Consider the following 57671-nt stretch of genomic DNA (forward strand, 5'->3'; position numbering starts at 1 on the left):
ATGGAGAATCAGTTGAAAATGATACTCGCCATCGTTAATAATAAAGGTGGTGTTGGCAAGACAACTACTGTGCAGAATTTAGCTGCTGGTATGCTTCGTAAAAATAAGAAATTAAGGATCCTTGAGATAGATTTAGACCCTCAATGTAATCTTACATTGCTGAATCATGCACCAGAAGGTTGCGCTACGATTTTTGAGTCTATGGTTGAATGCAAGGGCATGCCGATTTATAAATCAGATATAGGTATTTATTATGTACCTGGTGCTGCTAAGATGCAAGATATTGATCCATTCCTTCAGAATACTGGTGCTCCTAGACAGGTTCTGGGAGCATGTATTAATAGCGATTGCGTAGATATGACAGGTGAAGGTATTAAAAATCCAATCGATTTTTTTGATTATATATTTATTGATTGCCCTCCTGCCCTATCCCAATCAACCTACAATGCTATGGTAGTGGCTAGTCATTTATTGGTTCCTGTACAGATGGAAGGTCTTTCTGTTAATGGTTTAGCAGCAATATTGGATGCCATGGAGGAAGTCAAAAATGGGCGTTTTGCCTTGAATCACGACTTGGAACTGCTTGGCTTACTGCCTGTTATGGTAGATGAGCGTCCAAGAATTGTCCGTCAGGCGATACAATACCTTAAGGATACATATGGTAGAAAAGTTATTGAACATGGCATCCGTAGATGTATCAAAGTGAATGAAGCTCAAACCGAAATGACCGATCTCTTTCATTATGCACCATATTGTACTGCTGCAAATGATTATTCAGAAGTTATTAAGGAAATTTTTGGTATTTAATTTATTATAGTAGTTCATCCTTTAAATTTTTAAATTTTGAAATTATGGCAAAAGATTTTCGTGCAGCTTTCAGTAATATGAATCAAGCGGTTCGTCCAGGTGGTGCAGGTAACGTTCAGCCGGCAGCTTCTCAACCAGCTGCTCCTGTCGAGAAAAAGATGACCGCTATTGAAAGAAGATCCAAATTGCATGGTGTGCAAACTTATCTCACTGATGAGGAATACGAAATGCTGATGATTGCAAAGATTAGAACCAAAAAGAAATTTGAGGAAATCTTGCATGACAGTTTGATTGAATATATTAAGAATTATCAATAAATTTCTTACTTGCAAAACCGAGAAGCCTTTTTCTCGGTTTTTATTTTATCCTTTTATGTGCAAACATGCACATTTGTTATAAACTTTGAAAGCAAACAACATATGGGTTTATTCCTACGCTTTTTTACCTGTTGTTTCTTTTGTATTTGTGAATGTTTGGTTGATGTTATGCAAACATGTTAAAATGAAGGAATGATATATTGATTACATGCTGGTTTAAGTACTTAATATACAGATACTTATATATTTTTTGTTTTCTGTTATAATAATCGTAATGCAAACAAAATAACAAATCAACAATACGAAAAGATGATAAGAAATCAATAATGAATGTTTGGATAATAACTTAAAATATAGCCTACATGATTAGTTGTGTGCAAACTTTTATATTCTTTTTCATTCATGTATTCACTTGTTGTTAAATTTCTATTTCATAATTATGTCTAAATATTTTAGTTTCTAAATCTTGATAATTTGTTTGCTTTATAACATCCATACATGTTTTCCTGTAGGCATAATGGTAAAATTGCATTTTGATAATTGAATGTATGATTGCAAAATTGCATCTTTGCAAAATTACATGACGACTTTAAATTAAATAGTGATGTAATTATGTATGAATGCAAAAATGATTGCAAGATAATATGCTGTAATGATTGCATGATATTTTGATAGCATTTTATAGATTCAATTTTCTTCCTTTCATGCCACCATCCACGGTCACAAAGAGTTTTCTGCGGATTTGGCCTTGCGGCCATTGGCTAACACCGAGCGTTCCTGCTTCAGGTTCAGGGATGTTGCCACGACCGTCTGGTCGAGTTTCCGTTTAATCAGAAGCATCTGTTTTTGAAAGTTTTTCCCAAAAAGGTTTGTGGTTTCAGGAATAATGGCTAATTTTGCGAGCTGGAATGCGTCGCCCTCCATGGGCAATGCTATATATAATAAGGTATATATATAATAAGGTGAAAATGAATGGGAAAATTATTATAGCTTGCGACTCTTATAAGGGTTGCCTTACGAGCAGGGAGGTGAATGAGGCGATTGCTTCGGGAATAAAGGAATGGGATTCTGAAGAGACTGCTTCTGGAATAGAAAAGTTGGATTCGAATGAAGCTTCTCCCGAAATCATTTGTCTCGAAATGAGTGATGGGGGAGAGGGAATGCTCGATGCCTTTCTCACGGCGATGAAAGGAGAGCGAGTGAGAATTCATGCCCATGATGCCCTGATGAGATGGATTGAGGCAGAGTATGGTATCGTGAATGATACGGCGATAATTGAGATTGCACAGACTGCCGGACTGGCTTTGATAGAGCCTGAACAGCGCAATCCTCTGAAGGCTACTTCCTGGGGCGTGGGCGAGATGATGATGAATGCTTTTCGCCGGGGTGTGCGCCACTTTATCGTAGGATTGGGCGGAAGTGCTACATCCGATTGCGGTATCGGAATGCTCAAGGCAATGGGAGACGACTGGAAGAAAATCCGCAAGGAATGTACTTTTATGTTGGCTTCTGATGTTACCAATCCGCTTTGTGGTGAAAACGGGGCGGCTCATGTCTTTGCGCCTCAGAAGGGGGCTGATGCAGAGATGGTGGAAATGCTGGATGCTCGGGCAAGGAAGTTTGCTGAGGTGAGCGCCAAGCATTTCGGTTATGATAGGAGTGAGATGCCTGGTGCTGGGGCTGCCGGTGGTTTGGGCTATGCTTTCCTGCAATATTTTGGGGCAGAGATTTCTGCTGGAGCCGAACTTCTGTTGCGAGAAATCGGCTTTGATGAGATGATTCAGGATGCTGATCTCGTGATAACGGGTGAAGGTCATAGCGACAGACAGACCTTGATGGGAAAGTTGCCACAGCGGATTTTGGAACATGTCTTGAAAAATAAAGCCACGACAGACCAGCAAATCTGGTTGGTATCTGGAGGAGTCAGCGAAAAGCAGGCGCTTCTTGATGCAGGATTTGATCAGGTTCTTGCCGTATCTCCTCAGAATATGGATTTAGAGGAAGCGATGAATCCTGAAATTGCCAAAAGAAATATTGCGAACGCAATCAGAGGTTCCTTTGGAAATGCTTAGACCTCTTTTAAAGAATAATCCATGTTTTTGGGCCAATGATCAGGACTTTCTTTGCCATTCTTCGGTTTTTTCTTTTGAGGATCATAAATTTTTCTTTGGACATTTTCTCATTTTACAAATTCGTAAACGAGGATTTTCATATCAGAAGTATATGTAGCGTACTATTAAACAGTGAAATATATTAAAAATGTGTTATCTTGGCAGAAATTCTGCTGGGATAACACATTTTTTTGCTTAAATAATTTGGAGATAACTTATTTTTTTGTATTTTTGCAAACAGGGTAGTTGAAAAACTATGCCTATAAACATCATATAGGATCAACAAAAAGTGATAAAAACCTAATGACGATCTTCAATATACTTAAGATTTAAGGGCTTTTTAGTAGATTATGTACGTGTAATATATACTCTCTGTTTGTATGGCAATCAGATTGCGATGCGAATCCAAAAAATAGGTGATGAAAAATTATTGATTTAATGAAAGCTGTTCATTATGGAGTTACTGGAAAAATATTTCGCAGAACTGATTCAGTGTGTCGGCGCCAGTTATCTGGTGATAGGCATTATCCTGGTGTTCCTGAGTGTACCGGATACTGCAGACTATGCCCCTTATCGTAAGGCAAAATATTTCTTGGCATCAGCGTTTTTTGTTATGTTCATCAACCTGTTTCTCTGGTTGGAAATCTTTTCCTCGCAAGATTGGAAGGCGCTCAATTCCATCATTGCCTGTATGGACATCAGCCTGTTTTTCCTGACATGTATATGCTTTGCTTATTCGTTTGCCTCCCTGTTGGATTCACAATATATCAATAAAAAGAGGATGCTGAAGGATTTCGGGTATTGGATATTGACGGTTTCCTTTTCCTGGATTACCCTTTTGGAGCCTTTTGCACCTTATGCCTATTATCTGTATATCGTTTCCACCCTGATTTTCTGTAGCATCGTGGTAAGATACATGTTCCATTTTCAGTTTATCTATAGGAAGAAAAGGGAACAGTTGGATAATTACTTCTCCGATGATAATATGCAGCGCTTCATGTTCTGGACGAAGAAAAGCCTCTTCTTTCTGTGCCTCTTGGGTGTCTTTGCCTATCTCACTCTCTTCTTCGGAATCTATTTCAACTTTGCTTATCAGGCGTATATTGTCTGTGTCAATCTCTATATCGTCATCTCTTTCATCAATTACCGCCCGTATTATGGCACGCTCAATTTAGCTTCGACGGTGAATGAGGAGATAGAATACTATTCCAACCAGGAACCGGAAACGTCCAAGTTGGAGAATTATGAGAACCTCTTCGGAGCACGCTTGCAGCAATGGGTGGATGACAAGAAGTATCTTTCATCGCAGTTGACCATCGACAGTTTGGCTTCCGAAATGGGCACCAATAAGGTTTATCTTTCCCGTTATATCAACGGAAAACATGCCGTCAACTTCAGTACCTGGGTTACCACCTTGCGCATCAAGGAGGCACAGGTCTATATGTTGGCTCATCCCGGTGCCACATTGGAAGAAGTAGCTTATCATGTCGGATTCTCTTCTGCCTCCTATTTCTCCCGAGTCTTCTCCCGCATCGTCAAGACGAGTCCTACAATATGGCGAAGTAATATCTGAAAATTGATGGGAGGGTGTGTCATAAGCCTGTGACGCACCCTTTTTGTGTGTTTTTCTGTATATTTTAGTTGAATCGTAGTCTTTCTTTACAAGGGGAATCTTATTATATTGTATAGAAGCTTTACTTTTCTTGTTTTATCGATAACAAAACTGCGCAAAAGCTCACAAAAGGACATAATTGTCCCATGTGGTAAAACTGCCCAAATTGAGTTTTATCGTTTTATCCCTAAATGTTTCTTCAAATTGAATCCTATACCGAACAACCCTATGTCCATGTAAACCTTGTCCTTTCCGAAATGCCTGAATCGCTTGTAATGCATGTCTTCCTTCATCTGTCCAAACGCAGCTTCTGGCTCTATCGGTCTCTGACTCCTGTGCTTCATACCTTCCTCCTGGCGTCAACAGCAAAAATGCTTCCTTTTTATATGCATTCAACTTATGGTTTACATATATGGTTCTGTTACCCTTGGCTTTCTTGCAAAGACTCCCAAGTGGACAGCCTTCACATCGCTGCGCTCTATATAATGTAATGACAGACACATAGCCAGAGTCACTTTTCGTTTGCCGTTGTCCGCAAGGATTCATGTGTTGTCCCATGGGACAGACGTAATAGTCTTCGTCTTTATTATAGTAGAAATTTGCTTGGTTAAAGACATCTTCCTTGAAAGGTTTATGCTGTTCTTTGTGAAACCAGTTGTACTTTACATATCCCACCATCTCTTCCATCTCCATGTACTCATAGTTCTTCTCTGATCCGTATCCTGAGTCTGCGGTGACGCACTTGGATTGCTTTCCATGTCTTTTCCTGTACTTATCCAAGAAAGGCTTGAATGTCAGGCTGTCCGTTGGATTGTGATAAAGGGCGAAGTTCGTCCAGTATTGATTCTCCGTCGCAATTTGAAGGTTATAAGCAGGTTTGGTCTGCCCATTGTTCATGGCATCTTCCTTGAGTCGCATGAAGATACGCACTTTGCTGTCTTTTGGTACATAATCATCAAAAGAGTTAGGAAAAAAACTTAATTCGTGCCGAGTTTCAGATTTTATTTGTATCTTTGCCATACTTTAAGAAGTTTTCTGCAAAGATATACTTTTTTGCGGAAAAACAAAGCCCGAGCTTGTGAAAGTTTTGGCTTTGTTGTAAATAAAAATGTTTTTTAAAGATTTCGTATCTGTGAAAAGGAAAGAAATAAAAAAGGGTGCGTCACAGACTTATGACGTAAGCGGCTCCGCGTTTATACCTTGCATAATTGAAAAAAGCAGTAATAGCTGATTGAATAATGCTGTTACTGCTTTTTCCATCTGTCAGGAAGCAAGTCTCTGTATTTTTCCAATGGAGTATTTGGTTGCCATTCTACGGTCTTTTCTATGACGTCGCTAATGTATTCGAACAGATTAATGCCATTCATTTTGCATGAGATGGCGATAGAATATAGGATAGCTCCTCGTCTTGCCCCTTCGTGCGAACCAAAGAATAATGAGTTTCTTCTCGACAGCGATATGTACCTCTGGATTCTCTCAATATAATTGTTGTCGAGAGCAGTATCACCTCTTTTAAAAATGTCACAAATGGCATTATACTCGTTAAGGGCATAGCCGACGGCTTGCGCCAAGGGCGATTTGGGCAGCAAATCCTTCCTGGAAGATAATTCCTCCAGTTTCTCTAATAAATCCTGCAAAATGTCCGGTGCGTATGATTGCCGATAAGCCAGATGTTTCTCTATTGTCCATCCATTTACGCCAACCTTATGCTTTTTGTCTTCTTGATAAAATCTGTTGATGATGCCTGCTACTTCCTGTGCATCCTTGTCGTTCTTGCCACAGTCGATGAAGTTTCTCTTGACATGCTGCAGACAGGCAATTCTCATAATGTCCGGATAAGCATCCGACTCCAGCTTCCGGTAAGGAGCATATGCATCACTCTGTACTGTACCTTTATAATCCGAGAACACATCAAGTATGATCTGCTCAGAACGTGATCCAGCCTCATATACGAAGAACACAAGTCCCAGTTTAGGTGCGCTTACCGCCCACAGGTAACCTTTCTTCGAGCCATTGTCTGTAGGCTTTACCCTCGTCAGCAGTACTTTATGATAAGTTTCATCTGCCGTAACATAATCCTGCTGTAACACCTTTTGGCAGATGGCTCTATAGATATTTTCCAGTACGTCTGCGCTTCTGGCAATCAGCTTGTTTGCCGTGGCTTTCCTTAGTGTGAACCCACTGTCGGCAAAGTATTTGACGATTCGCTCCACCGGCATGGAATAGATATACCGCAACTGCAGTAGACCTGCTGCAAAAGAAGATGTATAGGATGAGTTTAGCAGCAATGCTGGTGGGGTCTTTCCTGGATACAGGACATTTCCATCCGTATAAGTGTTGATGTGATATACGGTCTTGATGAACTTGATGGGCTCCATGCTGTAACGCACACAGGTGCGGGTGCCATAGATGCGCAGCGTCTTCAAAAGTTCCGCATCCATGTCTGGATTAACCGTAACATGTTTCTCCTCCATCTCATAATGCATGTCACGCTTGGCCCCATTGTTTTTGCGCTCCTTTCTCTTTTCCGCCTGCTCTTTTTTCTTCCTGTCAAATTCTTCCTGAGTCATTGAGTCTTGCAGACACTTCTCCTGACGTTCGGACTTTTTGCCGGAAACGAGCTTGCCGAGCGCCCTGTTCTGACGATTCGCTTTGTCTATGGCGATTCCTTTCTGGACGAGTTGCTCTTCTAATGACTTTATACGTTCAATGAGTTCACCGACCTGTATGGTCAGCGAACTCACAGTATCGTTAGCAAGCTGAAGTTGCTCCTTCAAAAGTACTATGATTTCGTCCTTTGTCATAGTGCAAAGGTACGAAAAAATATTGAGACATGCAAGTATTATTGGATATTAATTTTATCTATTTTATTGATATACAGCACGTTATTGGCATTATAATACAGCTATAAGTTAAGCCTCTTTCTAAATCTCATACTTTTAAGGCAAATTCCGCTCATGATGGCAGACAGAGTCTTGTGCGGCATTTTGCATTGCTTGTTCTTAGGGTCAAAGAATGGCAATTCAAAGGTTCCTCGTTCCAGTCGCTTGTGATATAGCAAGAAACCATCGCCGTCCCATTTTAGCAGTTTAACCTGCTGGCGATTCTTGGAGAAGAAGATGAAGACAGCACCGCCAAGTGGTGGCAGCTCCATCTCCGTCCTTACTATCTGATACAAGCCATTAATACCCGTGTTCATTCGAACGTATCGCTGGCAGACATAGTATTGGGTGTTCTCATTTAATCCAAACATACCGCATCCTCCTTCTCATAAAGTTTCATTAACGCCATAACAGACTTGGCGCATCCTTTTTTGATCGACACAACGGTTCCATTGGGAAAGGTTATGTTTATGCCTTGAAGAAGATCCTCCATAGGAAGATCTATAGTTGGAGACTCCATAGGCACGAACATCACGCCGGTATTTGCAGTAGAGGCTTCTGCTCTTTCCTTACGGGCTGCCTCCTGAACTTCGCGGATTTCATGCTTGGCACGCAGGACAGAATATCCCTTCTCGGACATCCAATTTTGCATGGTACGGTGATTTACATGCCTTTCCTTCAAGAAAGGAGTCAGGTGAGCCTTTGGATTTCGATTCAAATAGATTAAGAAGGAATTCCAAGCCTTCTCAAAACGTTCGTTTGTTGTCATAATTCATGCAATTAAAAAATTATGGTGCAAAGGTACGAACAAACGAGAAAGCTACAATGGTATAAACGCGGAGCCGCTTACCTTATGACACACCCTCCTCGTTTTAATTATTTTCCCGATGCTTATGAAATATCATCCAGAAAACGGGTTAGCACGTTATGAGTGATTATTTCACCTCAATGTGCTTAACATCGTCTTTCTTTTCTTCCTTGGCTACCTTAGGTATCTCAATCTTTAAGACACCATCGCTGACCTCAGCAGAAATCTTCTCTTGATTGGCATCCTCTGGCAGAGCATAACTCTGAGAATAGTTGCTGTAAGAGAATTCACGACGCAAGTAATGCTCTTCCTTCTTTTCCTCCTTCTTCTCGTCCTTGTTCTCGATAGATACATTCAGATAACCATCCTTGTCAATGTTCATCTTGACCATATCTTTCTTCAAACCAGGAGCTGCAATCTCCATCGTATAAGCGTTTTCATCTTCCTTGACATTAACTGCAGGAGCGGTGGCGTTCATATGTGGCATCAAGCTTGTATCAAAGAAATTGTCATTAAACCAATTGTTCAACCAATTTGAAACACTGTTATTTCTACGAGCTAACAACATAATGAAAAACCTCCAAATTTTATTTTTCTCGTCCTCTCTTCGCCTCTCGGCTCTGTCGGGATTTCTAATTGTTTATTATATTTATCCTTTTAAAATAATGATTGCTTCGGCTTTCGAGGCTCAAGGATTTCAAGAAACCCTCAAATGTCATTGCTTAGGGTTCTTATCGTTCCCCTTGCCCTTTCGGCTTCCGCTTTCACTCTATATATGAGCAAGTTATGTGCCAATTCAATCTGTCTGTTTGGAGTGAACAGATATTGACAAAAATGGCAAATGACGCTGCAAAACTGACATCAAAATATAATTAATTTAAACTTAGCAGTCAGAAATGACATGAAAGTATAATTCATTTTCACGCTTCATACTTCAACGCTTCTTTTCTGCGTATTCGGCAAGAATCCGGCAATGATGCCGAGCAGTGGCAGGAAGGCACTCACCTGGAAGATGAACTCGATGCTCGTCTTGTCGGCTAACCAGCCGAAGAAAGCAGAGCCCAAACCTCCCAAGCCAAACATCAGTCCGAAGAAAATGCCTGCTATCAATCCTACTTTATCTGGCATCAGGTCGGTGGCATATACCACGATGGAAGAGAATGCCGAGGCGATGATCAAGCCAGAAAGGAAGGTACAGATGATAGTCCACGTGAAGTTGACGAAAGGCATGGCAATAGCAAAAGGTGCTGCTCCCAGAATAGAGAACCAGATGACATACTTTCTGCCAAACTTGTCACCCAGCATACCTCCAGCTACAGTACCTATGGCAAAGGCGGCAAGGAATACGAAGAGGCACAGTTGCGAGGTCTGTACCGACACGCCGAACTTATCCATCAGGAAGAAGGTGAAGTAACTCGTGATGCACGCCGTATAGAAATACTTGGAGAACACGAGCATAATGAGGATGAACAGTGCCCAATACTTCACCCTTTTAGATAAATGGGTGTTGAGAAGGGGTTGTTTCTGCGGATGGTTCACCACGTAAGCCAGTCGTGCCTTATACCAGACTCCCAATCTTACCATGATGATGGCGGCAAGCAGGGCTGCAAGGGCAAACCAGGAGATGGCATGCTGGCCAAAAGGCAAAATGATGATGGCGGCAAGCAGCGGTCCTATCGCCGATCCACCATTGCCGCCCACCTGAAAGATGGATTGTGCCAGACTCTTCTTGCCTCCCGATGCCATCTGTGCCACTCTCGAAGCAGTGGGATGAAACACGGAAGATCCCAGCCCTACGACGCTCACCGCCAGGAGAATCAGAAAATAATTTTCGGCGAAGGCCAGCAGGAGCAAACCCACCAATGTGAAGCACATGCCGATGGAAAGAGCATAGGGACGGGGATGCTTGTCGGCATAAAGCCCTGTGAATGGTTGCAGGATAGAAGACGTCATCTGGAAGACCAGCGTGATGATACCTATCTGTGCAAACGAGAAGTCGAACTTATCCTTCACAATCGGATAGATGGAAGGGATAATCGACTGAATCATATCGTTCAAGAAATGGGAAATGCTACAGATGATGAGCATGGAATACACCGTACCATCTACCATCGTAGGATTTCCCTTAATTTTACTGCCTATTGACTTGATGTTCATTTTTAGAGATATTATAATTTCATGGGATTTTATTGGCACCTATCAGCTATGAAGGTTTTCATAAATATTATCCCAATAAGGGTTATTACGATAAATTATCTTTACGCTTTTCTTGTTATATCTTACCAATCGTCCTAAAGCAACACTTCATCTTCTGCCTGCTTTGGCTCTATACACATTATATAATAGATAGGCAGATAAGTTATTCCATCCTTCACCTTCACCTGCTGAGTATTGGATAAAACGAAGGCTTGCTGGATGTTATATTCCTTGACTTGCAGGAACTTATCCAAGGCACTATGCACCTGATAATCCTTACCAGACTTGATTTCTAACGGAAGAACAGAAAGGTGCTCCATGTCATCTATCAGATAATCTACTTCCCCCGTCTTCTTGTTGTCGTAATAATAAAGATTGAAGCCATGCGCCTTCAACTCCTGTGCCACCACCGTCTCATAAACGGAACCGAGATTAATACTTGCCACATCATCCATCACCGCCTTGATGTTGGTGCCAAAGAAAATGCCGGTCAGAATACCCACATCGTTCATATAAAGCTTCAGCAGATTCTTACCACTATTCTCTATCAGAGGGAAACTTGGCTTACTGATGGCCTTCACTTCCAAGGTAATGCCAGAAGAAATCAGATAATCAAATTCCTCTACATAATCACTCATTCGCTTTCCCTTCTTGTCCTCAATGTCCTTCACCACCACACGTTTTTTCTTGTTTTCCAAATTAGAAGGAACCATACTGTAGATGCGCTGAATCTTCAAGCGATTGTGCATCTCCTCATAACGTGCCGCATCCACTCCATAGAGATGATGGATTTCATTCTGAATGGTACGAATGGTTGTGATATTCTTGGTTGCTAAGAATTCATTGACAGCATCAGGCAATCCACCTACCAGGAGATATTTCTTGAACAAATCTAGAAGTTTGTTATGGATAGCTTCCGGCATCGACTCCCTTGCAGCAAACTTCTTGCGAATCGCATCAAGCACCAGTTGTCCGATTCCATTGGCTATCAGGAACTCTTCAAAGTCTAACGGATACATGTGACGGATAATGATACTGCCTAAAGGAATAGATGATGTTGTCTTAAGCGTAACACCCAGCAACGAACCACTGGCGATATAAGTAAACTTATTATCTTCACGCAGGAACTTAAGCAAAGTAAGCAAATGATCATAGGCTTGAATCTCATCTATAAATACCAAAGTGTTATTCTTTTCCTTCATCCTATCACCTGCCACCGTACTCAAAGCCAAATAGAAATCATCCACCGTCTTAGCGTCAGCAAAAGTCCGGTCTCCAAGCTTATCTGTTTCCATATTCACCTCAATATAGTTGGGAAAAAGCTTCTTTCCGATTTCTCGGATAATGTACGACTTTCCGATTTGGCGTGCACCATCTACAATCAGAATCTTGTCAGACCCTGATTGTAAGTGACTTACGATATATTTTTCTATCTTTCTATACAGCATAATTACACTTTTCTTATGATTTTAACGGTGCAAATATACACTTTTCCTACGGAATAACCAAATAAAAAATACACTTTTCCTACGAATACGGGGGTCGAAAACCACACTTTTCTGAAAGAAACAGTTTTTTTTAAATAAAAATATGGATTTGTACACACACATCACCCCTTTTTTATTAAAGGAGATTTATGGCAAATTGATAAATATTCACAACATGCTCAATCCTTGTTTTTTTCAGGCTTGAGTATATTTTTTCTTATCTACGCAGAAAGACTGCATACCCATGTTGTAACTTTGCATTCAAAAACAAGAAATATGGATATTAGGAGGTCAAACGATGCTTACTTCATTAATGAATCGCTAGTACTGTTATAGTACTAGAGCTATGGGTACTCAGCATTGCAATTACCTCCATTTTTCATTACTTGAAGATAGTTTATGGCTGCGATAGATTTGAAGACAAAGGTATAACTTTTTATTTAGAAAATCACTTTTTCTCATTTATTTTTCATACTTTTGCAAAATAAATCGACAAACAACTTAACAATGAAGAATAAAGCATTTATCGGAGTCATTGCAGCCTCGCTCGTGCCGGGGCAGGCAGCAATGGCACAAAACAAGGCTGTAAAGGCTACGGCCGACAGACCCAATATCATTTTCATCCTTGCCGATGATCTGGGATATGGCGACCTCTCCTGCTACGGCAGCAAGACTATCAAGACTCCAAACATTGATAAACTGGCTGCTATGGGTACTCGATTCAACCAGAGCTATGCCGGGTCAGGAATCAGTTCACCATCACGTTGTGCACTGATGACGGGTAAGAATACCGGCAATAGCCGTATACGTGATAATATGTGCACAGCTGGAGGCATGACAGGTCTGAAAATAACCCCTGAAGGTGACACGACCATCGTTCGCAGAACAAGTCTGCAGCCGCAGGATACAACCATCGCTACGGTATTGCACGCTGCCGGCTACAAAACCTGTCTTGTCAACAAATGGCATCTGGATGGCTATGATCCAAAATCATCACCAATCTATCGTGGTTTTGACGAGTTCCACGGATGGCTGATCAGTACGGTAGAATCCAATTCACCTTACTATTATCCATACAACCGTTTCGACAACGACAAGCTCATCCACATCAAGGCAAATGAGCACGATAAGCACATCAAGCACAATACGGATATTTCGACCGATGATGCCATCAATTTCATCAAGCGAAACAAGAAGAATCCTTTCTTCCTCTATCTGGCTTTTGATGCGCCTCATGAACCCTACATCATCGACAACACCACATGGTATGATGATGAATCCTGGAGCATGAACGACAAGCGCTACGCTTCACTCGTAACCCACATGGATGCGGCAATAGGCAGACTGCTCACCTATCTGGAAAAGAACAACTTGCGCGAGAATACGCTCGTTATCTTTGCATCAGATAATGGTGCTGCCGTTCAGGCACCATTGAAACTGTTCAACTGCAACGCAGGATTCCGTGGCCGCAAGGCGCAGCTTTACGAAGGAGGTATCCGAGTACCATTCATCGTGAACCAGCCAGGAAAAGTACCGGTACAGTCGCTGAACAACATCATCTATTTCCCAGATGTAATGCCTACGCTGGCAGCTCTTACTGGAGGCACCCAATATCTGCCTCAGAACATCAACGGCATGAATATTCTGCCATTGTTCTATGGTAAGCAGATTGATACAGACGACCGAGTTCTTTATTGGGAATTCCCAGGTAAGCAGCGTGCTGCGCGCCACGGTGACTGGAAGGCTGTTACCATCAAGCCAAACAAGCCTCTGGAACTCTATAATCTGCGTGAAGACCCAGAAGAGAAGCATGATCTCGCCAAGAAGTATCCGGAAATGGTTATCGGCTTTGACAAGGTGATGAAGGAAATGCGAACTCCATCAGAAAACTGGCCAATACCTGAAGATGCAGAAAGCGGGAAAAAGTAATTGGCTTTGTAAGACTGAGGGTGTGTCATGGACTTATTAAACACACCTTAAAAACATTTTATAAAAATATCATAGCCTTCAAAGATGTTTTTAAGCTGTGCCGTTTTTTGGCACACCCTTGCACTACCTTTGCAATAAATTTTAAATGTTAAGTGTATGAAACTGAAAGAACTTTTACTTAGTACGGATTTTGACGCATTGATACCTGCCTTGAAAAAAGAAGGATCTTTGACCATTAGACAGTATCGGGAAGCATACGACATCCTCTGCCACCTTACTCCTGTGGATAATTCTGATATAGAGAATCATAAGATTGAAGTCGAGTGGCACACTCCTGATGAAGCCTTTGAAGATGAGGAGTCATACATCGATGTTTGCAATTGCGAAGGTGACCTTTGGGAAAGCAATGTCGCCAAGGAGGTAGTTGTTGCTGATGACTGCAACCTCAGCAAGGAGGAAGTGCTAGCCAAGATTCTTTGGAGTTGTACTTTCTATGGCTATACGCCACAAACTACCCAAGAAACCTTTGAGGACAGAATCGAGCACAAGATGCACACCTGTTATGGTACTATGGCAAGAAAGTTAGAACAAAAGTACAATCTCAATTATTTGCCCGGACATAAAAAGAGAGAGGTTCTCAAAACAATGAGACTCGCATCTCTTGATAGTATATCCATGAGCATGGAAGACGGGGACTATTGCAACAAGAGAATCGCCAAAGCATCCAATATAAGAAAGAAGCGTGACTATCGTATGCAGAAGAGAATTGACTATCTAGACTATAGAGAAAAATATGAAGGTCTCCGAGATAAGTTCATGGGTGGAAAGGACATCACTTTTCATGACATGGACTTCATCTATGATGGTTTCTCTATGTTGCTAACCCACATGGAGACTCATACTTATGGAGAAAGCAGCAGAGTGGATTATCTGAAGAAACTGATAAAGTACATCGAGATGGATTCAGACAATGAGTTTTGTACCATTACAGCATGATGATGCTTGAATGCTTCCTGCACTCTCTACTGCCATATCCTCCAGATCATCAAAAAGCTTTATCTTCTTCATTGTCATTCAAAAAGCAAAAAGCCTTTTTGTCCTTTTACTTTTTTACCTTTTTACTTTTTACCTTTAAAAGATGGATTGTCTGTGTTTTTTCCATGATGTTTGTTACCACGGCGATTCCGTTGTCACGAATCTCCACCTTCTCATATTTGGCATCCACAATCACCTTTCCTTTTAATGTCATAACGCCCCAATGGTTAGGAATCTGTTCAAAGGCACAATAGGCACCGACAGGTTGCGCTATACTGTGGTAGAGAGGTGGCACGATAACTTTACCATCTACCTTCACACCCCATTTCTTTCCAGCTTGATATAATTCCACATGCCCAGTCTCTGACTTCTCATGCAAAAGAAGCAACTCGTTTGCTTCCATTTTCTTCTTTTGCAACATTGCCTCATGATAATATCTTTTGCCAAGTCGTGGCATTACATATTGTAAATCCTCCTCTTTGTTCTTTGGGTTATTGCATCCTATATATGTTTTTTTCAAATTAGAATCCACCAGATAGTAGTCTTCCTTACTGTCCATAACAACGATACCATCACCACAAAGATTGGCACACAGCCAATATACATGCTCATAATCATTACGCAAGAAGCACACATCCTTACTCTCCGTATAATCCTTACGCATCAGACCGTCACCACCTTTATAATAGTACCATACTTGGCAACCACTGCCTACGGAAAAATCATTGTGGAATATCAAGTAATACCCACGATTCAACATGTCATTTTGTAAAGGACGATAAGGTAAAGCAAAGTCCTCGTAGGTACGAGACCTGAAGAGACCATTATATACAACGAACTCCCATTCATTGATGGTGATTACCTCGGGAGCATCCTTCGCGTGAATGTCCTCGTCGATGAGAACTCTCGCCAAAAGGTCATAATAACAAACAGTCTTTCTGCGAGGTCGATAGGATAAGATATTCCCTCGCAAGAACTTCATGTCATAATAGTTGCCAGGTTCTATCACCTGTTCGCCATGTCGATTTACCACCGTCCTCTTTACATCAGGCAGTTTGACGATAGCAAAATCATCATTGCAATCCACGAACTCCCGATACTGCAACGACCGCATCAGTTCCTCACGGCTCATCACCATCACCATTTCCGAGTCTTGCCCAACCGGCATCGTTTCTTGCTTTCCGTACATCAAGAAGAAATCCCTTCCCTTCAAAGTATCCTTATTCTTTCCATATTTCAGTTTTCCTTCAAACGTAGCCTTCCAGTTCCATACTTGCGATGGCAATCCGAACACCCGATACAATCCCACGTTATCAATAATCACACAGTTCTTCTTCCCCTTGGCTACCCGCAGTCCACGTCCCACCATCTGCAGATACTTGGCAAGCGAGAGAGTAGGACGCGCCAACTGCACAAACTCCACATCCGGACAGTCAAATCCCTCCGAGAAAATATCCACATTCACCAGCACCTGGATATCACCTTTTCGGAAAGCCTCAATATCTGCTTGTCTTTCTATAGTAGGAGTCTTTGAGTTCAATGGCAACCACCTTGATGCCATGCTCTTGATACAGCTCCATAATTTTCTTTGCATGAGAAATATTAATAGCATACACGATGCCCTTTCTATCTTTGCCATACTCCTCAAAGCTTTGGTAAAGCCTTTCGATGGAAGGTCTCTTGTTCAGCAACATATCCATTTCCTTGTTTTGATAGTCACCGTCAGCACCTCGCTTCAGCAAGGAGTCGATGAGCCGTTGCGTCACACCATCCGATTTGATGCTCACGAAATCGTATGTCGCCAATCTTCCCTTACTGATAAACTCAGGAAATACTTTAATTTAAATGGGTGAATTATTGTTTGCCATTTATTAAAGCATCGGCATGACCAAGTATATAATGTGTAAAAGTAGATGAAGTGAAGTGCTTTTGGTGATATTACCTATTATAGGTATAAACAATAAGAAGGGCTGAGTGTTTAGCTTTGCCCTTCTTCAATGTCTTATGGAGTATATTACACTTCTTGTGCAATAGGTACCCCTATACGATTGCTAATAGCTGTTTCTACAGCGTTGTATATGTCTGTCTCTTTGGTTTCTATTGAAACTATGAGAGAATAGGGAACAGAATTGTCCACATTGTCCAGTTTCCTTTCTTTCCACCATCCTTGACCTGGAAATACTACTATCTTGTCCATTTCAGCCAAGTCTGCTGCAGTACATTCAATCCAGTCGGATTGTACAGTGCCTCTTTCTCGCTTTTGCTGTTTCACGTTCCATCTGGTTGCATCGTTTTGGGTGGTCTTTTCTCCTTCTTGCTTGTTCCTACGACACAGAAACTCTTCTTCTGTTTCTGTTGCTGTCTTTAGGTCAAAGTGCAATGTAGCAGATGGGTAGCGGTACTTGCTTGTCCTTCCGGCATAGCCAGGGGATGGCTTCACATAATATGATAATGTGATGCGGATTCTTACGTATTCGTCTCCCATATCTTCCAACAGTTCTTTTGGCCATGGCAAGTCGTAGTAGTGCATCTTGCCATATATGTTGCCACTGTCACCTTGTGTGTAGGGCTCCAGTTGATTCTCAAAAATATAAGTGGCGCATTTTTCGTTGCTATATACGGCTGCGTTCTCATCTGGAACGCCGTATCCACAGAGTGTCATACGCTCTTCAACATTATTTATACGCATCATTTCATCTGTCCATCGAGCAGAATGCACCATCAAGCCTCGGATGGAGAGCATTGACAGTTGCGGATTCTCCACTTTTATTTGTGCGGCAAGTCTTGCCGCCAATCCTGTAGCAGCACTTGTCGCATTGAAAGGTTCCAATGGCTCTTCTTGCTCATTGCTGGTTGTTACAAGACTCAGGTCGCTATGTGAGGTTTCTCTGAGCAAGTCATGATAAGCTACATTTCCTCCTTCCATCACAATTTCTGGCTTATTGCGCTTCTCATGCCATGGGTATGAGCTACATGAATATGGCGATACACCACCTGGGGCTGCCAATGGCTTGAAACTCTCATCGCCTACAAGAGTCTTTTCGGTATAGGCCCCTACAGTTAGGGCATTCCAAGCCTGTGCAGGGCTCTGCACTGCGTTTGCCTTACAGGATTCTATATAGTTGTTATGGTCTACATCGGGTGTCTGTATGTTTCCTGCTGAAACCAAAACCAATCTGTCACATTGCCCCTGATGGTAGATGCTTTCATCAAGTGCTGCTGAACTGGAGGTGGCTATGCCGTTGTAGGCGCTTTCGTCTGTAATGGCCATGCATTGAATGGATGCACCCATATCCGAAGCTTTGCCGATGGCTTCTTCTATGACTGCTCCATAAAATTCCTTTGGTGTTTCATGCCCAGCCTCGTAAATTTTAACCGACGACAGTGCATGATGCACTGCTACTGGTGTTTCTCGTTGGTAGGCAATATTTGTCAAGTCACCAAGCAGGGCTAATCCTGCCATACCAGTACCGTGGTCTGTCTTGTCGGTTGCTTCCAGCACACCAATGGCTACATCCATTCGCTCGTCTGGTAGTGCTGGCTTTAATAGTTCGTGTGCATTGTTCACTCCCGAATCCAATATGCCGACTATCACATCCGCATCTTGGTCGTAGGTGATTTCTCCTTTGATGAGTTCACTCCATTCTCTTTTCTCAGGGTTGCTGCTTGTCAGAATGGATGGCTTATGGTAGGGACGTATGCCTTCAATATATCCCAATGACAGTGGCAGGGTGCAGAGTTGTTGCTTGGTTGACTTAATCAACCATACATCAACACCATCAAAAAGCAAAGGCTCTGCCATCTTCTCTATACCCAGTTGATGCAAAGTGTTCTCTATGCGTTCTTGGCTGTTTTCTTTGCTATGGCTCATCCACAATTCGTAAATGTATGAGCCTTCTTCTGGTATTGTGTCAAATTCTTCCGCTGACACGTAGAGTGTGCGAATGTCTGTTGCTTCTACACCATTGATAGGGGCGATCAACCTTTCATTGCATGGCTTTCCCTTTGCTGTATTCTTGGAAGAATAGTCGTCAACTTTATTTTTAAGCCAATCCTTCTTGTCCTTCTTTACATATACAGTAACGTCAACGTCATTTTCTTCTCCGTTGTCAGTTACTTTCATGATGGTTGCTCCTTTTGGACTGTCTTGTTTGCCCAAAGAATCTGGTATGAAACTTTTGTCCATTTTCAAATCGACATAGATTCCGTTAGCCACAGGCTGTCCTTGTTTTTCTCTTTCTTCCAAATGAGTAACAATCTGATTAACCACAGCTACGTATTGCTCCTTTACCATACTTGCTTGTGCAGCTCTGTCTTTTGAAGGAAGGGCATGACCGTCAAAGCCCTGTTTCTGTGGTGAAAAACCACGGGCTTCGGCTATATTGTTGCTTAAAAAGAAATGTTTCTTATGCATAAAGTTCCATTATTTAGCAGGTTTGACGATTTAACTGCTGACGCATATTCACTATGGTCTGAACCAGTGGAAGGTCTATCTTCCTGTCATTAAGTAGGGATTCCTTAAATATGTCTGAACAAACCATCTTGATTTCGGCATGACTCATGCCATCAAACAAGGGCTCTACAGATGAGAAATCCAAGTCCTTTGCAGTATAGAGATATTCACGAAGCAATGCTAATCGCTGTTCTCTATCTGGCAATTTATACTCTATGACATCATCAAAACGCCTAAACATGGCTTTATCTATGGATTCTATGCTATTGGTGGCAGCTATGATAAAACTGTCAGAATCATCTCGCTCCAACAGTTGTAGGAACGTATTGAGTATTCTTCGCTGTTCGCCAACTTCGTTGTCCATTCCTCGCCGAGAACCGATGGCGTCAAATTCGTCAAACAGATATACTGCTGGTACTTCATTGATAAAATCAAAGATTCTACCTAGCTTCTGACCTGTTTCCCCCATGAACTTGGTCACAACTTTTTCAGTTCGCACAACAAAGAACGGCAAATTGAATTCTTTTGCAAGGGCACTGGCTGTCATCGTCTTTCCTGTTCCCGATGCTCCATACAATAGGAGCTTTCGGCGATTTGCCAATCCGTACTTACTTAGAGTTTCTTTCTTTAGATACTCTTTGATGACTCTGTCCAGTTTCTCTTTCAACTCCTGACTGAGTACCAGACTTGTCAAGTCATCATAGGTATCTACTTGCAGCAGCAAGTCATCTATATCCTTGTTTTTAGACACCAAACGTACCGTACCCAAGGATGTTTTCTTTTGGTTGAGCAATTCTTGTATGGTACGTGCTACTATGGCATGACCACTCCTTGCCTCCACAGCGGAAATCTGCAGGGCAACCTTTCTGAATTGCGTATCATCGTTGTTCTGATGATTTCGTATCAGAGATAATATTTGATCAGCTGTAGCCATTTTTCTGTTTATTTACATTTTTTGCTTTGCAAAAATATGATTTTTTTTCCAAATTCACGAATTTTCACCTTACAAGGGACGTATATTTACGTTTTTTTATTACGTTTGTTGCAATTTTATTACAAATAGGCGCAATTTTGCTATATTTAGATGGGGTAGGTTATAACGATAAATGCAGCCTTTTCTGACTGCATTATATAAATCATTTGTGCCAACAGCTATATCACTGCCAAAAAATAAGAGAGTGGAATGCATCACAGAATTGATTGAAATGTTCAATCTCCCTTTTACTTGTAGGGATGGCTTTCTTATCCTTACAAGAACATCTTCAAAACATCCGTTGCAGGAAAAAAAAGGAGCAAGATAAAAAATCATGACCGACCTTGATGGGAAAAGCTATAGATGGTATCAATCATATGACGATAACTTAGGAGAAGATCTATATTTACTGATAGTAAAGTGGTTTGATAAGAAATGAGGTTGGTCTAGTTATGACTTCTCATTTCTTATTTCTAAGTTCATTAAACTGTGAGACATTGTAAAACTCCGTAAAGGCACCTCCCTTGCTTTGGTTTCCACAAGAATGAGCATGGCCAAAGACATGGAAACGAGGTTGAGAGCGATAAACCTCTAACAGTAGAGGAAGGCTTCCCCTACCCTCGTCAAGTATGCCTTCCGGTGGAATATGGGTAATCAAGAAGTCCATTTTGGTAGCAGATTGGACATTTTGCTCCTTACTTTGCAAGCTTCGCATGGATATATTCCCAAAACTTATCCCATCAAACTCAAAGGTGGAGTCATGAAGGAAAACTACTTTTTTAGGTAAAAGCGAAATTGTCTGCTCTAAGCAGTCTTCCAAGAACAGCTCATGATTACCTGCGACAAAAATATAAAGTTTGGCAGGATGGCTTAACAACCAGGAAAAGAAGTTCTCCATGCCATCCTTGCCAAAGTCAGACACTACATCGCCAGCACAAAGCAGGATGTCTGCTTCTTCAGGGATATGAAGCCGCTTGTGCATTCCATGAGAGTCAGAGAATGCAAAAATCCGATGTTCCTTATAGTTAAATAGCATTGATCTAATCTTATAAAGTTAATACTTCAATGGTGAATCTGGGCAGAATCTCTTCCGTCCGCATTTTTTGCATTGGCTTCCATTCCATACGAAGTCAAACTGGTTGATGGCTTGCTCCACAAAGGAAGGGGCATTGGTCAGGACACCGGCCTCGAAATTTCTGTTTCTCTCCCCCTTCATGCCGAGGCCTGCACCTGTGAGGTTGGCTGACCCAACATAGGCAGTCTCCAAGTCAAAGATGACCATCTTGAAATGTACCCTTGGGCACAAGACTCTCTCCAATCGTTTGGCAAGAATCGAATAATCATCAAAGTCCTTGCGGAAATTAGGGCCAGGCTCCTTGGCATGGATTAACCGAACCTCCACTCCACGCTCAATTAATCGAGAGATGACTTTGAGAAAGGGAACGGTCATGGAACTGCTTTTTACATACAAATCCTTGATGTCTGCAGTCCCTATCCAAAGATGATGTTTCACGTTCGCTATCTTGGCGATGACATCAGTATAGTGGGCACCATTGCTTATGTATTTATAATACGTAGTTTCTGACATTTTATTTCATTTTTTAAGTGATACGAAACCTGTTTCCTTATTTTTCCTGGAACACTTTATAAACATCAAACCATAAACCATGCAACATGTCAAGCAGTTTGATTTTATCATCTGAAGATATGGGTAAGCCGGCAATGTCCTCTGGCTCGAAGCTGACGGATGAGACTTCATTTTTTAGCTCTAGTAAGAGCATATCCATTCGTTTCTCCAAGTATTGTTTCAACCAAGAGAGTTCGTCAAAATCACAAGTTGGAATTTTGATGTTTGATACACATTTTTGTTTCTTATCACCTGTCACTGAGTACAAATTCGCAAACCATATATCGCCAAAGCCAACACTCAAACTGAGTTCTATGCTATATGTCTTTCCCATATAGGAAAAAACAGTCTCACTTTGAGCTTCATCACCTGTGTCAAAGTCAACCCATTGATTCATCTTCATATGCTTGAATGATTAACAATAGTTGTTCTTCACTTGTGCCCAATGTCTCCTGTACAAGATCCACCTTTATTCTGTCCATAAATGATTGTGACACAGACATAAGTTGAACCAGTTCTCCCATCAGCAAAGGATATTTTACAGAGGTGACGATTCGCATAGACACCTTATTATATTTTGCCCAATCCACCAGGGTGTATTGCCTAAAAGACCGGCAGATAGCCTCTGCCCTGCTTTCTCCTTTCATTGGAAAGGAATAGATACGGCGTTTTACCGATATTCCGTGTTTAGTTTGTTCCATTATTTCTTATTACTTTATATCTATGACACAAAGGTAGTCTGAAAATGGGAAAAATTACTGCACACCTGAAAAATATTTTAGGTGTGACAACATTTTACACAGGAAATATTTACCTTTGCCACAAAATAAATATACAATGGAAAAGAAAGAGATAAAGCTACAAATGAAGGAACTCATCAAACTGATGAGTAAAGGAGTATGGGAAAAAGAGGACATCTTCTCCTTGACCTTGCTTAGCAGCATTGCTGGCGAAAGCATATTCTTGCTGGGGCCTCCCGGAACTGGCAAAAGTATGATTGCCAGAAGGCTCAAGGAAGTATTCGCCGAAAAGAAACAATTTGAATACTTGATGTCGCGTTTCTCTACCCCAGACGAGATCTTTGGACCAGTTTCCATATCCAAACTGAAAGACGAGGATACTTATGAAAGAAGAACTGAAGGGTATCTTCCATGGGCAAATGTGGTGTTTCTGGATGAAATCTGGAAAGCGGGACCTTCCATTCAAAATGCCTTGCTGACAGCCATCAATGAGAAAATCTACCAAAACGGAAATGAGACCATCAAGCTTCCTATGAAAGCACTCATTGCTGCATCCAATGAGTTACCTAAAGAGGATGAAGGGTTGGAAGCCCTTTGGGATAGATTCATATTACGAGTTGTCTCTAACCCCATAGCCAATGAACGTACATTCTACAAGATGCTAAAGGGGAAGAACAAGAGTAAAGTTGTCATTCCTGCCGAACTTCTCATAACAGACGAGCAATACACACAAATCCTTGAAGAGGTGGAAGATATCGATATTCCTGACAATATACTCAAGGATATCACATTCATTCGCAAGAAGCTAAAAGAGACCGAGTCACAGGATGAAGCCGCGAGTCCTCTAGACTATTATATATCAGACAGAAGATGGAAGAAAGCAGTACATCTGCTGCAAACATCGGCATTTCTAAATGGAAGAAAGGAGATAGACCTAACCGATCTTCCCATACTCTATCATGTGCTATGGAACAAGGTAGAGACCATTGAACCTGTCATGAAAATCGTTACAGAGTCATTATTCTGGAACATTGAGAATAAATGCTCAGTTGTGGAGAAAGAGTATGAAAAAGGGTTGAAAACGAAAGGCAATGCATTGGCAAACAGTAAAATAGCCAATATCAATTCTGAAGATTTCAACATCTATTTCTACTTCTATACCAAGCTTATGGGCACAAACTGGGGAGACACCTACTTCTTTCTCCAAGATTATGGATACCTGCTGATGGACATCGAGACGAAGGGTGTGCTCTATTTTGATAAGGATAAGAATGGATGGATTATCAGGAGAGTTCCTCAAGGTCCCTTCTCATCCAAGAAGTATCCACAGCACCAAATCGTCAGTTTGAGAAGGGCGCAAGGTGGAATTATCGTAAATAATGCACTCTACATGATGGAACCATCAAAGATGGCTAGCAAGCCCATTTTCCCTCCTACAGGGCAACAAAACTTGTTTTCTGAAGGAGACACACATCTCATTGAGGAGATGCAAAAAATAGGCAATGAACTTAACCAAAAGATGAGGTTGCTGGAAAAGGAAAATCTATTTGTGTCTTCAACTGACTTGAAGGTCATCCAAAAGTATGCCGACAACTTGCGAAAGAAATGTGAGGCGTTGGAAATGAAGATAAAAACTAGCATATAATTTTTAATATGGAAGATATAGACAAACGGATTGACGAATATTCTGGGCTTTTTGACCTCTACATCGAGGGGAAGCCCATTCCTCCAGAGTACAAGGATGATCCTGTGGCAGGGTATATAGAAGAAATCTGCCAAGACTCAGGAAACAAGGAACTTTGCAGAAAAGAAGAGACATGGAAAGAAATTTTCAGAAAGGAAATTATTTCCATGTTGGAGGGTATATTGCCTGTCGTTTCCACAATAGAGAGGGAATATGAGGAAGAAATGAAGATATTATCCCACTTCTTTGCATCCAACATAGAGCAAAAACGCCTGGCATGGAACGGTATCGCCAAGCACTTGCACGATACTTTCGACTGCAGCATGTTCAATATACATGGATATATCCAGGAATTTGGAAAAAAACAGAAAACTACTGACGAAATTTTTGATGCCATGGAAGCTAATTGGAAAGAGGCTAGCAAGAAGAGGAAAGACCAGAAGATTGCGCAAGTACTTTCCAATAGTATGCAAAAAATTGAGCAAGAAATCATAACCTGTGGTGACATAGACTACAAGAAGGAACAGAAGAAGGCTCGTTTCTTCCACAAGTACCCTCAACTAAAGGAGATAGCCAAGAAGATGGGAAGGGAAAAAGAGAGAAGTGAAGAAATGGATGATGCCACCATGACTAGATACATTCCTATATTACTCAAGCATTCCCATGACAGGCAAGACATAGATGGCGTATCCTTGGGAAATGACCTGGATAGCTTGCTTCCCACGGAGATTGCCATGATGGACTCTCCCACCTTTTATGCAAAGTTTGCAAAAAGACAGCTGCAGCAATTTTCCTCAAAGGCTGCACAGAACAAGCGTGAAAAATCAACGGTTCATTATAAGAAGCCTCGCCTTCTGCAAGGCCCCATGATTATTTGTATTGATACAAGTGGATCCATGAGTGGTAGACCTTTGGAAATCGCAAAGTCTCTATTGCAGCAACTCGCGGCTATAGCGAAAAAGGAAAAGAGAAGCTGTTTTCTCATCTCGTTCTCTATCAGAACAAAGACCTTGGACTTGGCAAGACCCAGTAATTATTATAAGATAGATAAATTCTTCAAGGGCAGCTTTTCCGGGGGTACTAATGGGGAAAAAATGCTAATGGAAATTTTCAAGATGCTCGATTCTGAAAAATATTCCATGGCCGATGCACTTATCATCAGCGACTTCTGTTTTCCTCTTCCTATAAAAAAAACAATGCAGAGACTGAAGGAAGAACAAGAAAAAGGAACTCGTCTCTACGGACTTAATGTCCAAAGAAGAAATCCATACGCAAAGGACTACAAGGAAATTTTAGATAAGATGTGGAACTTATGACGACAAAATATACAATCAACCCTTCGCTCAGGTTATGCACATGGTGCCTTGTAGTAGGATGGCATGAGGTGAAAGACTCACTCTTGCAATCCGAAAGCATTTTTTCATGTGAAGGAAGAAGTATCTATACCAAAGGAGACCGATGTATGATTATGGCGCAAGTAAACGAAAAGAGAATTGATTTTTATTACTGCCATGACACAAAATTCGACAACAGAAACATTCAAAGTTGGCTAAGAAATATCATTAAGAATAAGATTCTAGACCTGGCAAACATTGAACTCCCCAAGAGATTGCATTATTGGGAAAAGGAGAAAAATCTATATGCAAGACAAGTCATCATAAAAAAATTGAAGAGAAGGAACATATGGGGGCAATGTTCCATCTATAAACAGATTTTCTTGCCGCCAAAGATTGTGGTTTTCCCATTGGAATTGATTGACGAGATTATCCTACATGAAATGAGTCATCTCAAATTTATGCATCATAGGAAACAATTTTGGGAGTACTTTAGTTTCCTGCTAGGTAGAGATGCCAAACTATGCAAAATGAAGGAAAGTGTATTTTTCGCCAAATACGACGAAATGATAGAGTTCTTACTAAAATAATTGGCAACTGTGCAACATTATTTCTCACTTTTTCATTATCTTTGTGCCAAAATTTAAAAGTTATAGAATATGGCTATCAATCAATTGAACAAATATGTCTGGCTCGTAGAGACCATTCATCGAGCAAGGAACCGGGGTGGCATCACCTTGAAGGAGATTCAAAGCAGATGGTTGGATTCTGACATTAGTGAAGGAACGGAACTTTCTCGCCGTACCTTCATCAATAATCTCCATGCCATCGAGGAACTGTTTGAGATTAATATCGAATGCGGCAGCGGATTCCGCTATCACATTGAGTATGGTGACTGTTTCGAGGAAGGAAGCGCCAGGAACTGGTTGCTCAACGCCTTCTCGCTCAATGCTATGGTAGGTAACAGCCGCAAGCTCAAGGAGAGGGTTCTCCTGGAGGACATGCCATCTGGCAGGAACTTCCTGGAGGATATCATCAAGGCGATGCGCGACAACCACGTCATATTCATCTCTTACTACAGTTACTATAACGAAAAGTATTATGAGTTTGACATCCATCCTTATTTCGTGAAGGCTTTCAAGAAACGTTGGTATGTGGTCGCATATAGTCCTGGCACGAACGATATCCGTTGCTATGCACTTGACCGTATGGAGAATGTCATCATCTCCGAGGAAGTGTTCAAGATGCCTAAGAATCTGGAACCAGCTGAATACTTCAAGGATTGCTTTGGCATCATCAATAACAAGGATTCCGAAGTTCAAAAGGTAGTGCTAAAGGTTGATGCCTTCCAGAGTAACTACATACGCAATCTTCCTCTCCATGAGTCGCAAAAGGAAGCAGAGCGAACAGAAGAATACTCCATCTTTGAGTATCACTTGAAACCAGAATTTGATTTTGAACAGGAGATTTTCTCTAACATGGATACCGTGGAGGTGTTGGAACCTCTATGGCTAAGAGAAGAGGTGAAGGAAAGAATAAAAAATCTTGCAAGTAAGTATCTTTGAAAGGCAACCCATCAATGTTCTTTTGTCAAGGGACTAAATATCCAGTCCCTTGACACAATCTATAGCTTCGTCAAACATTCTTGAGAAATCATTTAAAGTTTTACCGTTCAGCAAGTCTTTTATCCCAGAGGCATTATCCCAATATTGATTTCCATTAAAAATCTTCCAAATCCAATATTGGTCACTTTGGGAGGAATAATTCTTTTGAACATTTTCCCAGTCTTTTACATCTTCACGCTTGACTCCAGTTTTTGTGCGAAAGCCAAAGTATGGATCTCTCATTCCTCCGCAATTAAATCCAAATGCAAGTCTAAGATACTTCCAATGGTGATTATAAAATGATGCTACTACATCCGATTTTTTCATCCAATTCTCTGTACAATCATCTCCCATAATCAACCCTTTGCTTTCTGCTAAATCCCTTAATTTAGGAATAAACACTTCTTTTATAAATCTGTTTACAACAATATTTTTATTGTTTGCAATATCATAAATTGCATCTAAATTTTCTTCTTTACATAGAATATCTAATAGGTCCTTATTATCTTCCATAACGTTATTTGTTAATATGTCAATAGTACTAATATATTGATTGATAGTTTCTCTCACGAGCGGAGTTCTTGAAGCCAACTCCACGCAACGATCAAGCCATCCTCTAATATCACTCTTATAGGATAGGCAAACTATATCATTTTCCTTTAAGTCTTCACCCAAAGATTCTTTTGAAGGAGAGCAACCATCCAATGTCAAGTAAATCAATACAAATGATTTTTCCGTATCGTCTCCTTTTTGTGACATTCCATAATTCCAGTATCTTAGCATCTGATGATATTGGTCAACTGCATAGATTTTATTTTCTATGATAATACTATGCTTGCCATCAGTAAGATAAATATCTATTCTGCCGCCTTCACTATCAGTTTGCCTACCTATATATTTCTCTACTTCTACAGAAGCGATAGTCGTGTCTATTTCTAAACTATCTGCAGATATTGCAGGAAATGTTTTTTGCAGCATTTTCAAAAATGCCTCAAGGAATTTGCCTCTTTGTCCGTGACTTCCTTTTGGATTCAGCAGGTTTGCCAAAAACATAGAGTGTAGATGGACTTCATCTGACATGAAGCCCAAATCATTGAAAATATTATAATTTTCACCACGCTCAAACTTTTCTTTTCTTTGTTCTTTTATTTTTCGTGAAACTATTCGAACTTGGTTTAGAATATTGATTATATCATTCATCGCATTATAAGCTATAATTGTTTACCTTAGAAACGAAATTCCATCTAATTTATTGTAGAAGTTATTATTTTTGCCAATGAAAATGACTACGCAAACACTCTTTGTACATTAGGGCACGACGATTCATGTTGTTCATCTCTTTTTCTGGATACCAACAAAAATAAGCCATGAAAAGCATCACCATAAGGATATAGACCGCAATAAATTTTAGGGCACCATAAAACCAACGTTTCATTTGACTGATCTCTTTGGTATTTAAAATTTGAATTGCTACTCTCACATCAGCCTTATCAAGACCTTTGCTACCTTCAACTTTCACCAGATGTTCTCGTTGAGAAAACAGAAAATCTTCCTCGTCATCAAGAATTATATAACGATAAGGCTCTTTGGCGTTCAATCTTAGCCATTCTGCAATCTCCAAGCCTTTACATCCATGTAAGCCTTGCCATTCCTCCACCCCATCTACATTGCTAAAGTTAACGGAATTGCAAGAAGGTGTCAAGCCTATGACTTCGCCTGGCATATGGTGTTCCTGCCACAACTTCTGTATGTACTTCATACCTTGCAATCGCCAAGTGGAAGAAATGATGATCTTGGCATCACTTCTTTCCACCAAATGGAGCAAATTGGCTACAGCTTTCTTAGCAAATTTACCTTTTGGAGTATTGATTACTCCATCAAAATCTAAAAATATATACTTCTCCATACCTTTTTTGTTATATATCAGCCGTTAGAATCCAATTTTTCTCTTGGTACGACTCCCTTCCAGTCTTTCATTTTCACAAAACTCAACAAGGGATTTGGCCATGTTCTCTGGCTGGCCATGCAATATCGACTGGATGGTAAAATGACGGGCGATGTTCTCTATTTCACCACCGCTGAAATCATACTTGCCCGCCAGGTAACTGGCATCGGCATCATTCAAAGGCGGAATCATCGCTTGCCAAATCTGAGTACGGCAATTCAAGTCTGGCTTCTCAAACTGTATCTTATAGAGGAAACGGCGCTCGAAGGCCTTGTCCATGTTCTCTGCGAGGTTGGTCGTGGCAATGAGGATGCCATCCAACTGTTCTATCTCCTGAAGGATGATATTCTGAATACTGTTTTCCATCTTCTCAACGGCTCTTTCCGCCCCCACCTGACGCTTGCCGATGATGGCATCAGCCTCGTTGAAAAGCAAGATGGGTGCCTTGGCTAATTGTTTCACCTTCTTCTTATAATCATCGAAGATGCCCTTGATATTCTTTTCGCTCTCGCCTACCCACATGCTCTTAACCTCTGAAACGTTCACCTGAATCAAGTCACGGCCAGTCTTCTTGGCTATCTGAAGCACAGTCTCTGTCTTTCCTGTACCAGGCGCACCATAGAAAAGGCAGGCAAAGCCGCTTCTGAAGTTGGTTTCTTTCAATCGATTTTTGATACGCTGGAAATGCTCCTCATCCAAGAGGGAAGTTAACTCTTCCACTTGCCTTTGTTCCTTGCTATTGTAGAATAGTTGCTTGGGGCTGATGTCCTCAAAGGATAGCATGCCACCCTTCGGGCGAGAACCACGCATGGATGATAGGTTGAGTTCCGAGAAAAGCTGTTTCTTGGCATCATCCGTAATTTTGAACGACTCTCTATCCACAAAGCCATCATCATTGGTATATTCAATGAACTTCTCCACAAAAAACAAGTGATCACCTTGACTCAAGCCTCGCTTTTCGCATCGCCATTCTGCATCGCCTTCTTTATATATAAATTCCAAGTCGTGGTATCGGATGTCATCATCACCATTGACAACAAAGAGTGTACAAAACAAGACGAAAAGCGGGAAGTACAGATCATCCGCATCTACATCGTAGGAAGCCATCGCCTTGACAAAAGCCAACTTTTCGTTCTTGGCTACCAATGCCCTCAATTTCCTTCTCAGCACTTGTTTGTCAATCTTTCTACGGCGACATTTCGTAAACAACTCATCGAACTTGTCAAATAGTTCTCTGGCTGTAAGTTCCTCCACATCCATAGGATTATAACGCTCATTATGTTGGAACGCCTCCATCACCTCCATTGGGATGGTATAATAGAAACCTTCATCCCTATTGCGGCAGATATATTCCTTGTCAACAAGCTCTTGGATTTCATTGGCATATCGAAGCAAGCTAAGGATGCGGCAGCCCAAGAAATCCGTAAAGTCCGAGAACTGGATGTGACTGTCATCGCATCTGTCGGCAAACAAGGCCATGATGGCACTGGCACGCTTGGATATGTCCAGTTTATCGGAGACAAATCCAAGATATGAATCAGTCTCCTCATAGAACTTCTCACCCAGAGAAGAATTCTTTGCCTTATCTACGATTATTTCGAATGCTTGGAGCAAGTCCATCTGCTCCATATCTTTTTTACACGACGTTTGCATAACCATAATAGCACTACATTAATACATACTATTTTCTCCATGAGGGAAAGACTTCTAAAATCCGTTCCTCCCAATATAGTTCTCAAATAAGATTTATTTTCCATACTTGTCTATATTTAGAAGGCGAAATCATCCTCTTCCTCATCCTCACCATTTGGGAACATGACGCTTCTCTCATACTCTGGATCATAGAATTCATACTCATCCTTCACCTGTTTGATTTTCTTCTGGATGGAACAAATCTTCTCCAGTTCCGGAAATTGAAGATGTTCACGATTAAACTCCAATAGCTCGTTCAGGTCTCTCTCAAAGGAACAAACCTCTGATTGAAACTCATCCATGTCAAACTCAGGATCATAGAAGAGGTCATTATCTAAAGCCTCATTCAAACGGTTTTCCATCTTATCCAATTGCTCTTTTATAGTTTTGTCCATAATGCTTTATTTTTAAGTATATGTTCGATTTATGAAATAAGAATCTTACCTGATGAAAGATTCATTTTTCGTAGGAGTCTGAGAGTAACAGGATTTGCTTCACCTTGGAAAGCAAATCTTTCTCTGTAACTTCTAAGTTCAAAGATGCCCCATTCCCTGTTATATTGACACCTAAAACACCTGCAAGTTTTATCAGATGTTTTGCACTTCCACTCTTTACAAAAAGACAAATAGACCATTCACCACAAATACAATAAAGGGTTATATAAATGGGCCTGTTGTCATACATGATTTGATAACCATATTTTTCAACATATGGAATCTTGCCATCGAAGGTTTCCGCTATAAAGGAAGCTATCTCCTCGTGGAACTTCTTCTTAAAAACGTTGGCGTATTCTTCGGAAATCTCATCCTTGGCACTGATAATCTGCTCTTGGGCATCTTCCAAATCATCAAGCAAATCGTCTAAAGCCGAGCATTTTTCGATAATGTTCAGTCCTTTTAACTTCGCCATTTCTTTATTAATATCAAACTTCTCCATTGTATATCAATTAAAAATTCTGATGCAAAGATAGCCCACACCTGTGTAAGTTCGTTTCACACAATAAAAAAATTTTTCATGCGCAATGATTTTTCTCACGATTCACCGAATTTTGCAGAAAAATGAATGAGCAAACAATGGAAATGGAAAAAGAACAATTAAACGGCAAGATAATGGATAGGGAGGATATCAAACATACCTTCAAAACGAGGTATCTCAATAGTGATAAGGTAATCTTCTCTGAAAAGGGATGATTCGCAATTTAAATATAAAACACAGCATTCCGACAATAAAAGCAACTTTTATTTTGGTTTGTCCAAGTATATCGAGAAAAATGATATTTATGAGCGGACAGGGCATCCTTGCAGACTGGTTGTTGAAAGGTTTGGTCAGTTTTGATAGGTTTGAGGGACAAACGTATCTCTGCAGTATTAGATATATATAAGAAATTACCAGAAGAAGCGGAGCTGCTCATTAGTCATTCTTTCCTTAATGACAAGATGAAAAGAACCTATATCCGAATCATCAAGGAAAGAATCGCTAGGTTCAATAGGCAGTCAGAATGGCTTCCTATAACTCCAAGTCGAGCCCATCATCAAACTCAACATTCTGGAATGTATGAATGCCGAGGTTTTCCGCAGCGACACAATTCTCCTGGAGGTCGTCAATAAACAACGATTCTTCAGGAACTATCGCTGCCTGTCTGATGACTTCCTCGTAGATTTTTGCATCCGGCTTGGAGAGATGGACGCCGCTGTGAAAGGAAGACATTTTCAAAATAGTCTTCCACATTATGCCCCTGATAGGGGAATAACTTCTCCACACAATAATCCCAGTGAATGTCTATGGTGTTGCTCAATAGAAAGAGACGATAACCCTTAGCCTTGAGCTTTAAAAGCCTGCGTTTCTTCTCATCGGGAATAACAACCAACATTCGATTGGCCGCTTCACCCCTTTTTTATTAAAGGAGATTTATGGCAAATTGATAAATATTCACAACATGCTCAATCCTTGTTTTTTTCAGGCTTGAGTATATTTTTTCTTATCTACGCAGAAAGACTGCATACCCATGTTGTAACTTTGCATCCGAAAACAAGAAATATGGATATTTGGAGGTCAAGCGATGCTTACTTCATTAATGAATCGCTAGTACTGTTGTAGTACTAGAGCTATGGGTACTCAGCATGGCTATTACCTCCAATTTTCATTGCTTGAAGATAGTTTATGGCTGCGATAGCTCAGCTGGTAGAGCATAGTTTTGTGTGGGAATTACCATCATCAAGCTGGTCAACTCACACATACTGCTGCAATGAAAGCCTAGTGTCGCTGGTTCGATTCCAGCTTGCAGCCCCAATTATTAACATAGGTCAAGAGGGACTTACTACATGACATAAGATTGCAGTTCTTAATGGTTTGAAGTTCCTCTATTACCTTATTATATAATAGATAATTATGAACGATGAGAATTTATTGAAGGTTGCTTTGAGATACAAGGCTTTGTATCTTGATATTGAAAAAGAGGATATAGACATGTCCTCAAAGATGACACCTGCTGTTTATTCCCTCACTGAACGCCTGAAAGAAAATGGCTTTTGTTTGAGCGAAGAACTTCTCCATGCACTAGACGAAGTACCTGTGGCGAAATTAGCAGATATAGTCTCTATCATAGAGGATGTGATGGGAGTTGGACTCAATTGGTCGTCTCTTGTCAAAGGATGGGACATGCCTACAGGCGAGGGAGTCGCTGACCACTTTATAACCTGGGTTGCCAACATCATCAAGGGTGAACTGAATATCAAGGGAACTACCCTACCTTGTGGTCACTTGATTCCAGATGGTACATTTCCACTGGAAAGATACAATGGATGCCCTTTCTGTGGAACACCGTTCAAAACAACAAATTATGTGTACAAGGGACAGGGAAGCAAGCTCAAGGAACTTAGGTTATTGAACAGAGAAGATTTGAAGGGAATATTTCTTTCGTTACTTACCTCTCCTACTCCTCTTGATATAACCCAAAAAGATTCACTCAATCTGCTTTTGAATTGTTTTGAGGTTCCAGAAGGTACAGAAATTGGCATGAAGGAGACCATGATGCTGGTCATCAAACATTGGGTGTCAACAGGTCAAGCTGATAGAGCCATGGACTATTTCAAGACTCCAACAGACATCTTGAGATACCTATGGTTTGAGAAGACAGGGCACGTTCAGATCATCAAACCTTCAACTCTTATGAATAATGCTCGAAGACTGGGAGCTCACATGAACTTTGTTTGTGACAAAGCCTTGACTTATCAAGAGCAGATGAAGCAGCAGCTCATGCTCAAGTATAGTCGTAAAAATTGCAAGACGGTGAGCAAATGGATAAACAATCTCCCGCTTTCGGCAATTAAGATGGCTGAGGACATGAACTCCAAGCGTGGTATGTGGGTAAGATTCATACGTGCCTTGCGTCTGGCGGAGTACGCCAAGAGAAAAGGTTATGAGAAGTTAGCTGATGTCATGGACATTTTCTATAAACAAAACTACACCACGTGGCAGGGAAACTTAGATCAGGCTTCGAACAACAACCAGGCAGAAAAGGTTTTAGGCATGCTCAAGGAAAGACCAGGTTCATTTGCCAGATGTCTCTTTGCTACTATGTTGAGATTCGGTAGCTTAAGAACCTTGAAAGCATTTGGAGAGATTGCCGATGAGCTGCCAGCCAGACTACTCGTCTCCCTTGGCAATGCAGCAGAAGGATATTTTGACATCGACTCCATCAGGTCAATCAAGACTATTACTGGAATCCAGAAGATCATCCCACACAACAAATTGCTTGCTCTATACAGTAAGGTAGAACGAGAGAAAATGATTGAGGATGTGAATGGTATGTACAAGGACTCTATGTTCAGGCGTTTCAAGGCACAGGACACAGAGAGCAAGACCATCTACATCGCCCCTGAGTTATATGACATACCTATTAGCGTCGGCGACCGATCAACAACCATACAGGATACCAGTTGTGCACTGATGGGAACTCGCTTCCATATGGAAGGAGATGCGGTAAGGTTATTCTTGCAATGGGGAAAGGGGCTGCATGCCCAGCATTTGGACATGGACTTGAGCTGTCGCATCTCTTACGAGGATAAGATAGAGGAATGTGCCTATTACAATCTTACCTGCACAGGTGCCAAGCATTCTGGTGACATACGTTCTATCCCTGAGATGGTGGGTACAGCAGAGTACATTGAACTGTCACTGCCAGAACTGGAGGCTGCAGAAGCTAAGTATGCCATCTTCACATGCAACGCCTACTCCTGTGGATCCTTATCTCCAAATCTTGTAGTTGGTTGGATGAACTCCGCCAACAAGATGAAAATATCAGAGAAAGATGGAGTAGCTTATGACCCTTCCTGTGTTCAGCACATGGTGAGGGTTGCCGACGACAATCTCTCCAAAGGATTGGTATTCGGGGTTCTGGACATTGCCAAACGAGAAATCATCTGGTTGGAAATGCCTATCGCAGGACAGACATTGCGTTCGGCTAGAAGTAAGGATATAGAGGCTTTACTCATAAAATTACAAAGGAAACTCAAGATTGGTGAGCTTCTTAAGATGAAAGCCGAAGCACAGAGTCAGAAAATAGTAGGTTCTGCAGAACAGGCAGATGAAAGCTATACCCATGAGTGGGCATTTAATCCGGCAGAAGTAAGTAAGCTGTTATATTGAATTTATGAAGGAGACCTAAACAAGGCCTCCTTCATTCTTTTTGCCTAAATTTTGAAAATCAGTCAATCTATGAAGACATAATGTTCAGTTTTTTCAACTTTGCCATTTCTTTATTAATATTAAACTTCTCCATTGTATATCAATTAAAAATTCTGATGCAAAGATAGCCCACACCTGTGTAAGTTTGTTTAACACAACAAAAAGTTTTTTCATGCGCAATAATTTTTCTCACGATTCACTTAATTTTGCAGAAAAAATGAATGAGCAAACAATGGAAATGGAAAAAGAACAATTAAACGACAAGATAATGGATAGGGAGTATATCAAACATACCTTCAAAACGGGTATCTCAATAGTTATAAGGTGATCTTCTCAGAAAAGGGATGATTCACAATTTAAATATAAAACACAGCATTTCGACAATAAAAGCAACTTTTATTTTGGTTTGTCCAAGATTTGCATTAATTTTGCACATATGAAGAATTTTGCAGCTATAGATTTTGAGACAGCCAACCAGCAACACACAAGCGTATGCTCCGTTGGCATTGTGATAGTAATAGATGGTGAGATTGTGGATAGCTACTACAGTCTCATCAAGCCAGAGCCTGAGTATTACTCTTATTGGAACACAAGGGTGCATGGACTTACCATGGAGGATACCATGAATGCCAGGGTGTTTCCAGAGGTCTGGGCTGAGATTGAACCAAAGATCAAGGGATTGCCATTGGTGGCACACAACTCACCCTTTGATGAGGGATGCCTGAAAGCTGTATTTCAAATGTACCAGATGGAGTATCACGACTATGAGTTTCATTGCACCTGTCGTGCCTCCAGGAAAAAGTTGGGCTCTCTCCTACCCAACCACCAGCTACATACCGTTGCCGCCTATTGTGGATACGACCTTACTTTGCACCATAATGCTCTAGCTGACGCAGAGGCATGCGCTTGGATTGCTAGGGAACTATTATAACTCTTCCAGCAAAGTATTAAATTGTGTCCAGAATGGATCTTGCCGCATCGTATACTGAAGTTTGCGATCGAGCTTCAATTTGCCTAACACTTTGCCCGCATTTTCTGGATTACTTACCATCCAATAGATGCTGCAGACATTATTGCCCTCCACAAAACCAACAATCAGCGGATATGGCACATCCTTACATTTGATGCGAAGTGATAAATCGATGGAGCCTATCAAGTCCCCAAGGGCTTTTTTCTCCTTTTCCGTGGGCAGGCCCTGCTCGTCCATCTCTTCAATTGGAACTGTCACCTGACAGCACCACTTCAGTAAATTTCTCTTTTGGTAATTGCGCAGGCCAACATTTACCTTGCCCTCATAAAGCTTGTCTCCTTTCGTGAAGGTATTCAAATCCTCAAGCTTTTTATTTGGACAAAGTTGATTGACTTGTTTCCAGCCATCCCTTATATAAGCTACAAAGCCTAACAACTTTTCCAAAAGTGCCAGGATACAGATGCCTGCACAAACGTATGTTATATATATCATAGAAATCATAAAATCGACAAATGAGCCAGTTGCTCCTTTAAGTTATTACTACCAGTAAATAATATGCCTTGTATTCCTACTTGGTTGGCGCCATCCACATTGCGTTGTCTGTCATCTATAAAGACGCTTTCGGAAGCATTGAGGTTATATCGTCCAAGCAAGAGGTTGTAAATCTCCGGATTGGGTTTCACCATCTTCTCCTCGCCACTCACCACAATGCCATCGAACAGTTCAAAGAGGCGTGCATGGACTTCCTTTACTATCGGGAAGGTCTCATGCGACCAGTTGGTCAGGCAATAAAGTTGATATCCCCTATCCTTTAAATCCTTCATGACATCATAGATTCCTGGAATCTCACCGGCATCCATGTCCTTATAACAATACCAATATGCCACGATATAAGGAGCATACTTGGGATAAGCCTGTTTGAGTTCGAAGATACATTCTTTGATAGGCTTGCCCAAGTCTGTCTGGTCATTCCAGGAGTTGGTGACGATGTTATCCACCATCCACTTAGCCTTATCCTTATCACCATGTAACAAGGTTGTGTAGAGGTTGATACGCATCCAATTAACCAGCACCGAACCTACATCAAATATAATATTTTTATATGTACTCATTGAATATAAGTGTCTAAGAAGCAAAGCATGGGATAGTTCTGCTTCTGAAGGGAATAGGTCTTCAAAACTTCAACTTGAAGCTCCCAATTTAACAAAATTCCAAAACTATCAGAATACGTTCCCATTTCATTTGCCATATATATATATAAATAATGTGCAAAAATACATCATTTAATTTAAATAGCGACTAAGAAATGCAACTTTTTTAATAATAGTCTCGTTTTCTAGGAATTTTAGCAAGCTACTAAAGCAAATATTATATGGAATACGTTGCCTCGCTCCTTTGGAAAAACGAGCGATAAAAATGGAACTTACTTCAAGTATGATGCTTCTTTCAAGGATATGCCAGAATGATTAAGAAATTCATTCCTGCTTGGATGGTAGTCATGGAGAAGTTCTACAAGTTGGTGGTCTTCAACCATATCTATGCCAATGGCGATGACCACTTTGAAGAATTTTTCCGTCATTCAGATTGGTGATACCTATCAGCTTGTCCTTGGTTACAATCTGATGAATACTCCCCTGCACATTGAGGGTGATGACCTTGGACTAAATGGTGGTTTGTCGGAGCATACCGAGAAAAGTGATATTTATGAGCGGACAGGGCATCCTTGCAGACTGGTTTTTGAAAGGTTTGGTCAGTTGATAGGTTTGAGGAACAAACGTATCTCTGCAGTATTGGATATACATAAGAAATTACCAGAAGAAGCGGAGCTGCTCATTAGTCATTCTTTCCTCAATGACAAGATGAAAAGAAACTACATACGAATCGTCAAGGGAAGAATCGATAGGTTCAATAGGCAGTCAGAATGGCTTCCTATAATTCCAAGTCGAGCCAATCATCAAACTCAACATTCTGGAATGTATGAATGCCGAGGTTTTCCGCAGCGACACAATTCTCCTGAAGGTCGTCAATAAACAACGATTCTTCAGGAACTATCGCTGCTTGTCTGATGACTTCCTCGTAGATTCTTGCATCCGGCTTGGAGAGATGGAGCCGCTGTGAGAGGAAGACTTTTTCAAAATAGTCTTCCACATTATGCCCCTGATAGGGGAATAACTTCTCCACACAATAATCCCAGTGAATGTCTATGGTGTTGCTCAATAGAAAGAGACGATAGCCCTTAGCCTTGAGCTTTAAAAGCCTGCGTTTCTTCTCATCGGGGATAACAACCAACATTCGATTGGCCGCTTCAATAATTTGGTGATTAGAAACTGTTGTCAGGGTCAAGTTCCTTGCCGCATCGCAAAACTGTTCCGTAGAGATCAGTCCTTCACCTAACTCACCCATGAGTCTCTTTGCCTCTGGGTTAGAGTCTATCAGTTTCTCCATTCCAAGTACCTTGAAAGCATTCATACATCCTAGAGAATTCAACTTCACAAGTACGTTCCCCAAATCGAAAATGATATTTTTGTATTGCATCTTCATTGTTGTTTAATAGAGAGGTTGAGCACTCTTCTGTTAAGTCAACTCCAATCACCTTCTCGTGGGCAAAGATGATTCAGAGAACTGCTTGTAGCTGAAGCTGGCTCATGTCGCATATCGTCTTTAAGGAAACCTGTTATTTCTCAAACTGAAATTGTTCCAGTTTCAATCCATGCTTCGTCAAAGCCTCTATTTGAGGAACCAACGTGGTAAAGTGAGCAGACTCCATGTGAGTTTTCAGCACCTTAGCGTTCTGCCAAGTCTCACATATCATCATCACGCCATCACGAGTACCACTAACGAAATAGTCATAGGCAATGTTGCCTTCGTCAGCCAATGACTTTTCCACTAACTCCTGACACAGGGCATTAAGTTGCTCCATATCCACTCCTTCTTTCACTTCAAAAAATACATTCAGTCTTATCATGTCTGTAATATTTAAATTTTTACTATCAAAAACTTTCGGTGCAAAAGTACTGAATAATACTGAAAATCATCTATTTTTAAATGATTTTTTAATATCTTTTGCTCCATATAAGCAAAATGCCTAGCGAAAGAGCAACACTATAATAAAGGCAATGATATAGCTGTTGGCATAGAAACAATATTTTATTTGTATAATGGAAAATCGCAAATGCTTTACTTTTCGTAAATTTGCTATATAATTTAGAAAAAAGTTCAGCATTATGCTTAATTTCAAGAAATTCAACAGCGTATGTCAGATACAGCATATACAACATCAACGTCACCACATAGTCGTGCATCCCTGCCATCTTTTCCTGCAACGACTCGGCTGCGTTCTTAGGCTTCTTTTTCTTGAAATCTTACTGATTGCTTATAAGATGCTGATATTCAATATATATTGTGTAGACAGAATGGCGTAAGAAACAAATTAGGAACAATAAAAGCAAGAAACCATAAATTGAAAGCATGAGAATACAAAAATTAACACGGAAAACAATGGCAATTTTCCTATTTTGACATTTTACAAGTGTAGTCTATAAGGAAAAAATGGATCGCTCTTATTTTTTGTACTTCATAAAAGTGGGTATAACACAAAATATAATCTCATAGGAAGTTAAATTAAATAAAGAATTTATGTTTTCTCGTTATATTTCTATATCTTTGCACCAATATATATATGAATATATGGCTAATTTGAATAGGCTAAAAGCTGTGCTTGCGGAGCAAGATAAAACAGGAAAATGGCTTGCAGAACACAATCTTCAATGTGAGGTATATCCTGCTGAATGGAACAAGTATGAACGAGTAGCTGGACCTATCCGTAACAATCAAATGACAGAAGCTGCTGATGCTTTGATAGCATTTTGGGGACGGTAAGAGTTTTGGCACAAAATCAATGATAAATATTGCAAAATCAAAAAGATTGAGGGTTGCAGTAGTTAGAATTTATAAATCAGAATAATATGAAGACATTTCTTGATATAATGAAAATTCTTTTAACCAAAGATGAGAATAGATTGATATTTGCTATATTATGTGCAGATGTAGTTGTTTTATTTTTTATCCGCTGTATCTTTGTATGGATAGTTCTTGTCTTTTGTTGTGCCTACCTTATTTGGGCTCTAATTATTTTTTGTTTCAACGATATAGAAGTTATAGTGAAAAAAAATATATAAGCGACAAAATACAAAGAAAGAAGCTGATGATCGTGTCATGCGAAAAAAATTAGCTAAGGACTTATTTCATACGTTGGAGTACTTACCAAAACAATTACTGTGTTATGCAATATTAAAAGGGAAAAAAAGTTCTACATTTCAAAATGTTTGGATGTTTAATGATTTTAATGAACTCTATCCTATAGAGATAAATAAAATTGATTCCCTGAGAGTTCCGCATTATCCTCAAATTGAATTTACTAAAATACAAACTAACTATAGACAAACATCTATAATGATTTTGCCAGAGTTAGTTGAACTTATTATGAATGAGATTACTAATAATCGGTACACACTACAAAATGTGGTGAAAAACATTAATAAGTATTATGACATGATTAATGAATAAGTACTAAAATTGAGTTGCCAAAAATGGTTGTGTAAAAAGAACAGTCACTGTACTGCTTACACAACCATTTTTTTATTAACCATAGTACCGTGGTGTTATCGCAATACTTATAATCCCAACAAACACACTAAATCCCAATATGAAGAAGAACCAAAAGAACCACTGTACATAGTACCCAAGGTAACAGCTGTCATATTCCTCACATTGTCGCCTCGCTTTTCCAAAGTCTTATACGATAGAAAGTCCATAAACCCCTCGAAGATGCAGCATCTGTCCTGCCCTCCAACTTGCTGTGAATGTATCAAGGACATGTCTTTCTCACCCAAACAACCTTTATAATATGGGTTACGCAGTTCATAACCATTGGTTTCGGCTGAAGTTCACCTTGAACGATGGCTTTGTCTCCGCATGCAATGGCGACAGATAATAAGAGGTGGACTTGCTGCATCGTTTGGGCTGATGTCCAAATACGCTCAGATAGTCCGTGAGTTTGATTTCCTTTGCTTGTTGTATGTTCATCTTTCATTCATTTTTTGTTCATTCGTGCGCTTATTACATATACACCAGAGTGAATGAACGGTTTTGTGAAGTCATTTTCTCGTATATAGCAGATATTAAAAACAAGAATAGACTTAAGAGCCCCCTCGACAGAAAGAGCCTGCCGAGGGAAAGCGTTGGTGAAAATATCGTGGTTTGAACTGGAGCGTAGTGACCAACGATATGGGAAACTGCACTATGATGGCAGGAAATCCTGCCAAAATCATTAAAAGGCTATGCCGATAACGAGTTCTCTACCCAACGCTGTGTTCATCAATCCTTCTCCATAACAACAAGTTCTCTGGGGAGGTTGATAATTTTCAACCTCTCAAACCAAAGCTTGGTTGAAGTGCTTTGATGACGCTTGATGTGACTATTGATAATGTAATAGTCTGCTTGATATTCATCCATCAAGTCAGAGAATGCTGCTTTGATTCGAGAGCACTTCTCATTGATAGCATTGTCCAGGGGATTGGTCAGACGATTCACGGTCTCCACCATTTTGTCAGGGCCTACCCTATTTCCCACCTCATTATATATTGCGAGCAATTCCTCACGGTAATCTATCAAGTTCTTAAACTCGATACCTTCTGGATGATTCAAAAAAAGCATATATAGAGACTTGTGAATAGGGCTAAGCATCACTTCCTTGTTTCCATAGTTAGGTAAAATGAAACGAAAGTCCTTGGTAATGACCAAGGGACTGAGCGTTGCCCTTGCCGCCTCGATGCGAAGTTGCTCAAGAACAGGCACACTGATAGCCTTAAGCAAAAGGTCTGTCCTGCCCTCTGCCAAAAGATCGGTGGAAAGCAACTTCACTTGTGTTGCTTTCTCCTCTGCGGTCATATTTCTTGCCTCTTCTTGCTTCATGGTGCAAAAATACAAAAAGAATGGGAAAAATAATTTCACTCATTCCAAAAAATATCTTTTGCAAGGCTTGCGGACAAGAAAAACTTGCAATATTAATTTCTTTTATATATCTTTGCCCAAAAATTAAAAAATGATATGCAATGAAAGAAGAATGGACTCCCATAGATTTCGGACAGACTGAGGATACCACCAAGAACATCATCAAGGTCATTGGTGTTGGCGGTGGTGGCTGCAATGCTGTCAAGAACATGTACGCTGAGGGTATTGTCAATGTGAGCTTTGCCGTCTGCAACACGGATAGCCAGTCGCTGTCCAAGTCGCCTGTGCCAGTAAAGATTATGCTGGGCAAGAGTGGCTTGGGAGCTGGTGCCAATCCAGAGGTGGGTAGAAGCGAGGCACAGAATACTCAGGAAGACATCAAACGGCTCTTGAATGACGGCACCAAGATGGTTTTCGTCACGGCGGGTATGGGTGGTGGCACTGGAACTGGTGCTGCACCAGTTATCGCGGGTATAGCCAAGGGGATGGGCATTCTAACGGTAGGCATCATCACCATTCCTTTCTACTTTGAAAAAAGGAAAAAAATCGTAAAGGCTCTTCAAGGTGTGGAAGAGATGCGCAAGAACGTGGATGCTTTACTCATCGTCAACAACGAACGTCTTTGTGATGTATATGCAGACTCAGAAATTACCGTAAAGGATGCTTTCAAACTGGCAGACAAGGTATTGAGTGATGCCACTAAAAGTATATCGGAGCTAATTACTGTAGAGGGAACCATCAATCTTGACTTCCGTGACATCGAGACTACCATCAAAAGCGGTGGTGGAGCTATCATGGCCATGGGCAGAGCCAGTGGTGAAAGCAGAGTTCAGAATGCCATCAAGAATGCCTTGGATTCTCCCCTACTCTATGGCAGCGACATCGGCAATGCCCAGCGCATCCTCTTCAATATTTACACTTCCAGCAAGCACCCTATCTTTGTTAGAGAAATGCGAGAGATTGATGCTTTCTTTGATGAACTCAACCCGGATATTAAGGTAATTTGGGGCCTTTCTGACGACGATAGTCTGGATGAAGATGCCAAAGTTACCATCCTGGCAACCGGTCTGAACAATGAGATAGCGGAAGAAGTACCGGAAAACTCCACTATATCCAAGGATGAGGAAGATTACCAAAGAATCATAGACAAACTCTATCATCCAATAAGAGACAGTTTCAAAGCACGAAAAGATAAAACTATTCAGAAAGAAAATATAGATAACAATCATTTGGACAATACTAAGAAAGAGTCTAAAGATGAAGATTTTAAGGCTGAAGCTGTTGAAGAAATGACTAAGGTTTCAATAAAAGACAATTCACACCCAACAAATGTCTCTGAAGAAACTTCTGAAAAACCATCAGAAACAAAGCCAAAACCATTAACTATGAAAGGGAGAATCAAAAATGGTCTTATAAAAATAGCAAAAGACTTGGAAATCATCACATATGATGAAGAAAACTACAAATAGCTTCCCCCCTTCTTAAATGATATATCTGCAGTTATCTCTCTACCTTTAAGGTGTGAGTTAACTGCAGAATCAAAAACATTCCATCAGTCAATGGCTATGCCAATCGTTAAGAAAGAAATATCAGAAATTGCTTCCAAATGATGTTTACTTCCTGCTTTAACCAAGACATACGTATCCTTAGTAAATGGTATTTCCGAACCATCTACCCACAAAGTACCCTCACCAGAAAAACAAAGATAGTGTTCGTCCATTGTAAGATGTACATGATCCTCAACCACCTCCCCAGATAGAAGCTGCGTTTTAGCTATCTGAGTGACTGCTGAAGCGGTTTCATCATTGGCAAGTAATACTTGCTTCAGGCCTATTTGATGAGTCGTGGGAACAGGTACAATTTTCTGTAAATCTTTAATTACATATGCCATTTTTTTTATTCTAAATCAAAGATATTTATAATCAACTGATAATCAGTTAGTTAAAAGTTACATAGACATATATACATATAAACTCATTAATACGTTTACACTATTACACGTTTACGCATTTATTCAAAATCAAAATAAAAGGAGAGTATTAAATACCCTCCCTATTTTTAGAATAATCCTTTTTTCTGTATTGCATTTTTTATCTCAGCCAATTCACTGGCATTTTTCTCAATAAAAGTTCTAAGAGCTGCACACAGAACCGTACGGATAGAAAATCTTGGGTCATAATCCTTCAGGATGGAAAATGAATCTACTAATTCATCATTAAGCCATACAGCTCTTCCTCGCCCCGGTTGACCTGCATAATAATCAACATACTTATTGAAAATGTCCATTTCTGAATCTTTTTCACCTATTTCAATGGATCTTTCAGATAACTTTGTGGACTTCCTATATTTACCATATTGGGACTCCCCTACTTCCACGTCTGGTTGTTTTTTAACAGAAGAAGCAGCAACATGCGCAGAGACAGGCTCTTCTTTAGCAACCTCAGGGGTTTGTACTTGTTGGTCATTCTTATTTTCCTTACCTACGGTCTTTTGACCATGCATATTCTGAACCATGCCCTCCAAATCAGGAGAAAGACCAATCAACTGATCAGCAGGAATCTGTTTATTACGAATCATAAGCTTTACTTGGATTTAGGATAGATAATTTTATTAATTGCTTTAAAAGTTGGCTCAACTGCCTTTTTCTGAGAAGGCAGCAATTGAAGTGTATTGTAACGTTGAATATCTGCCAAGGCACGAATACTCTTAACTATCTTACCAAAACCGGCCAAGAGAGAATCTGTAGCCGACCAGGTAGAAAGTTCAGCCTTAGTTCCAATTCTGGTATCAATTCTGTTTGGAACAAGAATAATCTCTGGATTCATATCCTCATATGTGGCTTGAAGCATATTGATTACCTTCAAAAAAGTGGAAGTAGAACCAATACATCCCTTTTCATATTGATAAGGGGTTACAATGACATCGGCACCAACAAAAATTGGAACCAAACCCTCTTGGGCAATATTACCAGGAGCATCAATCAATACGGTACCAGGAATTTCTTTAGCCTTTTGAATCATTTTAGCCACATCCTTTGGATCCTTAATACTAAATGCCTGAACAGAGTAAGGTATTACATCATCCTCCTCCATCAGATTATTCTCATCAAACTGACGAGTTTGAAAGATGGTCTGCTGCATATCACAATCTATAACACAAAGAGGATAACCCTGCTCATGTAAATAGTTTGCATATAAAATACAAAGAGTAGTTTTACCCACACCACCCTTTTGGTTTGCGAATACTATTATTTTATTTTGATTCTTCATACTTGTATGACATTTTTAATATGGCACAAAGATAAGCATAAAAATCTAAAGAACATCAAAGAAAGCTGAAAATAGATAGATTTTTATACTTATTTAATAAAAACATAGATATATAGACACATTTACAGCATTATATATCGATACATTTATGCGTTTACTTGTTTATACATTTATTTTTAAACGCCATTTTTTAAGCAAAATAGTGTTATTCATCTGTATTTCAACACATTTCACAATCAGAAGAAAACATTCAAATTACAAATATTACACGTTAACGTATTGACGTTTTTACATGTTTATCTAGAGAATTTATTTCAAAAAGCATTGATTTTAAATAGAAATAATAGATACATTAACGTATTTATCCGTATATGTATTTATTTATAAATATATCTATCCGTAAATGTATTTACCCAGATCTTCACAGAACACTCCCCTACCCTAGAATTTAGGAACCACAGATTATACAGCAAAAAGTTATGCATTATCATCGACCACAAAAATAACGAGACCTTTATCCTTACCTGTAATTCGTGATACAGTATACAATAAGCACGTAGAATAGAAAAAACAACAGCTTACAACAACGGATAAAGTAGTTCTAAGAATATAAAGGTATACCATTATCCTCTGGCGCTTATTAGCATACTTATAATTCGGAACTAATCAAAGAAAAAAAATCATTCCGGAAAAAACGACATAATTAAACACAAGACCAGAAGCACAAATCAGGTTAACGCATATAGCTATATACATATTTACATGTTTACTTATCAACATTTTAAGCAATTTACTTCAAAAAAAAACAAATAGACAAAACGCTCAGAAAAAGAAATGATTCTCAAGACAATTTCAGAATTTATACAAAAGAAGATAAATAACACACGTTTACTTATTACTAAATTGACGGATATACATGTTTACACATCCATAAGTTGATACGTATATTAATTAATATATTAACGCTTTGATGACATCGATACATAGACTCGTAAAAAAGTATAGACTTACAGATTAAGGCAGGTGAATTGAGATTGAGATTGATCTACTATAAATTCAAGTTGCTGCAAGAAATCATATAAAAAAAGCACAAACGTATTTACACGTTGATTTATATATACATGGACGTATTTATTTATTAATGTTATAACACGTATACATATTATCATATATACTTAACTAAAACCATTTTTATTGGTAAACTTATTAATGCCTAACATTCTCTTTGAGCGAATCAAAGCAAACTATGAAGCCAACAAAAAAAACGCAAATTTAAGATAAACCCAAAAGTTATATACCAGTTAAACAAAATCACCACAAAAGGTAGTGGGGGAGCATTTACTTATAAACACATTTACACATCTACATATAAATATCACATTAAAAGTAAAACATATATGGATTTATATATTGACGTGTAAATGTGTTAACAATTTAGAGATAAATTCCGATAAATCATTAAGAAACAGACATCTATAAGCAATAGACACATTTATGTATCAACGTGTAAATGTTTAAAAGCCAGAAAAAAGAGATAAAAACCAAGATAATGAGCAAATAAATGAAAAAAAATACAATTGACGTATTTACGTATAAACGTATAGATATATAAATCTATAAACAGATAACTGTTACAGGTCATAGATGAATGACGAAAAAGCAAAAAGAAAGATCACCACTAATAAAAAAAGCAAAAATAACCATCTAAAAGACACAACACATAATTTTTTTGCCTTAAGGGAGACTTTGAAGAAGAATGGTACAAATCCACCTCAAAACAATAAAAAGAGCACAGAACGCAAATAAAAGCACAAGAACAGCATTTTTTTACGTTGATATTACAATTAGAGCAGTAATCTATTCTTTTTAAAAAGCATTTTTATTATCAAACCTAAATTCTAGAATCATTAAAAATAAAATTAAACTCTCAGAAGCTTCATAACAAAAAGCACAATAAAGCATTTATACGCTTACGTATTTACGCACATACGTGTTTACTTGTTTACCTGTTAACTTATTAACGTATAAATACATTAATAAAATAACTCATGAAAATAAACGAAGATTCAAGTAAGCAAAACCTAATACTATGAACAAAAAAGACGAAGTATCATGATAAAATAATGCAGAACATACTAAGTTTCATATGGAGTAGGAGGTAGATCGTCTCATAAAGCCAGATGATACAACCGTAATCAATAAACTTATAGACATATTAACGCGTTTACTTGTTGATACATAAACTTATAAATCATCGGAAGAAAAAAAACAGAATTCAGGATTCCTCAGATCAAAGAACATACATAACAAACAGCAATGAACACATTTACACATTTACTTGTTGACGCTTTAACATATTAACGTATTAATTTAAAAAACATTTTTTCATAAGAAAATGAAATTTTAAGAGGAAAAATGAAAAAATCAAAATAAAAACATAAGTTTTTAATTGCACCTTTTGGATTTACAAAAAAAACATGTATCTTTGTAAGCGATTTAATTTTAAACCTATCTAGCACACGATTCTGTTTGTATAATTGGTCTTAAATGGCTATATACCAGCCTATGAAGCATCTGGCAAGACAGAATCGTATTGACTAGAGAACTTAACAAAAGGAGTAACAATATGCCAGAAAATAAAAAAAATGAAATACAAAATTCAAGCGTGGGAGAGATTTGGATAAATACCCCATTCTCATTCACAAAAATAGACAAGCAATATACCCTTGCTCAACAACACGTTCTATTTTGCGTAAGTTCGCATTTACAGGAATACGTTACAAGATATTTCAATGAAAAGCGAGAAAAAGGAAATTTACGCTCAGACTACATGTTTGAGGTGGACAAAGAACATGTGGCTATGAATGTGCCTAGGATAAGGATCAAATTAAGCGAATTAGGGATAGAATCAAGCCATTACAAAGATGCACGTAAAACATTGAAAGATCTATTGGACTTCAGTGTAAGAATAAAGATTGACGGAAAAGCAGTAATTCAGCACGTCTTTTCAAACATCACTGAGGACATCGTAACCAATGGATACACAAAAGATGGCGTTTCCTATGACAGGTCTAAAGGTGAAGTAGAATTGAAGATTGACCCAGTTGTGGCAAAATACGCATTTGACATGAGCCAGGGTTTTATTCACCATATGGCCTTAATTGCTCGTTATGCTAGCAGACTGAACACGCCAAGAGTTTATCTCTTTCTTCTGCGGCAGATGGGAATCAACAATAAAATGACGATAAAGATACCTTTCATGCAATTAAAGGAATATTTGGGAATGGCTAAAATTGCAGAAGACGGGACTGTAGAAGAAGAACAATACCCAAAATTCTCTCAATTTAAGAAACAGGTACTTGACGCTGTTCAAAAAGATTTTGCAAAATTGAGCAAGGAAGACAAAATTGATATCATATTCACAGATTGTACTCCAGTTTACAAAAGAGGAAAATCTCGGGGAAATCCAGAAGAACTGATATTCAAAATTAAGAGAACTGCACTGGGTAAAGCTCACATCAATGGAAAAACCATGGAAAAGAGGGACTCAACACCATCGAAGAAATCGAAGCAGCCTGAAATGGGTGACTTATTTGCCCATGTTGCTCAATCAGAAGATCAAAAAATTAAAATAGAGCAGGGTGGGGAAGACAAATGGAAAGAATTCCTCTCGATGGTAATAGATCCTGCTCAACAAGCACTTTTAAAAAGAATAGAATTCCTGGGCATGAAGAATCAGAGATTCTGTGTGAGAGCAACAGAGGAAGACTTTGATTTATTAAAGAAACTGGGAGTAGAAAAAGTAGCTCAGCAATATTTCAACTGTGTAGGTTCATACTCACCTACTTTTTATGCAGGTTAAATACGAATATAGCCGTAGATTATACCAGATAATCTATGGCTATATTTTTTATTTTTAAAACCAAAAATCAAAGCAAATATCTACGAATCTGTTTACCTCAAAAATGCTATCTTGTTGATATTCAATATGTTAACTTAATATTTATAGTTTTCAACAAAGCTTTTTGAAAAAAATGTATTTCACATAAAAAATTGCTATACGTCTGATTATCAGTAACTTACTACTCATGTGGTAAACGAATTCGTAGATATCAAAGATTACTTTTCATTATATTCTTGTATAAAACTACGAAACCATGTACCTAAAAATCTATAAATACCTGAGTTCTTGGACTTTAACTATTTAAGAAAAGCCAGCAAAAAAAATAAAAAATATTCATAATATTCATGATTTAAACTCGTAACTATCTGATTTTCTGTTATTTACAAAACATAAAGTACATAGTTTCGTAGATAATAGACCGTGGCAAAATAGTTTCATGCTTGACTAGAAAATAAACAGAAAGCAATTATAATAATCTTTTTAAAAAAAATTCGAATATCTACGAAATCATTTACCATATATATGCTAACTTGTTGTATATCAACTACTTAGAATATTAAATACTTAAAGTAAATTTCTTTTAAAAATTAGAATTAGATAGATTATTAATATTACGGACATTCTAATTGCTTGGTAATCAGATAGTTTGCTCGTTCTTTGTACATGGTTTCGTAGATATAGGTACATAGTTTCGTAGATGTAGGTAAACAGTTTCGTAGTTTTAGGTACATAGTTTCGTAGTTTAAAGTAAACAGTTTCGTAGATGAAGCAATTTTAGTTATAACAAAATTAGAAACTTTCATCATAGAGTAGGGGATTAAGAATGTATTTTCTGTTGTGAGTCTTTTATCGTGGATCCGCACTCAGATGAATCCATTGTCTTTTACCTAATGCGGGCGTTTGGTTACTTAGCTTCAAGACATTATAATCAAGATGGTGCGTATAGCTTGTACTATTTCTGGTCTAGTTTCCAATACCAATTGCATCTGCGGTTGGTTATATGCTCATACCGCCAGTTCAATTCCTTACGGATCAGCCCTCTATGAGGTTAAAAAGGGAGAGCTTATGATACTTCTTCTGGGTGGTAGAATGATAGTCTTTTGGAAGCAGGGTATGGCATTACTCATCGTCATATACATCATTGCACTACACCAAGGCTATACCTATGAAAGCATCATTCCTTAGACATATCTTTACCTTGGTAATTAGTTTCTGTTGTCGGACAAGAAAGAGGTGTATTTGGATTCTTAACAAACTCGATTTTTCTCATTAGAATTATATTGCATCAGGGCAAATAGCTTTTGGTCAATTCCTTTTATGTCATTTTTACCATCCCAAAAAGAAGAAAAAACTACGAAAGTGTTTACTTTAATTGGTTTAAATGGTTGATTATTAGGGTATTAGCGTATATTTTTATTGCAAAAACACATCGTTTTTAGGAGTATTTAAAGTAAACTTGTTGTTTACAACTAATACATAACGTATTGATTTACAGGAATTTAGAGTATTTAAGGTAAACGGATAAGAAATACAAGGTAAAATTCTATAATGAGCATATTTGATATCTACGAAATCATTTACCTGCTTTTTGTATCTGCTTGAAATAGTGTGAGTTACAGAGTAACTAAAAAAAACAATAAAATCTCTATGGTTAAAGTAAAACATAGAAAAAATAGTGTAATGCGTTATATTTCAGATGTTTATAAAAACAAAGTAAATAGTTTCGTATATATATATTGTTTTTATCACGTATTGTTTTAAGGGCTCTTCTTATATTTGCAATCTATGCAAATGATTAGAATGAATACAATAGCCTTTGAACTTAAAGACTCATCCTTTCAATTCTTATCTACGAAACTATTTACCTTAAAATCTATAAGTAATTGATAATCAGACGATTATCTTGTTTCTTTAGTGAATAAAAATTATTTTTAAAGATTTAGATTACATCATTATATATATTTACATTTTGTCTAAGATATTGATATACAGATAGTTATGAGTTTTAAGGTAAACACTTTCGTAGATATAGGTAAATGATTTCGTAGATATAGGTACATAGTTTCGTAGATGTAGGTACATAGTTTCGTAGTTTAAAGTAAACAGTTTCGTAGATAGAGGGCTTTGGTTTGCTATAAGAATTGTTGAGTCTAGAACTAAAGTTTTTCCTATCTTTATATCCTCATCATTTTTTATAGATGCTAATTATCATCTCATGGCTTTTTAACGTGCAAAATTATAATAGTGAAGACAGATACCAAACACCAATTCTTTATAAGTAGAGAATCTTTTTCAGCAGTCTTCCTGAATCATAGATTAAGGTATTCTAAAAATGATTCTCTGCTGATTGTTTGGTTTTCTGTCTTTTGTCCCTAATATATTAAAAGCACGTAAAAAGGCTATGTGATGATGGTTATGCCGGAATGAAAAAAAACTCGGATTTCAGATAAGATAAGTTCTAAAAAGGCTGTGAATCCAAAAATCCAGAATGATATTAATGTTAAACATTTAAATTGAAAAGAACATGAAAGAGAAAATTCAAATCATGATTCCTACGTGGAATATTGAAGCTATGACAGGTTACAGACCATGCACTACATTTTGGCAAGATTTCTCTATTGCTGATGTATTTGGTAAGGAAGCCGTAATGGATACTTTTCAGCGAGCATTTGAAGAGTGGAAAAACAATTATGTTTTCATTACGGAGCTTGTAATGGTTCTCAATCACAAAATTGCTCAGTGGTATGAAAAAAATGTCGAACTAGCTAAACTCTATAACAGATATTATCATGCCGTAGCTTGTTACGCTGAGAACAACCTCAAGGGAGATAAGTTAGAATATTACTATCGGATTACTGATTAAAGGAAAAAAAGGTGTACCATACTCAATATGTGGCACACCTTTTTTCCTTATTTTTAGATTATTCTTTTAAAAAATGACCAGAGTAGCAGGATGACGGTATATCATTTCATTTTGCAGTCCGGTAAAACTGCTAAGCAGCGTTTTCCTTCTACTGTTTTGAGGATGCATCCTATTGTTTTTCTTCCTATGTTGCGTAAGATAGGAACTTTATTGATAGCTATCACTTCCACATAGTGTACTCCCGAATTAGGTACGTCCATTGGCAAGGTACCATCGCCCTGCATTTTGGATTGACCGAATCTTTCTACGTCATCGAAACGTACATAACGATTATTCTTGCCATCTATGAAACCTACACAGACAGAGTCGGCATTGGTGGCGATGGATGCGAATATCAGTTTTTCGTCGGCATTGCGCTTAAACACTCTGCCTCTTTCTCGCTGCAAGAGTTCTTCTACCGATACCTTGCACACCCTTCCGCTTTCGTAAACAAGAATCAGCCATCCTTCTTCTTCATCTTCATGTACAGCTAATTTCAGGCGGTAGTCTTGCCAGTCATCTTCATCGAGTACCTTGTATTCGTCGGTTCCCATTAGGCAGATGACGGCCGTTGATGGTCTCCAACCTTCCTCGTATTCGTGGAGGGCATTGTTGCGTATGCGTGAAGTCTGGATGAAATCAGTTACAGGTGCAGATTCCACAGGTTTTACGATTTCCTTTTCCGGTACAGTTTCTGGTATGAGGGAATCGGTTTTCGTATCCTCTATATGAGGCGCAAGCTCTTGGGCTCTTTGCTGGCGGATGGCAAGGAACTTGTCACGATAGTTGTCGTTTACCTTTCGGGCCGATGTTCCCATGCGTTCAAAATACTCGTTGCCTACTGCTATTGGGGTAGGGCATGGGGCAACATCGATGATGAGCACTGCATTCTTCACGTCTTCATCGAAATGAGTATGGATGTAGTGAGCACCCGTTTGCCCCAGATAATAGACAATCTGATTATTTACATATACCTCATACTTATCGCGAGATCCTTTAAAGAGTTGATTCTTCAGATCCTCCTCCAATCCCATCTCATACCCAATGTCTGATACTCCCAAATACAGGTGTCCACCATCGGCATTGAGGAAAGCACACAATTCCTGCATGATCTTTTTAGTCTGAGCCTGAACATCTACCCGCATGGAATTCTCCGGATAGATGATAGAGGTTTTAAACTCGGTATGGAAATCTTCCTTTCCATAGTTTTTCTTATTGGAGGACGATTTCTGGAGTTTGAGAAGCGCTCTGATTTTATCCAAGATATCAACAGCTTGTGACAATAGTCCCGACTTTTTGACGAAATTATGAGAGAGAACGAGCGAGGCGAGTTGCTGCAGTTGCGGATCTTCATTGCAACAGCTCCACCGGTAAAGTTCTTCATAATGGTCTTCACAGTCGAGACAGCCGATGATGCGCAGTTGCATGAAATCGTGTCGCAGGATGGCATTTCTATCGAAGAGTTCCGGGTCTGTATCAGCGATATGCTGTATTTTGCTTGTATCCACTTTGTCTAATACGGCAAAATCGTTGAGAATCTCCAAGAGGGCCAATCGGCTGTCATAGTAGCTGATCCGCTCTTTGTTTTCCAGGATAATGGCCATCAGCCGGCAGAAATTCAGATAATTGTATGCCTTGAGATTGTCTTCTTCCAGGGTAGCTTTGGCTTCAATGATGCACATTAATTCACTCACATAGACGGGCTCAAGCGGGTGGGATGCTGCCCATTCATCTTTTTCTGCCAGCGGGTTGTATATTTCTTTTTTGCTATACCCCAGCATCAGCTGGTGAAAGGCTTCTGCTGCATTAAATCGGCTTTCAGGAGCCTCACGCACATAGGTGGCGTTCAAATAGCCATTTGTGCCTTTCGAGATATTTTCCACTTCTACGATCATTCCCTTTCTCAATTCCTCTACAGTCATGTCCTGCGCAGGAGAGACAGAAACGGACAGACCTTCACTGCTGATGGCTGGTACTCGCCCGATATCGGCTCCACGATTATTGAGCAGGCAGGTGAGTCTGGAGTTATAGAAAATATCATTCACGCGCACCTCTTCTTCATAATCTTCAATCATTTCGCTCAAGGCAAACACGTATGTTCCATCTGGATTTATGTCTTTTACATAGGCTCTGAGCACGAGTGGCTTGTCGAGATATTGGAAGGATTTAATGCTTACTTCGCCGGGATAGTATGGTACCACATCTTCCAGTACATTCAGAGTGCCTGTGCATTCATATCCCTCCTCAATAACTTGGCATTCGAACATGAGCTGTCCGGCTAATTGCTTAGTTATAATGATGCTTGTTTCGTCGTCTATATCGAGTTTTCTTCTCTTATTACTGCCGGATTTTCGCTTATTGGAAAAGAGTGATTGGTTGATATACATCCATAGTTGCTTGTAGTGCTCGATGGTAGTACCCACTTTTCCTCTCAGGTTTACTGGCGGTTTCTCGTCCAGATGAATGCTGAGTCCGTGCCACAATCCCATTCTTGAAGGGAAAGGCAGATAGAGATTCTCTTTGTTGAGATTCTTCGGTTGTATGGCAATGGTTTGTTCATTGACAGTGAGAATGGTCTGTTCTCCTTCGAACTTAGCGGATTCGAAATTTTCTACCGGTTCATTGTTTTCCTGCGAGCAGAGCATATTGGCGATGATGAATGCATCATCACAATTGAAGGGTAGGGTAGCATCAAATTCTGTTGCCGTGAAAAGTGATCGGAATGCTTTTTGCAGTGTTTTGTTAGGATCGCTCACGTTCATCAGAGATACCAGTCGGTACAGGAGTGCCTGGATGAGTTGAGAATCATATATCTTATGAGTAGAATGGTTACTGAGCATCAGTTCAGTCACCAATACCTGAATCATAGTCTCCTTTGTGGCAGGATCGCTGGTAAGTTTGTCGGTCTGCGCATAAGTAAAATCCACGTAACTTTGTAGCAGTTTGAGCCATTGCATCTGGAATGGTGTACGTGTCCAGAGATATACTTCCTGCTTACGGAGTGTGGAAAGGATTTTGCCTATCTGTTTTTCCATGATAGAGACATCAAGCATGAAAATACACTGCATGATGCAGAATTGCTTTCTTGGTTGGTAGATGTAGGCACAGTCAGCGAGTGTAGAGAGGATATGCTCGATGGTATCTTCTGCTTTTCCTTCCTTAAGAATTTGGATGGCCTGGATATAATAAGACAGCAGCTCGATAACATCTGTAAATCTTTGCTCTAATAATATGCGTTCTGCTTCTTTGCACCGGGGCAGTAGTAAGTTACTCTGCAGGGTACAGAGACAATGATAGCGTATGTTTTGGAGTAAAGCTTGAAGTTGGTTCTGGGAAATATTTTGGGAGATATTTGAAATCCAGCGATGACATTCCACATCGAACATATCAGATGGAGTATCACCCAACATCAGTTTTCTGAAATTCTCTGTATTCCAGCTGGCAATATCTGTTCCTTCTTGTTTTTTATCGTTTTCTGAATTTGTGTCTGATTCATCAGTTCCTTCCTTTTTCTGCGTATCTTCTTGCAGAATTTTCTGGTGGATGGCTTCAAATATTTCCTGCAGATCATTTTCTGAGAGTGAGAATTCTGATTTCTCAGCTCCCAGCACTTCAACGAGTTTTACCTCCATATAGTTTTGTCTGAACTTCATGATCCTGCATCTTACTCTTGGTGTAAGAGCGGCATTGATATTAGTTTCACGGTCCATCATTGCCGTAAAACCATATTGATCTTCCAACTGGTATTTGTCGGTAAGAGTCAGTTTGATTTTAAAATCCACTTCCTCATTTTCATGGTAATAGCTTCTCATGAGGAGGTCGATATTTTGCGAGATAAAGATTTTGCCACTTGACGTTGTCAGCAGCTTGCAGTCAAGGAAATCGGGTAGGGGTAGCCTCCTTTGAAATGCAAGTTGGGCTATCTTATAAATTTTACCTTCCCATTCGATGATAAACTTGTGCTCCTCTTCATCGGAGCGCAAGACTTTTGCTTTGATGTATTTATAATTATCCATTTTATATAATAATTTTAATTCGTTTTCAATTACTGCGCTAAATTACTAAAAAAAATCTGATATGTATTAAAAATGAGCGAAAAAATCATTTTTCTTCTATTGTAATATGTTATATAGTTCCAATGGCGACGGTATGAGTGGACAGAAAAAGGAAGTAGGAGGATAATAAAGATAGTTTTCCTTCTACTTCCTTTCATGTTTATGATTTTACGTATTTCTTGTGTACTTTAGAACGGCAAAGAGCCATCAGATCCGATAGGAGGTGGTGGAACCTGATTTCCTCCATTCATACGTGAACCAATGATTTCCCCACCGCCATCAGCTGCTGCCGGTGATGAAGTTGCTGCCTCAGTAGGATCCTGGAAACGGGTAAACTCGCCACGGAAGTTGAGCAACACGTCACCCGTAGAACCCTTACGGTGCTTGGCGATAATGATCTGTGCCATACCATGAAGGTCGTTTCCCTTTTCATCCTGATAGATGTGATAATACTCCGGGCGGTGTACGAAGAGTACCATATCGGCATCCTGCTCGATGGCTCCAGACTCACGGAGGTCACTCAGCTGTGGGCGTTTTCCTTCAAGTCCCTCACGGTTTTCTACGTTACGGCTCAACTGAGACAAAGCCAAGACAGGAATATCCAGTTCTTTGGCAAGTCCCTTGAGAGAACGGGAAA

At 39.5% G+C, this 57671-nt stretch carries 52 protein-coding genes, 1 tRNA gene and 1 pseudogene (1 of these 54 running past the window's edge); 19 read left to right on the top strand and 35 right to left on the bottom strand.

Features of this window, described 5'->3' with window-relative positions; genetic code table 11:
- Positions 1 to 807, top strand: coding sequence for a ParA family protein (locus KUA50_RS15430; RefSeq protein ID WP_218457938.1), 807 nt, complete (start codon positions 1 to 3; stop codon positions 805 to 807).
- Positions 808 to 851: 44 nt separating this feature from the next.
- The gene (locus KUA50_RS15435) at positions 852 to 1124 is read left to right on the top strand and encodes a hypothetical protein (RefSeq protein WP_118117684.1); all 273 of its coding nucleotides are present in this window, start codon (positions 852 to 854) and stop codon (positions 1122 to 1124) included.
- Between the two features lie 720 nt (positions 1125 to 1844).
- Here the strand turns inward: KUA50_RS15435 and KUA50_RS15440 are convergent.
- The gene (locus KUA50_RS15440) at positions 1845 to 2048 is read right to left on the bottom strand and encodes a hypothetical protein (RefSeq protein WP_218457937.1); all 204 of its coding nucleotides are present in this window, start codon (positions 2046 to 2048) and stop codon (positions 1845 to 1847) included.
- A 44-nt stretch (positions 2049 to 2092) separates the two neighbouring features.
- Here KUA50_RS15440 and KUA50_RS15445 point away from each other — a divergent pair, with 44 nt between their 5' ends.
- Positions 2093 to 3196, top strand: a complete 1104-nt coding sequence (locus KUA50_RS15445; RefSeq protein WP_218457936.1) for a glycerate kinase — start codon at positions 2093 to 2095, stop codon at positions 3194 to 3196.
- Between the two features lie 493 nt (positions 3197 to 3689).
- Entirely contained in the window at positions 3690 to 4808 is a 1119-nt protein-coding gene (locus KUA50_RS15450) for a helix-turn-helix domain-containing protein (protein ID WP_218457935.1), read from the top strand.
- Positions 4809 to 5020: 212 nt separating this feature from the next.
- Here the strand turns inward: KUA50_RS15450 and KUA50_RS16945 are convergent, their stop codons facing one another.
- From KUA50_RS16945 to KUA50_RS15485, 8 genes and pseudogenes are all read right to left on the bottom strand, one after another.
- The gene (locus tag KUA50_RS16945; protein WP_287840795.1) at positions 5021 to 5191 is read right to left on the bottom strand and encodes a transposase; all 171 of its coding nucleotides are present in this window, start codon (positions 5189 to 5191) and stop codon (positions 5021 to 5023) included.
- A gap of 88 nt (positions 5192 to 5279) precedes the next feature.
- Positions 5280 to 5867 (bottom strand): annotated as a pseudogene (locus KUA50_RS15455) (transposase); the annotation flags it as partial.
- A 224-nt stretch (positions 5868 to 6091) separates the two neighbouring features.
- A complete protein-coding gene (tnpC, locus tag KUA50_RS15460) occupies positions 6092 to 7651 on the bottom strand; it encodes an IS66 family transposase (protein ID WP_218458237.1) in 1560 nt (519 codons plus the stop codon).
- Between the two features lie 101 nt (positions 7652 to 7752).
- Positions 7753 to 8100 (bottom strand): IS66 family insertion sequence element accessory protein TnpB, encoded by a 348-nt coding sequence (gene tnpB / locus KUA50_RS15465; RefSeq protein ID WP_022110333.1) that lies wholly within the window; start codon positions 8098 to 8100, stop codon positions 7753 to 7755.
- Entirely contained in the window at positions 8088 to 8498 is a 411-nt protein-coding gene (locus KUA50_RS15470) for a hypothetical protein (protein WP_134842472.1), read from the bottom strand. Before KUA50_RS15470 ends, tnpB begins: the two co-directional genes overlap by 13 nt.
- Before the next feature lie 166 nt (positions 8499 to 8664).
- Positions 8665 to 9105, bottom strand: coding sequence for an Hsp20/alpha crystallin family protein (locus KUA50_RS15475; RefSeq protein WP_218457870.1), 441 nt, complete (start codon positions 9103 to 9105; stop codon positions 8665 to 8667).
- A gap of 359 nt (positions 9106 to 9464) precedes the next feature.
- Positions 9465 to 10694: an MFS transporter gene (locus KUA50_RS15480; RefSeq protein WP_218457869.1), complete on the bottom strand. Its 1230-nt coding sequence runs from the start codon at positions 10692 to 10694 to the stop codon at positions 9465 to 9467.
- 134 nt (positions 10695 to 10828) lie between these two features.
- Positions 10829 to 12181: an ATP-binding protein gene (locus KUA50_RS15485; protein ID WP_134844269.1), complete on the bottom strand. Its 1353-nt coding sequence runs from the start codon at positions 12179 to 12181 to the stop codon at positions 10829 to 10831.
- 606 nt (positions 12182 to 12787) lie between these two features.
- Between KUA50_RS15485 and KUA50_RS15490 the strand changes: the two genes are divergently transcribed.
- Together KUA50_RS15490 and KUA50_RS15495 are read left to right on the top strand one after the other, a co-directional pair.
- Entirely contained in the window at positions 12788 to 14149 is a 1362-nt protein-coding gene (locus tag KUA50_RS15490; RefSeq protein ID WP_256624351.1) for a sulfatase-like hydrolase/transferase, read from the top strand.
- 156 nt (positions 14150 to 14305) lie between these two features.
- Positions 14306 to 15145: a hypothetical protein gene (locus KUA50_RS15495; RefSeq protein WP_218457867.1), complete on the top strand. Its 840-nt coding sequence runs from the start codon at positions 14306 to 14308 to the stop codon at positions 15143 to 15145.
- 106 nt (positions 15146 to 15251) lie between these two features.
- On the opposite strand, the gene KUA50_RS15500 is transcribed toward KUA50_RS15495, so the two are convergent.
- The 8 genes from KUA50_RS15500 to KUA50_RS15535 all read right to left on the bottom strand — a co-directional run bounded on the left by KUA50_RS15500 (position 15252) and on the right by KUA50_RS15535 (position 22938).
- Complete coding sequence (locus KUA50_RS15500) at positions 15252 to 16745, bottom strand: DEAD/DEAH box helicase (protein WP_256624350.1); 1494 nt, start codon at positions 16743 to 16745, stop codon at positions 15252 to 15254.
- A complete protein-coding gene (locus KUA50_RS15505; protein ID WP_218457865.1) occupies positions 16681 to 16989 on the bottom strand; it encodes a hypothetical protein in 309 nt (102 codons plus the stop codon). The genes KUA50_RS15500 and KUA50_RS15505 overlap by 65 nt, the downstream gene beginning before the upstream one ends.
- A gap of 209 nt (positions 16990 to 17198) precedes the next feature.
- Positions 17199 to 19598: a S8 family peptidase gene (locus KUA50_RS15510; protein ID WP_218457864.1), complete on the bottom strand. Its 2400-nt coding sequence runs from the start codon at positions 19596 to 19598 to the stop codon at positions 17199 to 17201.
- Between the two features lie 13 nt (positions 19599 to 19611).
- Positions 19612 to 20571, bottom strand: coding sequence for an AAA family ATPase (locus KUA50_RS15515; protein WP_218457863.1), 960 nt, complete (start codon positions 20569 to 20571; stop codon positions 19612 to 19614).
- A gap of 499 nt (positions 20572 to 21070) precedes the next feature.
- On the bottom strand, positions 21071 to 21646 hold the full coding sequence (locus KUA50_RS15520) for a metallophosphoesterase family protein (protein ID WP_218457862.1): 576 nt from the start codon (positions 21644 to 21646) through the stop codon (positions 21071 to 21073).
- An 18-nt stretch (positions 21647 to 21664) separates the two neighbouring features.
- A complete protein-coding gene (locus KUA50_RS15525; RefSeq protein WP_218457861.1) occupies positions 21665 to 22198 on the bottom strand; it encodes a phospholipase D-like domain-containing protein in 534 nt (177 codons plus the stop codon).
- 37 nt (positions 22199 to 22235) lie between these two features.
- A complete protein-coding gene (locus KUA50_RS15530; RefSeq protein ID WP_318346091.1) occupies positions 22236 to 22634 on the bottom strand; it encodes a hypothetical protein in 399 nt (132 codons plus the stop codon).
- Positions 22618 to 22938, bottom strand: coding sequence for a hypothetical protein (locus KUA50_RS15535; protein WP_218457859.1), 321 nt, complete (start codon positions 22936 to 22938; stop codon positions 22618 to 22620). The genes KUA50_RS15530 and KUA50_RS15535 overlap by 17 nt, the downstream gene beginning before the upstream one ends.
- A 136-nt stretch (positions 22939 to 23074) precedes the next feature.
- Between KUA50_RS15535 and KUA50_RS15540 the strand changes: the two genes are divergently transcribed.
- From KUA50_RS15540 to KUA50_RS15550, 4 genes are all read left to right on the top strand, one after another.
- Entirely contained in the window at positions 23075 to 24622 is a 1548-nt protein-coding gene (locus tag KUA50_RS15540) for an AAA family ATPase (protein WP_218457858.1), read from the top strand.
- A gap of 8 nt (positions 24623 to 24630) precedes the next feature.
- Positions 24631 to 25977: a hypothetical protein gene (locus KUA50_RS15545; protein WP_218457857.1), complete on the top strand. Its 1347-nt coding sequence runs from the start codon at positions 24631 to 24633 to the stop codon at positions 25975 to 25977.
- Positions 25974 to 26585, top strand: a complete 612-nt coding sequence (locus KUA50_RS16950; RefSeq protein ID WP_413777473.1) for a M48 family metallopeptidase — start codon at positions 25974 to 25976, stop codon at positions 26583 to 26585. The genes KUA50_RS15545 and KUA50_RS16950 overlap by 4 nt, the downstream gene beginning before the upstream one ends.
- 69 nt (positions 26586 to 26654) lie before the next feature.
- Positions 26655 to 27560, top strand: a complete 906-nt coding sequence (locus KUA50_RS15550) for a helix-turn-helix transcriptional regulator (RefSeq protein ID WP_218457855.1) — start codon at positions 26655 to 26657, stop codon at positions 27558 to 27560.
- Between the two features lie 33 nt (positions 27561 to 27593).
- On the opposite strand, the gene KUA50_RS15555 is transcribed toward KUA50_RS15550, so the two are convergent.
- The 6 genes from KUA50_RS15555 to KUA50_RS15580 form a co-directional block, all read right to left on the bottom strand.
- Positions 27594 to 28799, bottom strand: coding sequence for a PD-(D/E)XK nuclease family protein (locus KUA50_RS15555; RefSeq protein WP_218457854.1), 1206 nt, complete (start codon positions 28797 to 28799; stop codon positions 27594 to 27596).
- Positions 28800 to 28863: 64 nt separating this feature from the next.
- Entirely contained in the window at positions 28864 to 29505 is a 642-nt protein-coding gene (locus tag KUA50_RS15560) for an HAD domain-containing protein (protein ID WP_218457853.1), read from the bottom strand.
- Positions 29506 to 29529: 24 nt separating this feature from the next.
- The gene (locus KUA50_RS15565) at positions 29530 to 31173 is read right to left on the bottom strand and encodes an ATP-binding protein (RefSeq protein ID WP_256624349.1); all 1644 of its coding nucleotides are present in this window, start codon (positions 31171 to 31173) and stop codon (positions 29530 to 29532) included.
- A 140-nt stretch (positions 31174 to 31313) separates the two neighbouring features.
- Positions 31314 to 31631 carry a hypothetical protein gene (locus KUA50_RS15570; RefSeq protein WP_218457851.1) on the bottom strand — a complete coding sequence of 106 codons (318 nt, stop codon included), beginning with the start codon at positions 31629 to 31631 and terminating at the stop codon, positions 31314 to 31316.
- A gap of 61 nt (positions 31632 to 31692) precedes the next feature.
- A complete protein-coding gene (locus tag KUA50_RS15575) occupies positions 31693 to 32172 on the bottom strand; it encodes a hypothetical protein (protein WP_218457850.1) in 480 nt (159 codons plus the stop codon).
- Between the two features lie 570 nt (positions 32173 to 32742).
- Positions 32743 to 32964: an HAD-IA family hydrolase gene (locus KUA50_RS15580; protein ID WP_218457849.1), complete on the bottom strand. Its 222-nt coding sequence runs from the start codon at positions 32962 to 32964 to the stop codon at positions 32743 to 32745.
- Positions 32965 to 33399: 435 nt separating this feature from the next.
- Here KUA50_RS15580 and KUA50_RS15585 point away from each other — a divergent pair.
- The 3 genes from KUA50_RS15585 to KUA50_RS15595 all read left to right on the top strand — a co-directional run bounded on the left by KUA50_RS15585 (position 33400) and on the right by KUA50_RS15595 (position 36853).
- A tRNA-OTHER gene (locus tag KUA50_RS15585) sits at positions 33400 to 33525 on the top strand.
- Between the two features lie 99 nt (positions 33526 to 33624).
- Positions 33625 to 35883, top strand: a complete 2259-nt coding sequence (locus KUA50_RS15590; RefSeq protein ID WP_218457848.1) for a hypothetical protein — start codon at positions 33625 to 33627, stop codon at positions 35881 to 35883.
- 475 nt (positions 35884 to 36358) lie between these two features.
- Positions 36359 to 36853: a 3'-5' exonuclease gene (locus KUA50_RS15595; RefSeq protein ID WP_218457847.1), complete on the top strand. Its 495-nt coding sequence runs from the start codon at positions 36359 to 36361 to the stop codon at positions 36851 to 36853.
- Here the strand turns inward: KUA50_RS15595 and KUA50_RS15600 are convergent.
- Together KUA50_RS15600 and KUA50_RS15605 are read right to left on the bottom strand one after the other, a co-directional pair.
- Positions 36848 to 37336: a DUF695 domain-containing protein gene (locus KUA50_RS15600; protein ID WP_218457846.1), complete on the bottom strand. Its 489-nt coding sequence runs from the start codon at positions 37334 to 37336 to the stop codon at positions 36848 to 36850. The genes KUA50_RS15595 and KUA50_RS15600 overlap by 6 nt on opposite strands.
- Before the next feature lie 53 nt (positions 37337 to 37389).
- Positions 37390 to 38004, bottom strand: coding sequence for an HAD family hydrolase (locus KUA50_RS15605; protein ID WP_218457845.1), 615 nt, complete (start codon positions 38002 to 38004; stop codon positions 37390 to 37392).
- A gap of 350 nt (positions 38005 to 38354) precedes the next feature.
- Between KUA50_RS15605 and KUA50_RS15610 the strand changes: the two genes are divergently transcribed.
- Entirely contained in the window at positions 38355 to 38483 is a 129-nt protein-coding gene (locus tag KUA50_RS15610; protein WP_256624348.1) for a hypothetical protein, read from the top strand.
- Positions 38484 to 38821: 338 nt separating this feature from the next.
- On the opposite strand, the gene KUA50_RS15615 is transcribed toward KUA50_RS15610, so the two are convergent.
- Positions 38822 to 39433 (bottom strand): HAD family hydrolase, encoded by a 612-nt coding sequence (locus tag KUA50_RS15615; RefSeq protein ID WP_218457844.1) that lies wholly within the window; start codon positions 39431 to 39433, stop codon positions 38822 to 38824.
- A gap of 133 nt (positions 39434 to 39566) precedes the next feature.
- The gene (locus tag KUA50_RS15620) at positions 39567 to 39857 is read right to left on the bottom strand and encodes a putative quinol monooxygenase (protein WP_022109813.1); all 291 of its coding nucleotides are present in this window, start codon (positions 39855 to 39857) and stop codon (positions 39567 to 39569) included.
- 722 nt (positions 39858 to 40579) lie between these two features.
- Between KUA50_RS15620 and KUA50_RS15625 the strand changes: the two genes are divergently transcribed.
- Positions 40580 to 40771: a hypothetical protein gene (locus KUA50_RS15625; protein ID WP_256624347.1), complete on the top strand. Its 192-nt coding sequence runs from the start codon at positions 40580 to 40582 to the stop codon at positions 40769 to 40771.
- A gap of 794 nt (positions 40772 to 41565) precedes the next feature.
- On the opposite strand, the gene KUA50_RS15630 is transcribed toward KUA50_RS15625, so the two are convergent.
- The 3 genes from KUA50_RS15630 to KUA50_RS15640 form a co-directional block, all read right to left on the bottom strand.
- Positions 41566 to 41769 carry a toprim domain-containing protein gene (locus tag KUA50_RS15630; protein WP_218457842.1) on the bottom strand — a complete coding sequence of 68 codons (204 nt, stop codon included), beginning with the start codon at positions 41767 to 41769 and terminating at the stop codon, positions 41566 to 41568.
- 43 nt (positions 41770 to 41812) lie between these two features.
- Positions 41813 to 41977: a hypothetical protein gene (locus KUA50_RS15635; protein WP_218457841.1), complete on the bottom strand. Its 165-nt coding sequence runs from the start codon at positions 41975 to 41977 to the stop codon at positions 41813 to 41815.
- A 291-nt stretch (positions 41978 to 42268) separates the two neighbouring features.
- Positions 42269 to 42865: a hypothetical protein gene (locus tag KUA50_RS15640; protein ID WP_218457840.1), complete on the bottom strand. Its 597-nt coding sequence runs from the start codon at positions 42863 to 42865 to the stop codon at positions 42269 to 42271.
- Positions 42866 to 43005: 140 nt separating this feature from the next.
- Here KUA50_RS15640 and ftsZ point away from each other — a divergent pair, with 140 nt between their 5' ends.
- Positions 43006 to 44373, top strand: a complete 1368-nt coding sequence (ftsZ, locus tag KUA50_RS15645) for a cell division protein FtsZ (RefSeq protein ID WP_218457839.1) — start codon at positions 43006 to 43008, stop codon at positions 44371 to 44373.
- Positions 44374 to 44456: 83 nt separating this feature from the next.
- Here the strand turns inward: ftsZ and KUA50_RS15650 are convergent, their stop codons facing one another.
- The 3 genes from KUA50_RS15650 to KUA50_RS15660 all read right to left on the bottom strand — a co-directional run bounded on the left by KUA50_RS15650 (position 44457) and on the right by KUA50_RS15660 (position 46173).
- Entirely contained in the window at positions 44457 to 44795 is a 339-nt protein-coding gene (locus KUA50_RS15650) for a cupin domain-containing protein (RefSeq protein WP_218457838.1), read from the bottom strand.
- A 167-nt stretch (positions 44796 to 44962) separates the two neighbouring features.
- On the bottom strand, positions 44963 to 45481 hold the full coding sequence (locus KUA50_RS15655; protein ID WP_218457837.1) for a hypothetical protein: 519 nt from the start codon (positions 45479 to 45481) through the stop codon (positions 44963 to 44965).
- Between the two features lie 5 nt (positions 45482 to 45486).
- Complete coding sequence (locus KUA50_RS15660; protein ID WP_218457836.1) at positions 45487 to 46173, bottom strand: ParA family protein; 687 nt, start codon at positions 46171 to 46173, stop codon at positions 45487 to 45489.
- A 2626-nt stretch (positions 46174 to 48799) separates the two neighbouring features.
- Here KUA50_RS15660 and KUA50_RS15665 point away from each other — a divergent pair.
- From KUA50_RS15665 to KUA50_RS15675, 3 genes are all read left to right on the top strand, one after another.
- Positions 48800 to 50035, top strand: coding sequence for a RepB family plasmid replication initiator protein (locus tag KUA50_RS15665; RefSeq protein WP_218457835.1), 1236 nt, complete (start codon positions 48800 to 48802; stop codon positions 50033 to 50035).
- Between the two features lie 975 nt (positions 50036 to 51010).
- A complete protein-coding gene (locus tag KUA50_RS15670) occupies positions 51011 to 51262 on the top strand; it encodes a hypothetical protein (protein ID WP_218457834.1) in 252 nt (83 codons plus the stop codon).
- Between the two features lie 1339 nt (positions 51263 to 52601).
- Positions 52602 to 52940, top strand: coding sequence for a hypothetical protein (locus KUA50_RS15675; protein WP_218457833.1), 339 nt, complete (start codon positions 52602 to 52604; stop codon positions 52938 to 52940).
- Between the two features lie 101 nt (positions 52941 to 53041).
- Here KUA50_RS15675 and KUA50_RS15680 read toward each other — a convergent pair whose 3' ends face one another.
- Both KUA50_RS15680 and dnaB read right to left on the bottom strand, forming a co-directional pair.
- Entirely contained in the window at positions 53042 to 56995 is a 3954-nt protein-coding gene (locus KUA50_RS15680; RefSeq protein WP_218457832.1) for a helix-turn-helix domain-containing protein, read from the bottom strand.
- Positions 56996 to 57222: 227 nt separating this feature from the next.
- Positions 57223 to 57671 carry the 3' end of a replicative DNA helicase gene (gene dnaB, locus KUA50_RS15685; RefSeq protein ID WP_218457831.1) on the bottom strand. The gene runs 1069 nt beyond the window's last position, so 449 of the gene's 1518 nt are visible here — the last part of the coding sequence; its start codon lies beyond the right edge, outside the window — the gene reads right to left on this strand; it ends in the stop codon at positions 57223 to 57225.

It is taken from the genome of Segatella hominis (assembly GCF_019249725.2).
GTDB lineage: Bacteria > Bacteroidota > Bacteroidia > Bacteroidales > Bacteroidaceae > Prevotella.

Excerpts from the sequence above, each read along its gene's own strand:
- KUA50_RS15430 (WP_218457938.1), top strand. The coding sequence starts at position 1 with ATGGAGAATCAGTTGAAAATGATACTCGCCATCGTTAATAATAAAGGT.
- KUA50_RS15435 (WP_118117684.1), top strand. The coding sequence starts at position 852 with ATGGCAAAAGATTTTCGTGCAGCTTTCAGTAATATGAATCAAGCGGTT.
- KUA50_RS15440 (WP_218457937.1), bottom strand. The coding sequence starts at position 2,048 with ATGGAGGGCGACGCATTCCAGCTCGCAAAATTAGCCATTATTCCTGAA.
- KUA50_RS15445 (WP_218457936.1), top strand. The coding sequence starts at position 2,093 with ATGAATGGGAAAATTATTATAGCTTGCGACTCTTATAAGGGTTGCCTT.
- KUA50_RS15450 (WP_218457935.1), top strand. The coding sequence starts at position 3,690 with ATGGAGTTACTGGAAAAATATTTCGCAGAACTGATTCAGTGTGTCGGC.
- KUA50_RS16945 (WP_287840795.1), bottom strand. The coding sequence starts at position 5,191 with ATGAAGCACAGGAGTCAGAGACCGATAGAGCCAGAAGCTGCGTTTGGA.
- tnpC (WP_218458237.1), bottom strand. The coding sequence starts at position 7,651 with ATGACAAAGGACGAAATCATAGTACTTTTGAAGGAGCAACTTCAGCTT.
- tnpB (WP_022110333.1), bottom strand. The coding sequence starts at position 8,100 with ATGTTTGGATTAAATGAGAACACCCAATACTATGTCTGCCAGCGATAC.
- KUA50_RS15470 (WP_134842472.1), bottom strand. The coding sequence starts at position 8,498 with ATGACAACAAACGAACGTTTTGAGAAGGCTTGGAATTCCTTCTTAATC.
- KUA50_RS15475 (WP_218457870.1), bottom strand. The coding sequence starts at position 9,105 with ATGTTGTTAGCTCGTAGAAATAACAGTGTTTCAAATTGGTTGAACAAT.
- KUA50_RS15480 (WP_218457869.1), bottom strand. The coding sequence starts at position 10,694 with ATGAACATCAAGTCAATAGGCAGTAAAATTAAGGGAAATCCTACGATG.
- KUA50_RS15485 (WP_134844269.1), bottom strand. The coding sequence starts at position 12,181 with ATGCTGTATAGAAAGATAGAAAAATATATCGTAAGTCACTTACAATCA.
- KUA50_RS15490 (WP_256624351.1), top strand. The coding sequence starts at position 12,788 with ATGGCACAAAACAAGGCTGTAAAGGCTACGGCCGACAGACCCAATATC.
- KUA50_RS15495 (WP_218457867.1), top strand. The coding sequence starts at position 14,306 with ATGAAACTGAAAGAACTTTTACTTAGTACGGATTTTGACGCATTGATA.
- KUA50_RS15500 (WP_256624350.1), bottom strand. The coding sequence starts at position 16,745 with ATGGCATCAAGGTGGTTGCCATTGAACTCAAAGACTCCTACTATAGAA.
- KUA50_RS15510 (WP_218457864.1), bottom strand. The coding sequence starts at position 19,598 with ATGCATAAGAAACATTTCTTTTTAAGCAACAATATAGCCGAAGCCCGT.
- KUA50_RS15515 (WP_218457863.1), bottom strand. The coding sequence starts at position 20,571 with ATGGCTACAGCTGATCAAATATTATCTCTGATACGAAATCATCAGAAC.
- KUA50_RS15520 (WP_218457862.1), bottom strand. The coding sequence starts at position 21,646 with ATGCTATTTAACTATAAGGAACATCGGATTTTTGCATTCTCTGACTCT.
- KUA50_RS15525 (WP_218457861.1), bottom strand. The coding sequence starts at position 22,198 with ATGTCAGAAACTACGTATTATAAATACATAAGCAATGGTGCCCACTAT.
- KUA50_RS15530 (WP_318346091.1), bottom strand. The coding sequence starts at position 22,634 with ATGAATCAATGGGTTGACTTTGACACAGGTGATGAAGCTCAAAGTGAG.
- KUA50_RS15535 (WP_218457859.1), bottom strand. The coding sequence starts at position 22,938 with ATGGAACAAACTAAACACGGAATATCGGTAAAACGCCGTATCTATTCC.
- KUA50_RS15540 (WP_218457858.1), top strand. The coding sequence starts at position 23,075 with ATGGAAAAGAAAGAGATAAAGCTACAAATGAAGGAACTCATCAAACTG.
- KUA50_RS15545 (WP_218457857.1), top strand. The coding sequence starts at position 24,631 with ATGGAAGATATAGACAAACGGATTGACGAATATTCTGGGCTTTTTGAC.
- KUA50_RS16950 (WP_413777473.1), top strand. The coding sequence starts at position 25,974 with ATGACGACAAAATATACAATCAACCCTTCGCTCAGGTTATGCACATGG.
- KUA50_RS15550 (WP_218457855.1), top strand. The coding sequence starts at position 26,655 with ATGGCTATCAATCAATTGAACAAATATGTCTGGCTCGTAGAGACCATT.
- KUA50_RS15555 (WP_218457854.1), bottom strand. The coding sequence starts at position 28,799 with ATGAATGATATAATCAATATTCTAAACCAAGTTCGAATAGTTTCACGA.
- KUA50_RS15560 (WP_218457853.1), bottom strand. The coding sequence starts at position 29,505 with ATGGAGAAGTATATATTTTTAGATTTTGATGGAGTAATCAATACTCCA.
- KUA50_RS15565 (WP_256624349.1), bottom strand. The coding sequence starts at position 31,173 with ATGGAGCAGATGGACTTGCTCCAAGCATTCGAAATAATCGTAGATAAG.
- KUA50_RS15570 (WP_218457851.1), bottom strand. The coding sequence starts at position 31,631 with ATGGACAAAACTATAAAAGAGCAATTGGATAAGATGGAAAACCGTTTG.
- KUA50_RS15575 (WP_218457850.1), bottom strand. The coding sequence starts at position 32,172 with ATGGAGAAGTTTGATATTAATAAAGAAATGGCGAAGTTAAAAGGACTG.
- KUA50_RS15580 (WP_218457849.1), bottom strand. The coding sequence starts at position 32,964 with ATGTGGAAGACTATTTTGAAAATGTCTTCCTTTCACAGCGGCGTCCAT.
- KUA50_RS15590 (WP_218457848.1), top strand. The coding sequence starts at position 33,625 with ATGAACGATGAGAATTTATTGAAGGTTGCTTTGAGATACAAGGCTTTG.
- KUA50_RS15595 (WP_218457847.1), top strand. The coding sequence starts at position 36,359 with ATGAAGAATTTTGCAGCTATAGATTTTGAGACAGCCAACCAGCAACAC.
- KUA50_RS15605 (WP_218457845.1), bottom strand. The coding sequence starts at position 38,004 with ATGAGTACATATAAAAATATTATATTTGATGTAGGTTCGGTGCTGGTT.
- KUA50_RS15610 (WP_256624348.1), top strand. The coding sequence starts at position 38,355 with ATGATTAAGAAATTCATTCCTGCTTGGATGGTAGTCATGGAGAAGTTC.
- KUA50_RS15615 (WP_218457844.1), bottom strand. The coding sequence starts at position 39,433 with ATGAAGATGCAATACAAAAATATCATTTTCGATTTGGGGAACGTACTT.
- KUA50_RS15620 (WP_022109813.1), bottom strand. The coding sequence starts at position 39,857 with ATGATAAGACTGAATGTATTTTTTGAAGTGAAAGAAGGAGTGGATATG.
- KUA50_RS15625 (WP_256624347.1), top strand. The coding sequence starts at position 40,580 with ATGGCTAATTTGAATAGGCTAAAAGCTGTGCTTGCGGAGCAAGATAAA.
- KUA50_RS15630 (WP_218457842.1), bottom strand. The coding sequence starts at position 41,769 with ATGTCCTTGATACATTCACAGCAAGTTGGAGGGCAGGACAGATGCTGC.
- KUA50_RS15635 (WP_218457841.1), bottom strand. The coding sequence starts at position 41,977 with ATGAACATACAACAAGCAAAGGAAATCAAACTCACGGACTATCTGAGC.
- KUA50_RS15640 (WP_218457840.1), bottom strand. The coding sequence starts at position 42,865 with ATGAAGCAAGAAGAGGCAAGAAATATGACCGCAGAGGAGAAAGCAACA.
- ftsZ (WP_218457839.1), top strand. The coding sequence starts at position 43,006 with ATGAAAGAAGAATGGACTCCCATAGATTTCGGACAGACTGAGGATACC.
- KUA50_RS15650 (WP_218457838.1), bottom strand. The coding sequence starts at position 44,795 with ATGGCATATGTAATTAAAGATTTACAGAAAATTGTACCTGTTCCCACG.
- KUA50_RS15655 (WP_218457837.1), bottom strand. The coding sequence starts at position 45,481 with ATGATTCGTAATAAACAGATTCCTGCTGATCAGTTGATTGGTCTTTCT.
- KUA50_RS15660 (WP_218457836.1), bottom strand. The coding sequence starts at position 46,173 with ATGAAGAATCAAAATAAAATAATAGTATTCGCAAACCAAAAGGGTGGT.
- KUA50_RS15665 (WP_218457835.1), top strand. The coding sequence starts at position 48,800 with ATGCCAGAAAATAAAAAAAATGAAATACAAAATTCAAGCGTGGGAGAG.
- KUA50_RS15670 (WP_218457834.1), top strand. The coding sequence starts at position 51,011 with ATGGTGCGTATAGCTTGTACTATTTCTGGTCTAGTTTCCAATACCAAT.
- KUA50_RS15675 (WP_218457833.1), top strand. The coding sequence starts at position 52,602 with ATGAAAGAGAAAATTCAAATCATGATTCCTACGTGGAATATTGAAGCT.
- KUA50_RS15680 (WP_218457832.1), bottom strand. The coding sequence starts at position 56,995 with ATGGATAATTATAAATACATCAAAGCAAAAGTCTTGCGCTCCGATGAA.